Annotated in this window: 43 protein-coding genes (1 of these 43 running past the window's edge); 14 read left to right on the forward strand and 29 right to left on the reverse strand. The window is 71.1% G+C overall.

Features of this window, described 5'->3' with window-relative positions; translation table 11 throughout:
- Positions 1 to 362: 362 nt before the first annotated feature.
- The 3 genes from ABEB03_RS42835 to thyX all read right to left on the reverse strand — a co-directional run bounded on the left by ABEB03_RS42835 (position 363) and on the right by thyX (position 4037).
- A complete protein-coding gene (locus ABEB03_RS42835) occupies positions 363 to 2048 on the reverse strand; it encodes a ribonuclease J (protein ID WP_345658508.1) in 1686 nt (561 codons plus the stop codon).
- A gap of 137 nt (positions 2049 to 2185) precedes the next feature.
- Positions 2186 to 3085, reverse strand: a complete 900-nt coding sequence (dapA, locus tag ABEB03_RS42840) for a 4-hydroxy-tetrahydrodipicolinate synthase (RefSeq protein ID WP_345658509.1) — start codon at positions 3083 to 3085, stop codon at positions 2186 to 2188.
- 211 nt (positions 3086 to 3296) lie between these two features.
- Positions 3297 to 4037 (reverse strand): FAD-dependent thymidylate synthase, encoded by a 741-nt coding sequence (gene thyX, locus ABEB03_RS42845; protein WP_345658510.1) that lies wholly within the window; start codon positions 4035 to 4037, stop codon positions 3297 to 3299.
- Between the two features lie 224 nt (positions 4038 to 4261).
- On the opposite strand from thyX, the gene ABEB03_RS42850 reads away from it, so the two are divergent.
- Complete coding sequence (locus ABEB03_RS42850) at positions 4262 to 4501, forward strand: hypothetical protein (protein WP_345658511.1); 240 nt, start codon at positions 4262 to 4264, stop codon at positions 4499 to 4501.
- Between the two features lie 90 nt (positions 4502 to 4591).
- Positions 4592 to 5149, forward strand: a complete 558-nt coding sequence (locus ABEB03_RS42855; protein ID WP_345658513.1) for a hypothetical protein — start codon at positions 4592 to 4594, stop codon at positions 5147 to 5149.
- 168 nt (positions 5150 to 5317) lie between these two features.
- On the opposite strand, the gene ABEB03_RS42860 is transcribed toward ABEB03_RS42855, so the two are convergent.
- From ABEB03_RS42860 to rpsO, 5 genes are all read right to left on the reverse strand, one after another.
- Positions 5318 to 5770: a tetratricopeptide repeat protein gene (locus tag ABEB03_RS42860; protein ID WP_345658514.1), complete on the reverse strand. Its 453-nt coding sequence runs from the start codon at positions 5768 to 5770 to the stop codon at positions 5318 to 5320.
- A 31-nt stretch (positions 5771 to 5801) separates the two neighbouring features.
- Positions 5802 to 6554: a 4-hydroxy-tetrahydrodipicolinate reductase gene (dapB, locus tag ABEB03_RS42865; protein ID WP_345658515.1), complete on the reverse strand. Its 753-nt coding sequence runs from the start codon at positions 6552 to 6554 to the stop codon at positions 5802 to 5804.
- A gap of 26 nt (positions 6555 to 6580) precedes the next feature.
- Positions 6581 to 7960, reverse strand: a complete 1380-nt coding sequence (locus ABEB03_RS42870) for a M16 family metallopeptidase (protein WP_345658516.1) — start codon at positions 7958 to 7960, stop codon at positions 6581 to 6583.
- A complete protein-coding gene (locus ABEB03_RS42875; protein ID WP_345658517.1) occupies positions 7957 to 10173 on the reverse strand; it encodes a polyribonucleotide nucleotidyltransferase in 2217 nt (738 codons plus the stop codon). The genes ABEB03_RS42870 and ABEB03_RS42875 overlap by 4 nt, the downstream gene beginning before the upstream one ends.
- 363 nt (positions 10174 to 10536) lie before the next feature.
- Entirely contained in the window at positions 10537 to 10824 is a 288-nt protein-coding gene (gene rpsO, locus ABEB03_RS42880; RefSeq protein WP_028802543.1) for a 30S ribosomal protein S15, read from the reverse strand.
- Between the two features lie 265 nt (positions 10825 to 11089).
- Here rpsO and ABEB03_RS42885 point away from each other — a divergent pair, with 265 nt between their 5' ends.
- Positions 11090 to 11386 (forward strand): DUF397 domain-containing protein, encoded by a 297-nt coding sequence (locus ABEB03_RS42885; RefSeq protein WP_095937019.1) that lies wholly within the window; start codon positions 11090 to 11092, stop codon positions 11384 to 11386.
- A gap of 135 nt (positions 11387 to 11521) precedes the next feature.
- Here the strand turns inward: ABEB03_RS42885 and ABEB03_RS42890 are convergent, their stop codons facing one another.
- Positions 11522 to 13003, reverse strand: coding sequence for an outer membrane protein assembly factor BamB family protein (locus ABEB03_RS42890; RefSeq protein WP_345658518.1), 1482 nt, complete (start codon positions 13001 to 13003; stop codon positions 11522 to 11524).
- Positions 13004 to 13415: 412 nt separating this feature from the next.
- Here ABEB03_RS42890 and ABEB03_RS42895 point away from each other — a divergent pair, with 412 nt between their 5' ends.
- The 6 genes from ABEB03_RS42895 (at position 13416) to ABEB03_RS42920 (ending at position 23509) form a co-directional block, all read left to right on the forward strand.
- Positions 13416 to 17240: an SCO5717 family growth-regulating ATPase gene (locus ABEB03_RS42895; protein ID WP_345658519.1), complete on the forward strand. Its 3825-nt coding sequence runs from the start codon at positions 13416 to 13418 to the stop codon at positions 17238 to 17240.
- A gap of 309 nt (positions 17241 to 17549) precedes the next feature.
- Positions 17550 to 19394: an ABC transporter substrate-binding protein gene (locus tag ABEB03_RS42900; protein WP_345658520.1), complete on the forward strand. Its 1845-nt coding sequence runs from the start codon at positions 17550 to 17552 to the stop codon at positions 19392 to 19394.
- 77 nt (positions 19395 to 19471) lie between these two features.
- Positions 19472 to 20539: an ABC transporter permease gene (locus ABEB03_RS42905; protein WP_345658521.1), complete on the forward strand. Its 1068-nt coding sequence runs from the start codon at positions 19472 to 19474 to the stop codon at positions 20537 to 20539.
- 23 nt (positions 20540 to 20562) lie between these two features.
- Positions 20563 to 21501 carry an ABC transporter permease gene (locus ABEB03_RS42910; RefSeq protein WP_345658656.1) on the forward strand — a complete coding sequence of 313 codons (939 nt, stop codon included), beginning with the start codon at positions 20563 to 20565 and terminating at the stop codon, positions 21499 to 21501.
- Positions 21498 to 22499 (forward strand): ABC transporter ATP-binding protein, encoded by a 1002-nt coding sequence (locus tag ABEB03_RS42915; RefSeq protein WP_345658522.1) that lies wholly within the window; start codon positions 21498 to 21500, stop codon positions 22497 to 22499. Before ABEB03_RS42910 ends, ABEB03_RS42915 begins: the two co-directional genes overlap by 4 nt.
- Positions 22496 to 23509 carry an ABC transporter ATP-binding protein gene (locus ABEB03_RS42920; RefSeq protein ID WP_345658523.1) on the forward strand — a complete coding sequence of 338 codons (1014 nt, stop codon included), beginning with the start codon at positions 22496 to 22498 and terminating at the stop codon, positions 23507 to 23509. Before ABEB03_RS42915 ends, ABEB03_RS42920 begins: the two co-directional genes overlap by 4 nt.
- Positions 23510 to 23582: 73 nt before the next feature.
- Here ABEB03_RS42920 and ABEB03_RS42925 read toward each other — a convergent pair whose 3' ends face one another.
- The 9 genes from ABEB03_RS42925 to rimP form a co-directional block, all read right to left on the reverse strand.
- Entirely contained in the window at positions 23583 to 24551 is a 969-nt protein-coding gene (locus ABEB03_RS42925) for a bifunctional riboflavin kinase/FAD synthetase (RefSeq protein WP_028802535.1), read from the reverse strand.
- Between the two features lie 144 nt (positions 24552 to 24695).
- Positions 24696 to 28637, reverse strand: coding sequence for a trypsin-like peptidase domain-containing protein (locus tag ABEB03_RS42930; protein ID WP_345658524.1), 3942 nt, complete (start codon positions 28635 to 28637; stop codon positions 24696 to 24698).
- Positions 28638 to 28929: 292 nt separating this feature from the next.
- Positions 28930 to 29838, reverse strand: a complete 909-nt coding sequence (truB, locus tag ABEB03_RS42935) for a tRNA pseudouridine(55) synthase TruB (RefSeq protein WP_345658525.1) — start codon at positions 29836 to 29838, stop codon at positions 28930 to 28932.
- Positions 29835 to 30281 carry a 30S ribosome-binding factor RbfA gene (gene rbfA / locus ABEB03_RS42940; RefSeq protein WP_095937010.1) on the reverse strand — a complete coding sequence of 149 codons (447 nt, stop codon included), beginning with the start codon at positions 30279 to 30281 and terminating at the stop codon, positions 29835 to 29837. Before rbfA ends, truB begins: the two co-directional genes overlap by 4 nt.
- 47 nt (positions 30282 to 30328) lie before the next feature.
- The gene (locus tag ABEB03_RS42945; protein ID WP_028802531.1) at positions 30329 to 30625 is read right to left on the reverse strand and encodes a DUF503 domain-containing protein; all 297 of its coding nucleotides are present in this window, start codon (positions 30623 to 30625) and stop codon (positions 30329 to 30331) included.
- A 151-nt stretch (positions 30626 to 30776) separates the two neighbouring features.
- Positions 30777 to 33875: a translation initiation factor IF-2 gene (infB, locus tag ABEB03_RS42950; protein ID WP_345658526.1), complete on the reverse strand. Its 3099-nt coding sequence runs from the start codon at positions 33873 to 33875 to the stop codon at positions 30777 to 30779.
- Positions 33876 to 34023: 148 nt separating this feature from the next.
- Complete coding sequence (locus ABEB03_RS42955; RefSeq protein ID WP_345658527.1) at positions 34024 to 34302, reverse strand: YlxR family protein; 279 nt, start codon at positions 34300 to 34302, stop codon at positions 34024 to 34026.
- A 102-nt stretch (positions 34303 to 34404) separates the two neighbouring features.
- A complete protein-coding gene (gene nusA, locus ABEB03_RS42960) occupies positions 34405 to 35403 on the reverse strand; it encodes a transcription termination factor NusA (protein WP_345658528.1) in 999 nt (332 codons plus the stop codon).
- A 2-nt stretch (positions 35404 to 35405) separates the two neighbouring features.
- The gene (gene rimP, locus ABEB03_RS42965; protein ID WP_345658529.1) at positions 35406 to 35903 is read right to left on the reverse strand and encodes a ribosome maturation factor RimP; all 498 of its coding nucleotides are present in this window, start codon (positions 35901 to 35903) and stop codon (positions 35406 to 35408) included.
- Positions 35904 to 36178: 275 nt separating this feature from the next.
- Between rimP and ABEB03_RS42970 the strand changes: the two genes are divergently transcribed.
- The 3 genes from ABEB03_RS42970 to ABEB03_RS42980 are packed head-to-tail and all read left to right on the forward strand — an operon-like array spanning position 36179 to position 38175.
- Complete coding sequence (locus ABEB03_RS42970; protein ID WP_345658530.1) at positions 36179 to 36730, forward strand: hypothetical protein; 552 nt, start codon at positions 36179 to 36181, stop codon at positions 36728 to 36730.
- Positions 36727 to 37227 carry a ferritin-like domain-containing protein gene (locus tag ABEB03_RS42975; RefSeq protein WP_345658531.1) on the forward strand — a complete coding sequence of 167 codons (501 nt, stop codon included), beginning with the start codon at positions 36727 to 36729 and terminating at the stop codon, positions 37225 to 37227. The genes ABEB03_RS42970 and ABEB03_RS42975 overlap by 4 nt, the downstream gene beginning before the upstream one ends.
- Before the next feature lie 27 nt (positions 37228 to 37254).
- A complete protein-coding gene (locus ABEB03_RS42980; protein ID WP_345658532.1) occupies positions 37255 to 38175 on the forward strand; it encodes an aminoglycoside phosphotransferase family protein in 921 nt (306 codons plus the stop codon).
- A 238-nt stretch (positions 38176 to 38413) separates the two neighbouring features.
- Here ABEB03_RS42980 and ABEB03_RS42985 read toward each other — a convergent pair whose 3' ends face one another.
- The 9 genes from ABEB03_RS42985 to ABEB03_RS43025 form a co-directional block, all read right to left on the reverse strand.
- Positions 38414 to 40105 (reverse strand): proline--tRNA ligase, encoded by a 1692-nt coding sequence (locus ABEB03_RS42985; RefSeq protein ID WP_345658533.1) that lies wholly within the window; start codon positions 40103 to 40105, stop codon positions 38414 to 38416.
- Positions 40106 to 40176: 71 nt separating this feature from the next.
- Positions 40177 to 40746: a GNAT family N-acetyltransferase gene (locus ABEB03_RS42990; protein ID WP_345658534.1), complete on the reverse strand. Its 570-nt coding sequence runs from the start codon at positions 40744 to 40746 to the stop codon at positions 40177 to 40179.
- A gap of 62 nt (positions 40747 to 40808) precedes the next feature.
- Positions 40809 to 41657: a GNAT family N-acetyltransferase gene (locus ABEB03_RS42995; protein WP_345658535.1), complete on the reverse strand. Its 849-nt coding sequence runs from the start codon at positions 41655 to 41657 to the stop codon at positions 40809 to 40811.
- Between the two features lie 507 nt (positions 41658 to 42164).
- The gene (gene ispG / locus ABEB03_RS43000; protein WP_345658536.1) at positions 42165 to 43322 is read right to left on the reverse strand and encodes a flavodoxin-dependent (E)-4-hydroxy-3-methylbut-2-enyl-diphosphate synthase; all 1158 of its coding nucleotides are present in this window, start codon (positions 43320 to 43322) and stop codon (positions 42165 to 42167) included.
- A gap of 163 nt (positions 43323 to 43485) precedes the next feature.
- Entirely contained in the window at positions 43486 to 44790 is a 1305-nt protein-coding gene (locus tag ABEB03_RS43005) for a M50 family metallopeptidase (protein ID WP_345658537.1), read from the reverse strand.
- Positions 44787 to 46043 (reverse strand): 1-deoxy-D-xylulose-5-phosphate reductoisomerase, encoded by a 1257-nt coding sequence (gene dxr / locus ABEB03_RS43010; protein WP_345658538.1) that lies wholly within the window; start codon positions 46041 to 46043, stop codon positions 44787 to 44789. Before dxr ends, ABEB03_RS43005 begins: the two co-directional genes overlap by 4 nt.
- 117 nt (positions 46044 to 46160) lie before the next feature.
- The gene (gene secA / locus ABEB03_RS43015) at positions 46161 to 48959 is read right to left on the reverse strand and encodes a preprotein translocase subunit SecA (RefSeq protein WP_345658539.1); all 2799 of its coding nucleotides are present in this window, start codon (positions 48957 to 48959) and stop codon (positions 46161 to 46163) included.
- 16 nt (positions 48960 to 48975) lie between these two features.
- A complete protein-coding gene (locus ABEB03_RS43020) occupies positions 48976 to 49371 on the reverse strand; it encodes a hypothetical protein (RefSeq protein WP_345658540.1) in 396 nt (131 codons plus the stop codon).
- A 193-nt stretch (positions 49372 to 49564) separates the two neighbouring features.
- Positions 49565 to 51496 carry an acyl-CoA dehydrogenase family protein gene (locus tag ABEB03_RS43025; RefSeq protein WP_345658542.1) on the reverse strand — a complete coding sequence of 644 codons (1932 nt, stop codon included), beginning with the start codon at positions 51494 to 51496 and terminating at the stop codon, positions 49565 to 49567.
- 643 nt (positions 51497 to 52139) lie between these two features.
- Between ABEB03_RS43025 and ABEB03_RS43030 the strand changes: the two genes are divergently transcribed.
- Together ABEB03_RS43030 and ABEB03_RS43035 are read left to right on the forward strand one after the other, a co-directional pair.
- Positions 52140 to 53153, forward strand: a complete 1014-nt coding sequence (locus ABEB03_RS43030) for a LacI family DNA-binding transcriptional regulator (RefSeq protein WP_345658543.1) — start codon at positions 52140 to 52142, stop codon at positions 53151 to 53153.
- 604 nt (positions 53154 to 53757) lie between these two features.
- A complete protein-coding gene (locus ABEB03_RS43035; protein ID WP_345658544.1) occupies positions 53758 to 55809 on the forward strand; it encodes a glycoside hydrolase family 31 protein in 2052 nt (683 codons plus the stop codon).
- A gap of 57 nt (positions 55810 to 55866) precedes the next feature.
- Here ABEB03_RS43035 and ABEB03_RS43040 read toward each other — a convergent pair whose 3' ends face one another.
- Both ABEB03_RS43040 and ABEB03_RS43045 read right to left on the reverse strand, forming a co-directional pair.
- Positions 55867 to 56583 carry a glycoside hydrolase family 12 protein gene (locus tag ABEB03_RS43040; protein WP_345658545.1) on the reverse strand — a complete coding sequence of 239 codons (717 nt, stop codon included), beginning with the start codon at positions 56581 to 56583 and terminating at the stop codon, positions 55867 to 55869.
- A gap of 42 nt (positions 56584 to 56625) precedes the next feature.
- Positions 56626 to 57671 carry the end of a glycosyl hydrolase family 95 catalytic domain-containing protein gene (locus tag ABEB03_RS43045; RefSeq protein WP_345658547.1) on the reverse strand. It continues 1495 nt past the right edge of the window, so 1046 of the gene's 2541 nt are visible here — the last part of the coding sequence; its start codon lies off the right edge, out of view — the gene reads right to left on this strand; it ends in the stop codon at positions 56626 to 56628.

Genomic DNA, 57671 nt, shown 5'->3' on the forward strand with positions numbered 1-57671 from the left:
TATCTGGCGTTGATTTTTGGCACGCTGTTGAGTTCTCAAGGAACGGACGCTTCCTTTGTACTCACCCGAGAGACCCTCTCAGGTTTTCCTCCGGGCAGTTTCCCTTCGGTCTTGCGTTTCCGACTGTATCAGATCTTTCCGATCCGATTTCCTCGGTGCTTTCCAGGTTCTCGCTCTCGCGTTTCCCTTTCCGGCGACTCCGACTTTATCAGAGATTCTGAGTCGGAATTTCCGCCCCGCTCGGGTGGTTCCAGGCACGCAGTTGTGCCGGGTTCCCGTTCAGGCGGAGCCGTAAACGTACTGGAGCGGGGCGCCCCGATGCAAATCGAGGCGCCCCGCTCCTGGTTGGCGCGTGTCCGAGGTCAGACCTCGACGACGACCGGGAGGATCATCGGGCGTCGGCGGTAGGTGTCGGAGACCCACTTGCCCAACGTGCGGCGGATGAGTTGCTGCAGCTGGTGGGGCTCGACCACGCCGTCCTGGGCGGAGCGTTCCAGCACCTCGGTGATCTTCGGGACGACGTCCCCGAAGGCGGAGTCGTCGATACCGGAGCCCCGTGCCTGGACGTGCGGACCGCCGGTGATCTTTCCGGTGCTGGAGTCCATCACCACGAAGACCGAGATGATGCCCTCGTCGCCGAGGATCTTGCGGTCCTTGAGCGCGGGCTCGCCGACGTCACCGACCGAGAGGCCGTCGACGTACACGTATCCGGCCTGGACCTTGCCGGAGATCTTGGCCTTGCCCTCGACGAGGTCGACCACGACGCCGTCCTCGGCGATCACGATGCGGTCGTGCGGGACGCCGGTGAGAGCACCGAGTTCGGCGTTGGCGCGCAGGTGACGCCATTCGCCGTGGACGGGCATCAGGTTCCGCGGCTTGCAGATGTTGTAGAAGTACAGCAGCTCGCCGGCGGAGGCGTGGCCGGAGACGTGCACCTTGGCGTTGCCCTTGTGGACGACGTTCGCGCCCCAGCGGGACAGGCCGTTGATGACGCGGTAGACCGCGTTCTCGTTGCCCGGGATCAGGGACGAGGCGAGGATGACCGTGTCTCCCTGGACGATGCGGATCTGGTGGTCGCGGTTCGCCATCCTCGACAGGGCCGCCATCGGCTCGCCCTGGGAACCCGTGCAGACGAGCACGACCTCGTTGTCCGGGAGGTCGTCCAGTGTCTTGACGTCGACCACCAGGCCCGGCGGGACCTTCAGGTATCCGAGGTCGCGCGCGATGCCCATGTTGCGGACCATCGAGCGGCCGACGAAGGCGACCCGGCGGCCGTACTCGTGGGCCGCGTCGAGGATCTGCTGGATGCGGTGGACGTGGCTGGCGAAGCTCGCGACGATGATCCGCTTGTGGGCGCCGGCGAACACCTGGCGCAGCACGTTGGAGATGTCACGCTCGGGCGGGACGAATCCCGGGACCTCGGCGTTGGTGGAGTCCGAGAGCAGGAGGTCGATGCCCTCCTCGCTCAGCCGGGCGAACGCGTGCAGGTCCGTGAGACGGCGGTCCAGCGGAAGCTGGTCCATCTTGAAGTCGCCGGTGTGGACGGCCATGCCCGCAGGGGTGCGGATGGCGACCGCGAGGGCGTCCGGGATGGAGTGGTTGACCGCGATGAACTCGCAGTCGAAGGGGCCGATGCGCTCGCGCTGGCCCTCGGCGACTTCGAGCGTGTACGGGCGGATGCGGTGCTCCTGGAGCTTCGCCTCGATGAGGGCGAGAGTCAGCTTGGAGCCGATGAGCGGGATGTCCGGCTTCTCGCGGAGGAGGAAGGGGACACCTCCGATGTGGTCCTCGTGGCCGTGCGTGAGGACGATGCCCTCGATGTCGTCGAGGCGGTCCCTGATGGACGTGAAGTCCGGCAGGATCAGGTCGATTCCGGGCTGCTCCTCCTCGGGGAAGAGCACTCCGCAGTCGACGATCAACAGGCGGCCGCCGTATTCGAAGACCGTCATGTTCCGGCCGATTTCGCCGAGGCCGCCGAGTGGGGTGACCCTGAGGCCGCCCTCGGGGAGCTTGGGCGGCGGGCCGAGTTCAGGATGCGGATGACTCAAAAGACTCTCCTCACCACGCGCGCCACGTACCTGGTAGGGCACGTGGCGCGCGTGACGTTCGTGCAGTAGCAGTTGTCTGTGTGGGGTGCAGGCCGGTGGCCTGCGGGATCATGCGTATTCAGTTGTGAAGTCTGTGATTAGAGCTGTACCCCGCCGGCGGCAAGATCGATCTTGAGCTGGGTGGTCTCCTCGGGCGACAGCTCGACCATGGGGGCGCGCAGCGGCCCGGCGGGCAGACCCTGGAGGGTGAGCGCGGCCTTGGTGGTCATGACGCCCTGGGTGCGGAACATGCCGGTGAAGACCGGGAGCAGCTTCTGGTGGATCTCGGTGGCCTTCTGGACGTCGCCCGAGAGGTAGGCGTCGAGCATGGCACGCAGGTCCGGGGTGACGACGTGGCCGACGACGGAGACGAAGCCGACCGCGCCCACGGAGAGCAGCGGCAGGTTCAGCATGTCGTCGCCGGAGTACCAGGCGAGGCCGGAGCGGGCGATGGCCCAGCTGGCTCGGCCGAGGTCTCCCTTGGCGTCCTTGTTGGCGACGATGCGCGGGTGCGCGGCGAGGCGCACGATCGTCTCCGTGTTGATCGGCACACCGCTGCGGCCCGGGATGTCGTAGAGCATCACCGGCAGCTCGGTCGCGTCGGCGATGGCCGAGAAGTGCCGGTAGAGGCCCTCCTGGGGGGGCTTGTTGTAGTACGGCGTGACGGTCAGCAGGCCGTGCGCGCCGGCCTTCTCGGCGGCGCGTGCCAGCTCGATGCTGTGGTGGGTGTCGTTCGTGCCGACGCCGGCGACGACGTGGGCGCGATCGCCGACCGCCTCCAGCACGGCTCGTACGAGGTCCGCTTTCTCCGCGTCGCTGGTGGTCGGGGACTCGCCGGTGGTGCCGTTGATGATCAGGCCGTCGTTGCCTGCGTCCACCAGGTGGGCGGCGAGCCGCTGTGCGCCGTCGAGGTCGAGTGCGCCGTCCGCCGTGAAGGGCGTGACCATGGCGGTGAGGACCCTCCCGAAGGGGGTCTGCGGAGTGGAGGTCGGAGCCATGGGTAACACGCTACTCGCTGCTCAACGCGTGGTCTGCCCTCGGGGGACACGACAAAGCACGACAAATATGGAGCCCGGCACTGCCTGCTCGGGGGTTCAAGCAGTGCCGGGTCCGTTTGATCAGGCTAGATGAACTTCTCGAAATGCCGCAATACGGACACTTCGCTCGGCTGATCCGTACATCTGTACCGCGCGGCTCGTGGGGCGCGCGCTACGGCGCCACACGACCGTTCGCATTGAAGGCCGCGTAGGTGAGCGGCATGAGCCGGGCCCACTCCTCCTCCATCCGCTCCCCGACCATCTCGATCTCCCGCTGCGGGAAGGACGGCACCTTCGCCAGCTCGTGCTGGGTGCGCAGGCCGAGGAAGTGCATCAGCGAGCGCGCGTTGCACGTGGCGTACATCGAGGAGAAGAGGCCGACCGGGAGGACCGCGCGGGCCACCTCACGGGCCACACCGGCGGCGAGCATCTCCTGGTAGGCCTCGTACGCCTGGCGGTACGAGTCCTCCATCACACGGCCCGTGAGCTCCTGCTGCGCCTGCGTGCCCTCGACGAAGACGTACTTGCCGGGGCGGCCCTCCTGGACCAGCTTGCGGGACTCGTCCGGGACGTAGAAGACGGGCTGGAGCTCCCGGTACCGGCCCGATTCCTCGTTGTACGACCAGCCCACGCGGTGCCGCATGAACTCGCGGAAGACGAAGATCGGGGCGCTGATGAAGAAGGTCATCGAGTTGTGCTCGAAGGGGCTGCCGTGACGGTCCCGCATGAGGTAGTTGATCAGGCCCTTCGAGCGCTCCGGGTCCTTCTGCAGCTCGTCCAGGGACTGCTCCCCCGCGGTGGAGACACGGGCGGCGAACAGCACGTCGGCGTCGGACGCGGTGTGCTTGATCAGCTCGACGGTGACATCGCTGCGGAAGCTGGGCTTGAGGTCGTCGGCGGGGGTGTCGGTCACGGTGCGGAGAGTCCTTCCCATCACAGGCTCGGGCGGCGCCCACTCTACGGGCCGCCTCTGACAACGGGGCGTTCGGTACCGTGCCGCGACATTCGGCGGCGAACTTCTGCGAATTCGGTGATTCTGGGCACCTCTTGAGACAATCGCTCGTCTGTATGGGTGACGGTGACTGCGTTCGAGTCACCGCCGCCCGCACACCCACGAGTCTCAGAGGAAGCCGCCCCATGTTCCGTCGGCGCGAGCCCGTCCCGTTCGCCTTCATCGCCGAAGCCGACAAGTTCCGCAGCAACGTCGCTCCCCCGCCCCGCGAGCGGGCCTCCGCCGGACAGATAGTCGGCCGGTGGCTCATAGGGCTCACCGTGGTCGCCGGACTCGCCGGTTCCCTGGTCCTCGGGATGCCCGCTCTCTCACAGGACCAGTCACCTGCCACGACGCAGCACTCCGAGGCGTCGGACGGCCGCTGACTCTTCCGGACCCCCAAGGGTGGTGAGCGGGCAGGGGGCTCGATAGCCTCACCGGGCACAGCCCATGCGTGGATCGAGTGAGGATCAGTCGTGCCCCTGCCCTTCCTGACGGCGGACCGTGCCTTTGACGAGGCGGCGGACGACCTCGCGCTGCCCTTCGACGACCTCGACCGCTGGCGGCGCCCCTACCGGCCCGGACCGTGGCGGGTGGGCGCGGCCGCGCTCGTCCTGCTGCTCGCCTCGTACGTGCTCGTCGCCGCGGTGATCATCGCCGTGGCCGGAACCCTCGCCGCGGCCGTGGCCTGTCTGACCGGCGCCCTGGTCGCGATACTGGCCGCGCTCCGGCTGCTGCGCATGGGCGTCTGGGTCAGTGCGCGGGGGCTGCGCCGAGTGGGCTTCTTCGTCACGAGCACGGCGCCGTGGCAGCAGGTCGTCGCCGTGCGGACCGTGCAGCAGCCGGTGCGCTGGCTCGGTCTGCCGCGCACCGTCCAGGGGCAGGCCCTGGTCCTCGTACGCCAGGATCGCGCCCCCGAGGACCTGCCGCCGCTGCTGACCACGCACAACGCCGACTTCCTGGCGCGTTCGGAGGCCTTCGAGCGGGCCGCGGACACCATCGAGGTGTGGGCGGACGAGTACCGGCGCGGCTGACAGGCGCGCCTGCGCGACGCGGCGACAGCAACGCCGCACGCGCCTCACGACATGACGAAAGGGCCGGTCCGCGGTGGCGGACCGGCCCTTTCGCGTCGCTCGATCCCGGTACGCAGCCCCCAAAGGCTTCGCGCCTCCCGCGCGAGGGCGGTCGAGCCGGCCTTGTGGCTACGCCTCCAGGGTTCTGCCCTCGCGCAGGGCGATGGCACGCTGCATCGCCTTGCGGGCGCGCGGGGTGTCGCGGGCGTCGTGGTAGGCGACCGCCAGACGGAACCAGCTGCGCCAGTCGTCCGGGGCGTCCTCGGTCTCGGCCTTGCGCCTGGCGAACACCTCGTCCGCCGAGTCACGGTCGATGCGGCCGCCCGCGGTGCGCTTCAGCTCGTCCACGGGCAGTCCGCCCTCGGCGTCGAGCTCGGCGGCCAGCCGGTTGGCCTTGCGGACGAACTGGGTGTTCTTCCACAGGAACCAGATACCGATGACCGGCAGGATCAGCACCGCGACACCGAAGGTGACGGTGATCAGGGTGCCGTTCTGGATGAGGAACACGCCCCGGCTGCCGACCAGGACGAAGTAGACGACCAGGACGGCGGCCGTGACGGCATAGGTGATCTTCGCGCGCATGTCTGCCAGCTATCTGTGTCCGTCCCCCGGCTCAGCCGAGGTCCAGGAAGTTTTCCAGGCCGAAGGTGAGTCCGGGCGTGGTCACCACGCGGCGGACACCGAGCAGGATGCCCGGCATGAAGCTGCTGTGGTGCAGGGAGTCGTGGCGGATGGTGAGCGTCTCGCCCTCCCCGCCGAGCAGGACCTCCTGGTGGGCCAGCAGGCCGCGCAGGCGGACCGCGTGCACCGGGACGCCGTCGACGTCCGCGCCGCGGGCGCCGTCCAGGGCGGTGACCGTGGCGTCGGGCTGCGGGGCGCTGCCCGCGCGTTCGCGGGCGGCGGCGATGAGCTGAGCGGTGCGCGTGGCGGTGCCGCTGGGAGCGTCCACCTTGTTCGGGTGGTGGAGCTCGACGACCTCGACGGACTCGAAGTACGGCGCGGCGACCTCGGCGAACTTCATGGTCAGGACTGCGCCGATGGAGAAGTTGGGCGCGATGAGCACGCCCGTCTCCGGGGACGCGGCCAGCGAGGTGTTGAGCTGCGCGAGGCGTTCGTCGGTCCAGCCGGTCGTACCGACCACGGCGTGGATGCCGTGCCGGACGCAGAAGTCGAGGTTGCCCATCACCGAGCCCGGCGTGGTCAGCTCGACCACGACCTCCGCGCCGGCCTCGACCAGCGACTCGAGCTTGTCGCCACGGCCCAGCGCACCCACCAGCTCCATGTCCTCGGCGGCCTCGACGGCTCGTACCGCCTCGGATCCGATCCGGCCCTTGGCACCGAGGACCGCCACGCGCAGCTTGCTCATTGCTTCGTTCCTTACAGAGACGGGATTTACGCGACCGCTTCGTGCAGACGGGACGCCTGCTTGTCCTTGAGCGGGCCGATGACCGACAGCGAAGGACGCTGTCCCAGGATGTCGCGGGCGACCGACCGGACCTCGTCCGGGGTGACCGCCGCTATCCGGGCCAGCATGTCGTCGACGGACATCTGCTCGCCCCAGCACAGCTCACTCTTGCCGATACGGTTCATCAGCGCACCGGTGTCCTCCAGACCGAGGACGGTGGAGCCCTGGAGCTGGCCGACGGCGCGGCCGATCTCGTCGTCCGACAGGCCGTGCTCGGCGACCTGGTCGAGCTCGTCGCGGCAGAGCTTGAGCACGTCGTGGACCTGGCTCGGGCGGCAGCCCGCGTACACGCCGAAGAGGCCGCAGTCGGCGAAGCCCGAGGTGTACGAGTACACGCTGTAGGCCAGGCCGCGCTTCTCGCGGACCTCCTGGAAGAGGCGGGAGGACATGCCGCCGCCGAGGGCGGTGTTCAGCACGCCGAGGGCCCAGCGGCGGTCGTCCGTGCGGGCCAGGCCGGGCATGCCGAGGACGACATGGGCCTGCTCCGTCTTGCGGCCGAGGAGTTCGACGCGGCCCGCGGTGCGGATGGACCGGCGGCCGTCGCGCGGGGCGATGGGGGCCGCGGCGGGGCTCCGGAACGCGCCGGCCTTCTCGAAGGCGGCACGGACCTGGCGGACGACCTTGTTGTGGTCGACGTTGCCCGCGCAGGCCACGACCAGGTGCGTCGGGTCGTAGTGCTTCTTGTAGAAGCGGCGGATGCGGTCCGCGGTGAGCGCGTTGACGGTGTCGACCGTGCCGAGGACCGGGCGGCCGAGGGGGTTGTCGCCGAACATCGTGTGCGCGAACAGGTCGTGCACGCAGTCGCCCGGGTCGTCCTCGGTCATCGCGATCTCTTCGAGGATGGCGCCGCGCTCCACGTTCACGTCGTCCTCGAGGATGAGCGAGCCGGTGAGCATGTCGCAGACCACGTCGATGGCGAGCGGGAGGTCGGTGTCGAGCACGCGCGCGTAGTAGCACGTGTACTCCTTCGCCGTGAACGCGTTCATCTCGCCGCCGACCGCGTCGATGGCGGCGGAGATGTCCAGGGCGGAACGGCGGGCGGTTCCCTTGAAGAGCAGGTGCTCCAGGTAGTGCGTGGCGCCGTTCAGCGACGGGGTCTCGTCGCGCGAGCCCACGTGCGCCCAGATGCCGAAGGTGGCCGAGCGGACCGAGGGCAGGGTCTCGGTGACGATGCGCAGGCCACCGGGGAGGGTGGTCTTGCGGACCGTGCCGATGCCGTTCGCGCCCTTGATGAGGGTTTGGGTACGGGCGACGGCCCGCGCCTCCGAGGAGGTGCGGGCCGTCGTCGTGGAGCTACTCGACGTCACTTGTCGGTGTCGTCCTTCTTCTCATCGTCGCCTTCACCCTCGATCACGGGGATCAGGGAGAGCTTGCCGCGGGAGTCGATCTCGGCGATCTCGACCTGGACCTTCTGGCCCACACCGAGGACGTCCTCGACGTTCTCCACGCGCTTGCCGCCGGCGAGCTTGCGGATCTGCGAGATGTGCAGCAGACCGTCCTTGCCCGGGAGCAGCGACACGAACGCACCGAAGGTCGTCGTCTTCACGACGGTGCCCAGGTAGCGCTCGCCGACCTCCGGCATGGTCGGGTTGGCGATGCCGTTGATCGTGGCGCGGGCGGCCTCGGCGGCCGGGCCGTCGGCGGCACCGATGTAGATGGTGCCGTCGTCCTCGATCGTGATCTCGGCGCCGGTGTCCTCCTGGATCTGGTTGATCATCTTGCCCTTGGGGCCGATGACCTCACCGATCTTGTCCACGGGGATCTTGACCGTGATGATCCGCGGGGCGTTCGGGGACATCTCGTCCGGCGTGTCGATCGCTTCCATCATCACGTCGAGGATGTGGAGGCGGGCGTCACGGGCCTGCTTGAGGGCCGCGGCCAGGACGGAGGCCGGGATGCCGTCCAGCTTGGTGTCGAGCTGGAGGGCGGTGACGAACTCCTTGGTGCCGGCGACCTTGAAGTCCATGTCGCCGAAGGCGTCCTCCGCACCGAGGATGTCGGTGAGGGCGACGTAGTGCGTCTGGCCGTCGATCTCCTGGGAGATCAGACCCATGGCGATACCGGCGACGGGGGCCTTGAGGGGCACACCGGCGTTCAGCAGCGACATGGTGGAGGCGCAGACCGAGCCCATGGACGTCGAGCCGTTGGAGCCGAGGGCCTCGGACACCTGACGGATCGCGTAGGGGAACTCCTCGCGGGTCGGCAGGACCGGCACGATCGCGCGCTCGGCGAGCGCGCCGTGGCCGATCTCGCGACGCTTCGGGGAGCCGACGCGGCCCGTCTCACCGACGGAGTAGGGCGGGAAGTTGTAGTTGTGCATGTAGCGCTTGCGGGTCACCGGGGAAAGGGTGTCCAGCTGCTGCTCCATGCGGAGCATGTTGAGGGTGGTGACGCCCAGGATCTGGGTCTCGCCACGCTCGAACAGCGCCGAACCGTGGACCCGCGGGATGGCCTCGACCTCGGCGGCGAGCGTACGGATGTCCGTGACGCCGCGGCCGTCGATGCGGATCTTGTCCTTGATGACGCGCTCGCGGACCAGCTTCTTGGTCAGCGCGCGGTACGCGGCGGAGATCTCCTTCTCGCGGCCCTCGAACTGCGGGAGCAGCTTCTCGGCGGCGATCTCCTTGACGCGGTCCAGCTCGGCCTCGCGGTCCTGCTTGCCGGCGATGGTGAGCGCCTGGGCGAGCTCGCTCTTGACCGCGGCGGTCAGGGCCTCGAGGACGTCGTCCTCGTAGTCCAGGAAGATCGGGAACTCGGCGGTCGGCTTGGCGGCCTTCGCGGCGAGGTCCGACTGCGCCTTGCACAGGACCTTGATGAAGGGCTTCGCGGCGTCGAGGCCGGCGGCCACGACCTCCTCGGTCGGCGCCTCGGCGCCACCCTTGACCAGCTGGATCGTCTTGTCGGTGGCCTCGGCCTCGACCATCATGATCGCGACGTCGCCGTCCTCCAGGACGCGACCGGCGACGACCATGTCGAAGACGGCGTCCTCGAGCTCGGTGTGCGTCGGGAACGCGACCCACTGGCCGTTGATCAGCGCGACGCGGACGCCGCCGACCGGGCCGGAGAAGGGCAGACCGGCCAGCTGCGTGGACGCGGAGGCGGCGTTGATCGCCACGACGTCGTACAGGTGGTCGGGGTTGAGCGCCATGATCGTGGCGACGACCTGGATCTCGTTGCGAAGGCCCTTCTTGAAGGACGGACGCAGCGGACGGTCGATGAGACGGCAGGTGAGGACCGCGTCCTCGGAGGGACGGCCCTCGCGGCGGAAGAAGCTGCCGGGGATCTTGCCGGCGGCGTACATCCGCTCCTCGACGTCCACCGTGAGGGGGAAGAAGTCGAGCTGGTCCTTGGGCTTCTTGGAAGCGCTGGTGGCCGACAGCACCATGGTGTCGTCGTCCAGGTACGCGACGGCGGAGCCGGCGGCCTGCTTGGCCAGGCGGCCCGTCTCGAAGCGGATGGTGCGGGTGCCGAAGGAGCCGTTGTCGATGACGGCCTCGGCGTAGTGGGTCTCGTTCTCCACTAGCGTTTTCTCCTCGTCTTCGTCCTGTCCTGCCCGTGTGGCAGGGGGACGGTGGCGGAGAGACGCGCCTTCTGGTGCGGGCCGGTCTTCGATCGAAGCACCCGGGGCTCGCTTTCCCCCGGGGGCCACTACCGAGGACCGGCGGCGGCGAGGTGCGCTTCTCCTCGTTCGTGTCGTGACGGGCCCTGCCCGGCGGGCACGGCCCCATCACGCTGTGTCGTACGTGTTGTGTCCTGCGTATTGCGTTGTGCTACCACACTACAAAGCGTCAGTGACACTCCGCACGTACAGAGACGTACAGCAGCACGTACAGCAAAAGGAGCGGTCCCCAGAAGATGTGGGAACCGCTCCCTTCACGGCGTCTTACTTGGCGCCCGCCGCACCGCGGCGGATGCCCAGGCGGTCGACCAGCGTACGGAAGCGCTGGATGTCCTTCTTGGCCAGGTACTGCAGCAGGCGGCGACGCTGACCGACCAGGATCAGCAGACCACGGCGGGAGTGGTGGTCGTGCTTGTGGGTCTTGAGGTGCTCGGTCAGGTCCGAGATGCGGCGCGAGAGCATGGCGACCTGGACCTCGGGGGACCCGGTGTCACCCTCCTTCTGACCGAACTCGCTGATGATCTGCTTCTTCGTAGCGGCGTCGAGCGACACGCGTACTCCTCGTAGTCTCTGAGTGGCCACCGAGTGCCCCTGGTCCACTTCTCAGGGGAGCTTCCGTTACTCGGGAGGCGGGGATCCGCTGGGCGCGGCCTCCAGAGCGCGAGGCTCCGGGGGTGCGTACACAAACGGCCGTCACACAGGGTACCAGCCCGGCAGGACCCGCCCGTCCGCCTCCCCGAACCCGGCCGGCCGCGCGGACCCGGCCACTACTGTGACGGCACAGGTCAGTCGCACGTGGGGAAGGGGCCGCCGGAACATGGCCGAGGAAGCGGACAAGGACGTGAAGGCGCGCAAGGAGCGGGAGAAGAACGAGCTCTACGCCCTCGACATCTCGGGCGTCGAATGGCACAGCGCGCCGGGTACGGAGGAGCACGAGGAGCGGGTCGAGATCGCGTATCTGCCCGAGGGCGCGGTGGCCATGCGGTCCTCCCTCGACCCGGACACGGTCCTTCGGTACACGGAGGCGGAGTGGCGGGCCTTCGTGCTCGGTGCGCGGGACGGGGAGTTCGACCTGGAACCCGCGCCGCACAACGGCGGTCCGGCGACGCTCTAGCGGTCCCGGAGGCACCGCGGCGCGAGGGGCCGGCGGGGACGGACGAGGGCCGGCGCGGGACGGAGTCTCCGCGCCGGCCCTCGTCTCCGTGACGGGTCGGCCTCCTCGTGACGGGTCGGCCTTCGCCGTGACGGGTCAGCGCACGTTTCCGATGCCGACCGCGGCCGGCACCGGGTCGTCGGGGTGCGCGGCGGACGCCGAGAGCTGGCGGGGCGAGAAGAACGCCCTGCCGTGCTCGAAGCGGATGTCGGACCACTCGGGGGTCTCCATACGAGTGGTGCCGTCCGGCAGATTGAAGAAGAGGAACGGCGTCTGCTTCCCGGTGGCGGGATCGATGCTCACGACGGCGGCGGGTCCGACCATGTCGGCACTCGGCCGGTAGGCCAGGAGCTGGTCCCCGTTCATCTTCACGGGCCACAGCGGCTGGAGCGGCCGCCCGTCGAACTTCCGCAGGCTCTTGCCCGTGTGCACGTCGTAGGCCACGATCCAGTTCTCCGGCTGGTCGATCTCGCCGTCGTCCTTGCTCGCCACGAACAACGCGTCCTTGCCCACGACCAGCGCGTAGCAGTTCTCCATGGCTCCGAAGTACTGCGTCCCGTCGAAGGAGCTGCCGCACATCGGATCGAAACGGCCGCCCTTCATGGAGATGGTGGCGCTGTGGCGGCCCTGGTCGTCCAGGGTGATCAGGTCGGTCACCGTGTAGTCCCCCGCGCCGACGGCGATGACCGGTGGATCGGAGGACGGCAGGTAGACCTCCGAGATGTTCTTCGTCATCTTGTAGGTCCACTGCGGCTTCCCGGTGCGCGGGTCGATCTTCTGCACCCGGTACGCGTGCTCGGACTCGTCTCCGCAGCGCAGCAGGACCAGCAGGCTCCGGCCGCCGGCGAAACCCTTGTCCTCGCACGTGGTGACACCGGTGCTCTTCCACAGTTGCTTGCCGTCGACCATGCCGTAGGCGACGGAGCCGTTGCCCCACGCCACCGCCACCGTGCCGCGCGCCATGGTGAGGTTCGTGTTGGTGACGTACGCGCTCTTCGCGTCGGGCATCGTCGCCGTCCACAGCTTCTTGCCGGTGTCGAGGTCGAAGAAGACGACCTCGTCGCAGACACCGGCGTCCTTGGTGCCCTTGCGCTTGGCCGGCTGGACGACGACGGCGGTACGTCCGTCCGCGGTGACGTGTTTCGTCGTCGCGCAGATGTGCCCGTCCAGCTCGATGGTCCAGGCCTTCTTGTCCCATTCGCCGAACTTGAAGCCCATGAGCTGGTTCTTGATGCCCTTGGCGAAGATCTTGTCGGTCGCCCAGGTGCCGGGGGCGTACCGCGTCTCGTCGTCCTTGAACTTCTCCTCGTCGTAGTCGACGACGAGTTCGCCCTCCGGCGTGCGCGGGACCCGCTCGACCGTCTCCCTGATCTCGTCGGGGGCCTGCGGGACCGCCACCGCCTTCTTCGACGGACCGTCGTCACCGTTCGCGTGCATGAGGAGCCAGCCGCCCGCGCACAGCGCCACCACGAGTACGGCGGCCACGACGCCGAACAGCCTTGTGCGGCGCCGTCTTCGCTGGTTGTCCGCCGTCAACGCGGACTGGGTGTACGGGGAGGGAGGCGGGCCGAAGCTCACGCGGAGAAGTCCTTTCGGAGGGAACCGTTCGGTGGCGGGGGAGCCCCCTACTATGCATGCCGCTTGATCGTGTACATACAGCGGGCAGCGGGTCTGTCGCGATGGCTTCGTTTGTCCGCATTGAAGGTCAATAGTGAGCGTGCGCAAGCCACTTCTGGGCAGGGTGTGACGGAGCGGGCGGCCGCGGTGGGGTGGGCGGGCCTGCCCTTGTGACAGTCATGGTGATTAGGCTGGGACAGGGCGCGACGCCAGAACCCGTGGAGGGGCCGCTCGCGTCTCAGGGGGAGCCGGGTCAATTCGGACGACCTCGTACGACTTCGGACGACCAAAAGCGTCAACGGACGCCGGCGGACGACAAGAAATCGGTCGCCCCGGCACGGCTTGAGGGTGCTCGACCACACCAGGAGGAATTGTGAACAGCGATCGGGACGGGATCCGCGGGGGCTGGGCCACACCCGGCGATGACCAGTCCGACGCGGAGTCCGCCGTCGAGACGACGGGCGAGTTCACCATCGACTACGCGCCGCCCGCCTGGTACACGCAGAACGCGTCGGGGACTCCGGCGAACTCCGGTGGTACGGAGGAGGAAGCGGAGGCGGCGCCGGCTCCCTCGGCCGCTGCGGACCCCTCGGCTCCGTCAACTCCCCCGGTGTCCGAGGCTCCTTCGGGCCCCGCGGCTCCTGAGGCCCTTTCAGCGGCGCAGGAGACGGCGGAGGCACCTGCCTCGCAGGCTCCGGGTGCGGCGCCCGTCGCGGACGCCGGAAGTCCGACGGCGCTGCCGGACATTCCCGTGGGCGGGTACCAGAGCCAGTGGGCGCCGCCTCCGGCCGCTGCGGTGGCCCCGGTTCCCTCGCCGGCACCCGTCGCTCCCATGGGCGCCTCCGACGAGATCGAGCCCGGCAACGGCGACCTGGAGAGCGGCGCCACCATGCGGATCTCCCCTGTCGCGCTGAAGCGGGAGTTCGCGGAGCGTGCCGCCGCCGCGGGCCAGGAGCAGCCCGAGAACGCGGGCGGGTCCGGGGCCGGGTCCGAGCCGGGACCGGATGCTCCGGCCACGGCCGACGTCACGTCCGCACCCGGCTCCGCCGCGGCGGACGCCGACTCCGCCGCGGACGCTTCCGCGGGTTCCGAAGCAGCGGAGGCCCACGTCGGAGACGACGTGCGGCACGTCGACGCGCAGGAGGACGCACCGGAGACGGTGAGCGAGGCGGACGCCGCCGCCGACACCGAGGACGTCGTGGACGGCGGTTCCGACGTGGGTGCCGAGGACGGCGCGGCGGACGAGCCGGCGGCGGAGGCTGCCGGAGCCGTGGACGACGCGGCCGGCACGACCGACGCCGTCGACGCCTCTGATGTGGCCGACGCCCCCGATGACGCCGATGCGCCTGGTGTCGCCGATGCCTCCGACGGTTCGGACGGTTCGGACCGTTCCGAGGCTTCCGGAGAGGCTGATGTCGTCGCGGACGTCGTGGCGCCGGTCTCCGCCGACGCGGGCGACGGGACCGGCGAGGTCGCCGACGCCGTACCGGACGACGCGGTCCCCGGCAGGGCCGACGGCGCCGTGAGCGACGCCGTCCATGACGACGTACGTGACGAGGCGGGCGACGAGGCCCGTGACGACGTGAGCGACGCGGTGCCGCAGGACGCCGACGCGGCCGACGCGCAGCCCGAGGACGCCCGGCCGCTGGACGAGCCCCGGGACGCCGTGCCCGTCGACCGACCCGGCGCGCCCGAGGCCGTGCAGGACGCGCCTCCCGCCTGGGCTCCCCCGCCGCTGCCGCAGGGCGGGCTGCCGCCCCTGCCGCCCGCGTACCAGCCGGCCGCTCCCGCTCCCGCGGCCCAGTGGCCGGCGTCCGACGAGTCCGCGACGCCCGAGCCCCCGGTGGCCGAGCCCGCACGGGCACAGGCGCCGCCGCAGATCCAGCCGTCGGCGCCCGCCCCGGGACAGCCGTTCCAGCCGCCCGCCCCGGCGCCCGGGCAACCGTTCCAGCCCCCCGCCCCGGCGCCCGGCCAGCCCTTCCAGCCCCCCGCCCCGGCGCCCGGCCAGGCCTTCCAGCCTCCCGCGCCCGCCCCGGCCCCGGCTCCCGGCCGGCCGTTCCAGCCGCCGGCCCCGCAGCCCGCGCCTCCCGCGTGGCCCTCTTCCGGTGGGCCCGCGTCGATGCCGCCGGCGCAGGGACCCGTGTCGGTGACGCCGCCCGCCCACGACAACCCCGTTCCGGTTCCGCCGCAGAGTCACGCACCGGCGCCGGGTGTCCCTGCCCCTGAAGCGCCCGCCGCGGCCTCCGCTCCGGTCCCGCCGCAGGGCGGCTACGGCTTCCCCAAGCCGAGCACTCCGGCCCCGAGCCCCACCCCGCAGGGCAGCTACGGCTTCCCGCAACCGGGCTCTCCGGCCCCCGCGCCGACGCCGACCGCCGCCCCTGAACCGCCGGCCCCCGCTGCCGCCAACCCGCCCGCTCCGGGCTCCGGTTACGGCTTCCCGCAGCCGGGCGCACCGGCCCAGGACGCGCCGGTGCCCAACCCGCCCGCCCCGGCGCCCGGTTACGGCTTCCCGCAGCCGACCACGCCCCCGGCGGCGCCGCAGACTCAGGGTGCGCAGCAGGGCTACGGATTCCCGCAGGCCCCCGCCGCCCCGGTCCCGCAGCCCGGCTTCGACCTCCCCCGGCCGGCCGCGACACCCGCGCAGTCGGAGGCGCCCGGTGCGGCGCAGCCACCGCTCCCGTCGGCGCAGCCGGCTCCTCCCCACCCGGCCCAGCCGGGACCGGCGCAGCAGCAGCCCGCCGCCCCGCACGTGCCGCAGCAGCCCACGGGTGCCGCTCCCGTCGATCCCCGTACGGGGACGGCCTGGCCGCAGCCCGTACAGCACGACCAGCGCCAGCCCACCAACCCGGGGGCGGCCCCGCTCGGCTACACCGCCGCGGTGGAGCTCTCCTCCGACCGACTGCTCAACAACAAGAAGCAGAAGCCCAAGAGCGGTCGTCCCGCCGCCGCGTCGTCGCGGTTCAAGCTGGGCGGCAAGAAGGAGGAGGCCGAGCGGCAGCGGAAGCTGGAGCTGATCCGTACGCCGGTGCTGTCGTGCTACCGCATCGCCGTGATCAGCCTCAAGGGCGGTGTGGGCAAGACGACCACGACCACCGCGCTCGGTGCGACGCTGGCCAGCGAGCGTCAGGACAAGATCCTCGCGATCGACGCCAACCCGGACGCCGGTACGCTCGGCCGCCGCGTGCGCCGCGAGACCGGCGCCACGATCCGTGACCTCGTCCAGGCGATCCCGTACATCAACTCGTACATGGACATCAGGCGGTTCACCTCCCAGGCCCCCTCCGGGCTGGAGATCATCGCCAATGACGTCGACCCGGCCGTGTCCACGACCTTCAACGACGAGGACTACCGGCGCGCCATCGACGTCCTGGGCAAGCAGTACCCGATCATCCTGACCGACTCGGGCACCGGTCTGCTGTACAGCGCCATGCGCGGTGTGCTCGACCTCGCCGACCAGCTCATCATCATCTCGACGCCGTCCGTCGACGGTGCGAGCAGCGCCAGTACGACGCTGGACTGGCTGTCCGCGCACGGGTACGCGGACCTCGTGTCCCGGTCCATCACGGTGATCTCCGGAGTGCGCGAGACCGGCAAGATGATCAAGGTGGACGACATCGTCAGCCACTTCGAGACGCGCTGCCGCGGCGTCGTGGTCGTGCCGTTCGACGAGCACCTGTCCGCGGGTGCCGAGGTGGACCTCGACATGATGCGGCCCAAGGTGCGGGAGGCCTACTTCAACCTCTCGGCGATGGTGGCCGAGGACTTCGCGCGGCACCAGCAGTCGCACGGGCTGTGGACGAACGACGGCAACCCGCCGCCGGTCGCCGCCCCGCCGATGCCGGGTCAGTACGTCCCCGGGCAGCCCGTCCCTGGGCAGCCTGTCCCCGGGCAGCAGGCTCCGGGGCAGCACAACCCCGGACAGGTTCCGCAGCCGGGCGGCCCGCAGCCCGGACAGCCGTACGGCCAGCCCTACCCGCAGCCGGGACAGCCCTACCCGGCGCAGCCCGGTCAGGCGTACCCGCAGCCGAGCCTGCCGCCGCAGGCCCCCCAGGGCCAGGCCCCGCAGCCACAGCCGCAGCCGCAGCCGGGACAGCCTTACGCGCAGCCCGGGCAGCCGTACCCGCCCGCGCAGCCGGCACCGGGGCAGCCGTACCAGCCGAACCAGGGCCAGACGCCTCCCCCGCCGCCTCAGCACTAACCCGATCGGCCCCTCCTGGGGGACCGATTCACGCTCGGGCCCGCACCGTCCACGGACGGTGCGGGCCCTTCGCGTGTGCAGGGACGTCTTGAGCCGTCAGGCCGTCACCAGGGCAGCTTCACCGGTCTGAACCAATGAGCGAAAAATCCGCGCCAACTCGTTATTTCCGCAGGCCACATGGGGTTCATGTGCCGTTGACTCGCGTCGACCGCCGCTGATAGACACACACATCAACCCCGCCGGCGCCATCCCGATCAAGTCGTTCAACCAGCCATCTCTGCGCAAGCGATGACGTGAGGTCACCGACCCATGAACACACAGGATCAGCACCACAGAGGGCTCCTGCGTCCGCGGCTCGTCGCCGCCGCAGGTGCCGCAGCGCTCACCCTCACCGCCGGTCTGGCGACCCCGCTCAACCCGGCGCCGCACCAGGCCCAGGCCAAGGAGAACAAGAAGGTCCTCACCGTCGCGGTCGCGCAGAGCGTCGACTCGCTGAGTCCGTTCCTGGCGTCACGGCTGGTCAGCACGAGCATCCACCGGCTCATGTACGAGTACCTGACCAACTACGACCCGGCGGACAACCACGCGATCCCCGGCCTCGCCACCAAGTGGGAACCGTCCGCCGACAAGCTCACCTGGACCTACACGATCCGGTCGAACTCGAAGTGGTCGGACGGTCAGCAGGCCACCGCCGAGGACGCGGCCTGGACGTTCAACAAGATGATGACCGACGAGGGCGCGGCCACCGCGAACGGCAGCTTCGTCGGCAACTTCAAGAAGGTCACGGCCCCCAGCGCCACCAAGCTCGTCATCGAGCTGAAGAAGCCGCAGGCCACGATGGCCGCGCTCGACGTGCCGATCGTGCCCAAGCACGTCTGGGAGAAGGTCGGGGACTTCACGAAGTTCAACAACGACAAGCAGTTCCCGATCGTCGGCAACGGGCCGTTCATCCTGACGGACTACAAGCCGGACAGCTACGTACGCCTGAAGCCCAACAAGAGCTTCTGGCGGGGCGCCCCCAAGTTCGACGAGCTGGTCTTCAAGTACTACAAGGACGGCGACGCGGCCGTCGCGGCCCTCCAGAAGGGCGAGGTGTCCTTCGTCTCCGGCCTCACGCCGGCCCAGTCGACGGCGCTCAAGAGCCAGCAGAACATCAAGGTGAACGACGCCCCCGGCCGCCGCTTCTACGCCCTCGCCACCAACCCCGGTGCCCAGGCGAAGAACGGCAAGAAGTTCGGTGACGGCGCCGAGTCGCTGCTCGACCAGAAGGTGCGGCAGGCGCTCTTCCTCGCGATCGACCGCAAGACCCTCATCGACAAGGTCTTCCAGGGCCACGCCGTGGCGGGCGAGGGCTACATCCCGCCGCGCTTCTCGACGTACTTCTGGAAGCCGGAGGCGAGCCAGCAGCTGGCGTACGACCCGGCCAGGGCCGCGAAGCTCCTCGACGAGGCGGGCTACAAGAAGAACGGCGACGGCAAGCGCGTCGAGAAGAACGGCAAGCCGATCAACTACCGGGTCCTCTGCCACGCCACCGACCCGAACGACAAGGCGGTCGGACAGTACCTGAAGGAGTGGTACGGCAAGCTGGGCATCGGTGTCACCCTCAACTGCCTGGACAACGTGACCGACCCCTGGCTGGCGGGCACCTACGACCTGGCGTTCGACGGCTGGTCCGTCAACCCCGACCCCGACTTCGTCCTGTCGATCCACACCTGCGGGGCGCTGCCCGCCACCCCCAAGGACACCGGGGCCACGGACAACTTCATCTGCGACAAGAAGTACGACGAGCTGTACGACCAGCAGCTCGCCGAGTACGACACCGCCAAGCGGGCGGACATCGTCAAGCAGATGGAGTCGCGGCTGTACGACACCGGGTACATGAACGTCATGGCGTACCCGAACGCGGTCGAGGCCTACCGCACCGACCAGATCAAGTCGATCGAGACGATGCCGAAGGCCGCGGGCAACATCTACGGCCAGGACGGTTACTGGAGCTGGTGGTCGGCGGTCCCGGCGGGGTCCTCCGGTGAGTCCTCCGACAGTTCGAGCTCGACGGGCGTCATCATCGGCATCGTCGCGGGCGTCGTCGTCCTCGCGGGCATCGGGGCGTTCTTCGCGATGCGGAGGCGCTCGACGGCCGAGGACCGTGAGTAGGACCCGCATCGCCCCCGAGGGAACCCCCGGGAACACATGCGGGGTCCCCCATGAACGCACGAGCGAATGAGTAGTCCATGACCGCTGAGGCAACACCCTCGCTGGTCGAGGCGACCGACGGTCCGGCGGAAGCCGGGCCGTCGGTCCGCGGGCCCAGGGCGCGTACCAGAACCGCGTATCTGCGGTATGTGGCCGGCAAGTTGGGCGGCGCGGCCGTCTCCCTGCTGGCCGTCCTCGTCACCAGCTTCTTCCTGTTCCGGCTCATCCCCGGCGACCCGGTCAAGTACATGACGGGCGGCCGTCAGGTGTCCGCCGAGCAACTCGCCAACTATCGCAAGGAGTTCGGGCTCGACCTTCCGATGTGGGAGCAGTTCACGGACTACTGCGGCAAGGCGCTCACCGGCGATCTCGGCACCTCGTACCAGTTCCGGGCCCCCGTCATCGACAAGATCACCGAGGCGCTGCCGAACACCCTGCTGCTCACCGGCACGGCGTTCGTGCTCTACACCGCGCTCGGCATCTTCATCGGCACGCGCTCCGCGTGGCGCAACGGCGGGCTGAGCGACCGGGTCAACACCGGTCTCGCGCTGACCCTTTACTCCATTCCGTCCTTCTGGCTGGGCCTGCTCCTCATCATCGTGTTCTCGGTGGGCATGGGCCCCATCCCCGGTCTCTTCCCCACCGGGGGCATGGAGTCGGGGGGCAAGGAGGGTTTCGCGTACGTCATGGACGTGGCCCACCATCTGATCCTCCCGGTGGTGACACTGGTCGCGGTCGAGTACGGGCAGACCCTGCTCGTCACGCGATCGGCCCTGCTCGACGAGATGGGCAGCGACTATCTGACGACCGCCAGGGCGAAGGGGCTGCGGGACGACCTCGTTCGCCGTCGGCACGCCGTGCCCAACGCGCTGCTGCCGACCGTGACGCTGATCTTCATCAACCTCGGCCGGACGGTCGCGGGAGTGATCCTCGTCGAGACCGTCTTCTCCTGGCCGGGCCTCGGCGGGCTCTTCTACCAGGCGCTGAGCGTGCCGGACCTGCCCCTGGTGCAGGGGCTGTTCTTCGTCTTCGCGGCAGCAGTGATCGTGATGAACACGCTCGCCGACCTGATCTATCCGCTGCTGGACCCACGGGTGGGCCGATGACCACGACCGAGTCGGACGGGCCGATGACGACCGAACCCACGGCGGCTTCGAAGGGCGTCCCCACGACGGCGAGGAGCCCCCGTGCCCTCGCCTGGCAGCGCCGCCGTCATTCCGCCGCCCGTTTCTGGAAGCAGTACCGCACCCACCACGCCGGCGTCTTCGGACTCGCCGCCCTCGGGCTCTGCGCGCTCATCGCGCTGACCGCGCCGCTGACCGTCGGCTCCGACGTGCAGAGCGTGACCGACGCACCGGGCGATCCCATGGAGAGCCCGAGCACCGAATTCCCGCTGGGAACTGACCAGTTCGGGCGCAATCTGCTCGGGCTCGTGGTGTGGGGCGCCCGGGTCTCGCTGCTCGTGGGACTGCTCGCCGCCGTGCTCTCGGTCGCGATCGGCGCGCTCATCGGCATCACCGCCGGACACTTCAAGGGCTGGTACGCGACCGTGATGATGCGGATCACGGACTGGTTCCTGGTGATGCCCACACTGGTCCTCGCGATCGCGCTGGCCACCGTCATGAGCCGGTCGCTCGGCACGATCATCCTGGCGATCGGCGTGACGACCTGGCCGACGACGGCGCGTCTGGTGCGCGCGCAGACCCTGGCGGTGGAGTCGCGGCCGTACATCGAACGGGCCAAGGCGCTCGGCGGCGGACACTGGCACATCATGACCCGGCACGTGCTGCCCAATGTGATGCCGCTGGTGCTGGCGCAGACGACCCTGATCATCTCCTCCGCGATCCTCGCCGAGGCGACCCTCGCCTTCCTCGGGCTCGGTGATCCCACGGTGGTGTCATGGGGCGGGCTGCTCCAGGACGCTCGGGAGGCCGGCGCGGTCAGCGCCGGGAAATGGTGGTACCTGGTACCGCCCGGTGTCGCGATCGCCGTGGTCGCGCTGGCGTTCACGCTGTGCGGGCGCGCCGTCGAGTCCGTCCTCAACCCCAAGCTGGGAGTGGCACGTTGACCCTGCTGGAGGTCAGGAACCTCGAAGTGACCTATGCGGGCGGCGCGGCCGCCGTCCGCGGCGTGGACCTGTCGCTCGACGCGGGCCAGAAGCTCGGTGTGGCGGGCGAGTCCGGCTGCGGCAAGTCCACGCTGGCGCTCGCGCTGCTGCGGCTGCTTCCCGCGGGGACGCGAACGAGCGGGGAGATCCTGCTCGACGGCGAGGACGTCCTGAAGATGAAGTGGGGGCAGGTGCGGGCGGTGCGCTGGGCGGGCGCCTCGATCGTCTTCCAGGGCGCCATGCACTCGCTGAACGCGGTCCACCGCATCGGCGACCAGATCGCCGAGCCGATCCTGCTGCACAGGAAGGCGACGCCCGCGGGCGCCCGGAAGAAGACCGGCGAACTGCTCGAACACGTCGGCCTGCCCGCCGCCCGCGCGAGCGCCTATCCGCACGAACTGTCCGGCGGTCAGCGCCAGCGCGTCATGATCGCCATGGCGCTGGCCTGCGACCCGCGGCTGGTCATCGCCGACGAACCGACCACGGCGCTCGACGTGATGATCCAGGCGCAGATCCTCCGTCTGATCGAGCAGCTGGTCAGCGAGCAGGACCTGGGTCTCGTCATGATCAGCCACGACCTCGCGGTGCTGGCCGACACCTGTGACCGCCTCGCCGTGATGTACGCGGGCCGCGTCGTCGAGGAGGGCCCGGCCCGGCAGGTGTACGAGGACGCCCGGCACCCGTACGGCAAGGCCCTGTCGGCCGCCTTCCCCCGTATCGGCGACACGGCGTCCCGGTTCGCGCCGCGCGGGCTGCCGGGCGATCCGCCGGACCCGTCCGCGCTGCCGTCCGGATGCACGTTCCACCCGAGGTGCCCGGTGGCCCTGGACTCCTGCATGACCGAGGACCAGGAGCTCCGCGACGCGGGCACGGCGCGGTGGGCGGCCTGTGTGCACGCGGGCGCGTCGGTACCCCAGCCGGGCAGCCCGGCGGAAGAAGCCAGGAGCAGCACGCCATGACCACTGACACCGCTGACACCGCCGCGCCGGCCGCTCCGCTGCTGCGCGCAGAGGACCTGCACGTCTCGTTCGCCGGGCGCAACGGCGCCGCCCGCGCGCGGGCGGTCGACGGCGTCGACCTCGACATCCGGCGCGGCGAGATCGTCGCCCTGGTCGGCGAGTCGGGCTGCGGCAAGACGACACTCGCGCGCTCGCTCCTCGGTCTCGTCCCGCCGACCGGCGGGCACGTCACCTTCGACGGCAAGCCGCTCGACTACTCCTCGCGCGCCCTGAAGGCGTACCGCAAACGCGTCCAACTCGTCCTCCAGGACCCGAGCGGCTCGCTCAACCCCCGGCACACCGTGTATGACGCGGTGGCGGAGGGTCTGCGCATCCACGGGTACGGCGGGGACGAGCGGGCGGCCGTCGCGGAGGCCCTCTCCCGGGCCGGACTGCGCCCGCCGGAGCGCTTCTTCCTCCGGTACCCGCACGAGCTGTCCGGCGGTCAGCGCCAGCGGGTGGTGATCGCCGGAGCCCTCGTCCTGGAGCCCGAACTCATCGTCGCCGACGAGCCGGTGGCCTCGCTGGACGCGTCGGTGCGCGGCGAGATCCTCGCCCTGCTGCTGCGCCTGCGCACCGAACTCGGCCTGTCCGCCCTGGTGGTGACGCACGACCTGGGTCTGGCGTGGAACATCGCCGACCGGGTCGCGGTGATGTACCTCGGCCGTATCGTCGAGACGGGCGAGGTGGAGCAGGTACTGACGGCGCCCCGGCACCCCTACACCCAGGCCCTGCTCTCCGTGCTGCCGGAGGCACCGGGCGATCCGGTCGTGCTGACGGGCGAGCCCCCGGACCCGTCCCGCATCCCGGCGGGCTGCCGCTTCCACGCCCGCTGCCAGATCCTCGCGAGCGGCGAGGCCGAGCGGGCCGGTGTGGCGGACGCCTGCCGCGGCCGGGACCTGGAGGTGCTCGACGGCGCCGGCGGGACGCAGGTGGCCTGCCACTGGGCCCGGGCGACGGTCGCGGGCTGACCACGACGACGGGGGCGGCCGGTGCTTCGGAGCACCGGCCGCCCCCGTCGTCGTACCGAAGAGTGCTGGGCGACTACGCCGGAGGGGCGGAGTCGGCCTCGTAGGCCTCGATGAGCTCGCGCGACCGCTTCACGTCGTCCCCGATGGCTTCCAGCAGCGCCTCGATCGAGTCGAACCTGGCCTGGCCGCGGACGAAGGCGAGGAAGTCGACGGCGACGTGGAGGCCGTAGAGATCGAGGCCGACGCGGTCGATGGCGTAGGCCTCGACCGTGCGCTCGGTGCCGTCGAACTGCGGGTTCGTGCCGACGGAGATCGCGGCGGGCATCGCCTCGTCCGCGACGTGCAGCCAGCCGGCGTACACGCCGTCCGCGGGGATGGCCGTGTGCGGGAGGGTCTCCACGTTGGCCGTCGGGAAGCCGAGCTCCCGGCCGCGCTGGGCGCCGCGGACGACGACGCCCTCGACGCGGTGCGGGCGGCCGAGGATCTCCCGCGCGCCCTCGACGTCGCCCTCGGCGACGAGCCGCCGGGTCAGGGTCGAGGAGAACGGCTCTCCGCCGCCCGCCTCACCCGTGACGTACAGGTCGACGACCTCGACCTCGAAGTCGTACGTCTCGCCCTGCTCGCGCAGGAAGTCGACGTTGCCCGCGGCCTTGTGTCCGAAGCGGAAGTTCGGGCCCTCGACGACAGCCTTCGCGTGGAGCTTGTCGACCAGGACCTTCACGACGAAGTCGGCGGGCGACAGCTTCGAGAACTCGCTGGTGAAGGGGAGGATGAGCAGCGCGTCCACGCCCAGCTCGGCCATCAGCTCCGCGCGGCGGTGGTGCGGGGCGAGCAGCGGGGGGTGGCTGCCGGGGCGCACGACCTCGCTCGGGTGCGGGTCGAACGTCACGACGACCGACGGCACGCCCAGCTCGCGAGCGCGGTCCACGGCATGCTTGATGATCAGCTGGTGCCCGCGGTGGACTCCGTCGTAGGAGCCGATGGTGACGACGCTGCGCCCCCAGTCCTGGGGGATGTCCTCCAAGCCACGCCAGCGCTGCACTGTGACCGCTCCTTGTCGAACCCGTGTCCGTGATTGCCTCATTCGCAGCTCTAAGGGTGCCATGCCGTGTGCGTTCGGCTTGCATCGGCATCGAGCTGTGACGAGGAGCACGGACCCGGAGCGGGCGGCGGGCGGGGCTCGGGGTCACGCCGGGACCCGGACTCCGGCCAGGTTCTCGATCATGCGGCGGGTGCTCGGTCCTACGACCGCGGCCCATTCCCCGGGGGAACCGGTCAGCCAGCGGGCCAGCAGGACGGCGAATCCCGGGACGTTCCGCGCCAGGTCGACGAGGCCGCGGTCGAAGCCGGTGGCTCCGGCCGGGGTGCGCACGAGGAGAAGGCCTGCCCGGTGCACCAGCTCCCGGGTGGGCTCCTCGCCCCGGCGGTCCGCTCCGTCCGCGGCGGCCTTGAGCAGGCTGCCGAGGACGGCCGGGTCGTGTTCCCGCGCGAGGAGCAGGTCCAGCAGCTCGCGGCGCAGGGGGCGCGACGTGCGGCTGCCGGGCGCCGCGAGAACCTCGGCGAGCGCCGCGCGCACCGGGGTGCGGCAGCCGTCCAGCAGACCACCGACCAGCGGCAGCAGCACGGCGCGTACCGCGGGCCCCTGTTCCAGCCGCCGGTCCACGTACGCGGCGACGTGGGCGGCGGCGTCGGGGCGCAGCTCCACGGCTTCCCGCACCAGTGCGGCGACGCGGCGGGCAAGGGCGGGCGTGGTGACGTCGGCGAGGGTGCGCAGCGTCTCGCCGGTGCCGGGACCCGGGCCGCGCAGCCGGGTCCGGATCGCTTCGAGCACGGGGTCCGGGTGGGTGGTGAGCGCCGCGACCAGCGCGCCCGGGGGGAGGCCCGGGTCGCCGGCGGTGAAGCGGTCCAGGGCCTGCGGGAGGTACCGGGCGCGGGTGCGCGGGTCCCGGACGAGGAGGCCGAGCGCGCCGCCGTGCAGCGTGCAGTCCGCGGGGCGGGAGAGCAGGGCGAGCGCCGCGTAGCGCAGGAGTTCGCGGTCGGCCTCGGTCCGCACGAAGGGCGCGGCCCGCAGTCCGTACGTCACCGCGGCCACGCGCCGTGCGGGCCGCTCGTCGTGCGCCCAGCGGTCCACGGCCCGGCACACGGCCGACGGCTCCTCCTCCGCCAGCACGGCGAGCAGTTCGTCGCCTCGTCGGTGCGCGCTGTCGACCAGCGCCTCGGCCAGGTCGTCCAGTGCCCGTCCCCGGTGCGCGTACAGCAGGGCCTGTGCGGCGGTCGCCACGGTGGCGTGCGGGGCCGCGGGGAGGGGCCGCTCGTCGTCGAACCAGCCCGTCAGGTGTCGCTGTACGGCGGTGGGGTCGGCGGCGAGCAGTCGGGCGACGGCGTCCAGGCAGCGCGGGGCCGTCGGAGCGGCACGGAACCCGCTCTCGCGCGCACCGCGCGTGGCAGCGTCCCCGACACCTCCGGTGCCCCCGACATCCCCGGTGCCCCCGAGATCCGTGGTGGCCCCGACGCCCCCGGTGCCCCCGGTGCCCCCAGCGTCCGCGGTCCCCGGGAAGCCGTCCCGCGGTGCCGTCGGACGCGCGGCCGGCCGGGCTGTCTCGTCGGCGCCCCCGGGAGCCCTGGGGCGGCGTGGTACTTCCGTGCCCCCGGCAACGCCCGCACGGCGCGCCTCGTCCGCGACCACCAGTCGCCTCAGCAGGTCGAACCGCTCGGTGTCGGGGACGGGCAACGCCTCCCAGAAACCGGGCCCGAACTCCGCGGGTACGCCCCGCCCGGTCTCCCGCCAGGTCACGATCCGCTCGGCGAGCCGGCGCAGCACGCCGATGTACGGCATCGCGTCGGGCACCCGCAGCAGCACCTCCGCGCAGAGCCGGGTCGCCCACCAGGCGGGGTCGCCGAGCGGTCCGGGGGTCTTCGGCAGCAGGTCGTCCACGGCGTCGGCCAGGTCGTCCAGCCGGCGGGCCAGTTCGGCGGCGCCCTGCTGCCGGGCCAGGAGGAGCAGCGTCTCCACGACGGGGCCGATGCGGTGACGGGGTACGGGGACCGCGCGGGCGTCGGCGGTCCTGGCGGGCCGGGAACGGCGCGAGGGTGTCGTTCGCTGGGCGGGCACCTGCGGCGACGCCGGTGGGCGCCTGCGGTGCACGAGGGCGCGCAGAGCCGGCTCCAGGTCGAGGTGGGTGCCCTGGATCCAGTCGGCGAGCTCCTCGTAGGCGAACCGGTAGCCGTCGCCCGCGGGGACGAGGAGGCCCTCTGTGAGGACGGCGGAGGCCCAGCCGCAGGTCCCGGCGAGCCGTCCTCCGGGAACGGGCCCCCAGGGGAAGACGGTCTCGAAGGACGCGCGATCCAGCTCGCCCTGCCCCGGGCCCAGACAGCGCCGCGCGGCCTCGTGGACCTGGCGGGAGACAAGGGCGGCGAGTCTGCGCACCGCGTTGCCCCGCACGCCGTTCGCCGCGGCGAGGCGCACCGCGACGCGCAGACACATCAGGTCGAGGTAGGCGGAGAACACCTCGTCCCGGTCGGGACGCCCGGCCGGATCGCCGGGCAGCGCGGCCCGCACCTCGGAGAACAGCCGCAGGACGAGCGGGTGGCGTGCGTCGGCTCCGGCGAGCGCGCCTTCGGCGATCCCGGCGCGGGCCCGGGCGAGCCGTGCCTCGTCCTCCGTCAGGTCCCCCAGGGGTACGCAGGCGGGCAGCCGCCCTTGCGGGGATGCGGTCCCCGGGGCCGCGCCGTGCAGCAGGTCGGCGGGGAAGCCGGCACCCGCCTGCTCCCAGTACTCGGCACGGCATCCGACGACGAGCCGTGCCCCTGTCTCGCGCAGCCAGTCGGCGGTCCCGGCGGTCCATTCGGGCAGCCGGTGGGCGAGGTCGGGGGGCATCTCCTCGGGGCCGTCGAGGAGGAGCAGCAGCGGCCGCCCCGTCCCGCGCGCCAGCCCGGCCAGCCGCTCGGGCCCGATGTCGCCCAGCTCTCCCTCGTACCTGCCGGGCGGCAGGAGACCGGCGTCGGGCGGGATCCCCGGGACCGTCGCCGACTCACCGGCGGGGTCGGCGGCCGGTGAGTCGTCCGCCAGATCTCCCTGAGAGGGGCCCCGGGCGGCTTCTTGTTCCTCTCCCGGCGCCGCCACGATGCGGCCCGCCCTCTCCAGCGCCCGCGTCGCCGCGTCGGCCACCGAGGTGTCGGTGCCGAGCAGGTCGGCGCCGCGCAGCCATAGCGTGAGGGCCGGTTCGGCGCCCGAGGTGCGGCGGGCGGCCAGGGCCGCCAGTTCCGTCGTACGGCCGCTGCCGGGCCGGCCGACGAGCCCGAGGACGGCGGCCGGTCCGTCCTCGAAAGCGGTGAACTCCCGGACGACGTCGGCCCGTTCGACAGGACCCCGCCCGGTGCCGCCGGAGCCGAGGGTGGCCGTCGCGCCCGGCCCGTCCGAACCCACCGAGGTCGCGGTGAGTTCCAGAGCGCCCGCCAGGTTCAGGTCCGCGCCATACGCAGGTACGGAGGCCGCGTTCCGGGCGAGCAGCGCGGCGAGAGCCGGCACGCCGCGCAGCGGGACCGCGAAGCCGGCGGCCCGGTGCCCGGTGTGCAGGGCGGTGCCGAGCACCGCGACGACCGCACCGGTCGCCGCGTCGAGGACCGGCCCCCCGGCCGCTCCCCCGCCGAGCCGGAGCGCGTCCGCGCCCGCGGTGCCGATGGCCAGCTCCTGGACGTCGCCGAGGAGGTGGTAACGGTCCGTGGCCGTGTACGTGGCGGGGGAGGTGCCGAGCAGGCGCGCCTCGCGCCAGCCGCCGGCGGCGATCCGGACGTACGTGCCGGTCGCGATCCTGTCCCGCACGGTGACGGGGAGCGGGTCGAGGCCGAGACCTTCGGTGCGTACGAGTGCCAGATCGGCGTCGGGGAGCGGGGTCACGGCGTCGGCGGTGACGACGCAGGTGCGGTCACCGGGGGCGTGCAGGACGAGGCGGGCCAGACCGTCGACGGCCTCGTGGCTGGTGATCACCGTGCCGTGGTGGTCGGCGGCGAAACCCGTGCCGCGGGGACGGCCCGCCAGGTCGCAGATACGCACCAGGGCCGTGTCCCGCGCATCGCCGCGGTCGTCCGCCGGCTGCCGGCCCACGGTCCGCGGGCCCCGTCCCGCCATGCTCGAACCTCCCCGCCGTGCTCCTTCTTCCGAAGGTAGGCGTGAGGTGATCAGCGGGACAGATCGCGCGGCGAACGCGCCCCCTTCCACACCCTCGGTTCACTCCGAGCGCCCGCCCGAAGGGGTGAACAGGCGGGGGTGGGTGGATACACCCTTGGGTGGGGGAACCGAGGGGGGACCGTGGAGCGGCGGACACGAGACCCCGTGACCGCCGCTCCTCGGGCAGCACTCCCCCGCACCACGCCCCACGGCCCGACCGGGGGCCGAAGGGGCTAGGGCTGCCTAGGCGGCCCTAGGCGCCGAACACCGCCAGGCTCTTCGCCTTGCCCCGCTGTTCCTCGACGAGGGCCAGGAAGACCCCGTCGCGGTCGAAGACCGCCACGGCGCCCTTGCCCGCGTACTCCTCGGGCATCTCCAGCCGCACGCCGTTCAGCAGCAGCCGCGCCCGCTTGGCGTCCACGTCCCAGCGCGGGAACGCGGCAGCGGCGGCCTCGGCGATCGGCATCACGGTCAGCTCCTCCTGGAGCTGGTCGAGGGTGCGCGCCGAGTCCAGCTTGTACGGGCCGACGCGCGTGCGGCGCAGGGCGGTCAGGTGACCGCCGACGCCGAGATCCGCGCCCAGGTCGCGGGCGAGCGCCCGGATGTAGGTGCCGGACGAGCAGACGACCGAGACGACCAGGTCGAGCACGGGCGTGCCGTCCTCGGCGACGGCGTCACGGACGTCGTACACGGCGAACGACGAGATCGTCACCGGCCGGGCCGGGATCTCGAATTCCTCGCCCTCGCGTGCCCGCTTGTACGAGCGCACGCCGTCGATCTTGATGGCGCTGACCTTGGACGGCACCTGCATGATGTCGCCGGTCAGCTTGGCGATCCCGGCGTCGACGGCGTCACGCTTCACGCCGGAGGCGTCGGTGGACGACGTGATCTCGCCCTCCGCGTCGTCCGTCAGCGTGTTCTGGCCGAGCCTGATCGTGCCGAGGTACTCCTTCTCGGTCAGCGCGAGGTGTCCGAGGAGCTTGGTCGCCTTCTCGACGCCGAGGACGAGTACGCCCGTCGCCATGGGATCGAGGGTTCCGGCATGTCCGACGCGGCGGGTCCTGGCGATCCCGCGCATCTTGGCGACCACGTCGTGCGAAGTGAAGCCCGACGGCTTGTCCACGATGACAAGCCCGTCGGGCGTCCGGTGCTTCTGGGTCATTCGGCGGCGTCGTCCTCGTCCTCGCCCGGCTTCTTGTACGGGTCGGCGTCACCGGCGAAGGTGGCGCCCGCCGAGACCTCGCGCACCTTCGCGTCCGAGGCGCGCGCCTTGTCGAGCAGGTCCTCGATGGTCCGGGCGGTGTCGGGCAGGGCGTCCGCGACGAACGTCAGGGTCGGCGTGAACTTCACACCGGCCGCCGCGCCGACCGCGGAGCGAAGCACGCCCTTGGCGCTCTCCAGGCCCGCGGCGGCCGCCGCGCGCTCCTCGTCGTCCCCGTACACCGTGTAGAAGACGGTCGCCTCCCGGAGGTCCCCGGTGACCCGGGTGTCCGTGATGGTGACGTGCGTACCGAGCCGCGGGTCCTTGATCCCGCGCTGCAGCTTCTGGGCCACCACCTCTCGGATGAGGTCCGCCAGCCTCTTAGCCCGCGCGTTGTCGGCCACTGGTCCGTCTCCCTCGTTCTTCCTGTTCTGCGTTTCAAGCTTGTGTGTCACTCGTCGTCGTCGCCGTGGAAGCGCCGCCTCACGGACAGCAGCTCCACCTCGGGACGCCCGGCGACCAGTCGTTCGCACCGGTCCAGCACGTCGGTCAGATGGCCGGCGTCCCCGGACACCACCGCGAGGCCGATTCCGGCCCTGCGATGCAGGTCCATGTGGTCGACCTCCGCCGCGCTCACCGCGTACTTGCGCTGGAGCTCGGCCACGATCGGACGGACGACGGAGCGCTTCTCCTTCAGCGACCGTACGTCGCCGAGCAGGAGGTCGAAGGACAGAGTCCCCACGTACATATGTGTATCCGGATGTCCCGCCGGTACGGGGTAGATGGCCCGAGCAGATGCTTGCCCGGGACATCAAGAACCGTACAACGAACGGCCGGGGCCGATCGACGGCATTTACTGCCGCCGACCGGCCCCGGGTCGCACCAAGAGGTACCTGCTGCTACGAGCGCGGCTTCTCCCGCATCTCGTACGTCGCGATGACGTCGTCGACCTTGATGTCGTTGAAGTTTCCGAGGTTGATACCACCCTCGAAGCCTTCGCGGATCTCGGTGACGTCGTCCTTGAAGCGACGCAGACCGGAGATGGTGAGGTTCTCCGCGATGACCTTGCCGTCGCGGACGAGGCGCGCCTTCGTGTTGCGCTTGACCTCGCCCGAGCGGACCAGGACACCGGCGATGTTGCCCAGCTTGGACGACTTGAAGACCTCGCGGATCTCCGCCGTGCCGAGCTCGACCTCCTCGTACTCCGGCTTGAGCATGCCCTTGAGGGCCGCCTCGATCTCCTCGATGGCCTGGTAGATCACCGAGTAGTACCGGACGTCGACGCCCTCGCGCTCCGCCATCTGCGCCGCGCGGCCCGCAGCGCGGACGTTGAAGCCGATGACGATGGCGTCGGAGCCGGTCGCCAGGTCGATGTCCGACTCGGTGACCGCACCCACACCGCGGTGCAGGACGCGGATGTCGACCTCGTCGCCGACGTCGAGCTGGAGCAGCGAGGACTCGAGAGCCTCCACCGAACCGGACGCGTCGCCCTTGATGATGAGGTTGAGTTCCTGCACCAGACCGGCCTTGAGGGCCTCGTCCAGGTTCTCCAGGGAGAACCGGACACCCCGGCGGGCGAAGTTGGCGTTGCGCTCACGCGCCGCGCGCTTCTCGGCGATCTGACGTGCCGTGCGGTCCTCGTCGACAACCAGGAAGTTGTCGCCGGCACCCGGGACGTTGGTGAGACCGAGGACGAGGACGGGGGTCGAGGGACCCGCTTCCTCGACGTTGTTGCCGTTGTCGTCGAGCATCGCGCGGACGCGGCCGTACGCGTCGCCGACGACCATCGTGTCACCGATGCGCAGCGTGCCGCGCTGGACGAGGACGGTCGACACCGCACCGCGGCCACGGTCGAGGTGGGACTCGATCGCGATGCCCTGCGCGTCCTGCTCCGGGTTGGCCCGCAGGTCGAGCGAGGCGTCCGCGGTCAGGACCACGGCCTCGAGCAGCTGGTCGATGTTCAGACCCTGCTTGGCGGAGATGTCGACGAACATCGTGTCGCCGCCGTACTCCTCGGCCACCAGACCGAACTCGGTGAGCTGACCGCGCACCTTCGTCGGGTCGGCGCCCTCGACGTCGATCTTGTTGACCGCGACCACGATCGGCACGTCGGCCGCCTTGGCGTGGTTCAGCGCCTCGATCGTCTGGGGCATCACACCGTCGTTGGCCGCCACCACGAGGATCGCGATGTCGGTCGACTTCGCACCACGGGCACGCATGGCGGTGAACGCCTCGTGACCCGGGGTGTCGATGAAGGTGATCCTGCGCTCTTCGTCGTTGACCTCGGTGGCGACCTGGTACGCACCGATGTGCTGCGTGATACCGCCGGCCTCGCCCGCGACGACGTTCGTCTTGCGGATGGTGTCCAGCAGTCGGGTCTTACCGTGGTCGACGTGACCCATGACGGTCACGACCGGCGGACGCGGCATGAGGAATTCCTCGCCGCCCTCGTCCTCGCCGAACTCGATGTCGAAGGACTCGAGCAGCTCGCGGTCCTCCTCCTCCGGGCTGACGATCTCGACGACGTAGTTCATCTCGCCGGCGAGCAGCTGGAGGGTCTCGTCGGAGACGGACTGCGTGGCAGTGACCATCTCGCCGAGGTTCATCATCACGGCGACGAGCGACGCCGGGTTGGCGTTGATCTTCTCCGCGAAGTCGGTGAGGGACGCACCGCGCGACAGGCGGACGGTCTGTCCGTTGCCGCGAGGCAGCATCACGCCGCCGACGGACGGGGCCTGCATGGCCTCGTACTCCTGGCGCCTCTGCCGCTTCGACTTGCGACCACGACGCGCCGGACCGCCGGGACGGCCGAAGGCACCCTGCGTGCCACCACGGCCACCGGGACCACCCGGACGACCGCCGAAGCCGGGACGGCCACCGCCACCACCGGGACCACCGGGACGACCGGCGAAGCCGCCGCCACCGCCACCGGGACCACCGGGACGACCGGCGAAGCCGCCACCGCCGCCACCGGGACGACCGGCGAAGCCGCCGCCGCCCGGACGACCGCCGCCACCGGCACCGGGACGACCGCCGCCGCCGGGACCGCGGCCACCGGGGCCGCCGCCGGGACGCGGGCCGGCAGCCGGACGCTGCGGCATCATGCCGGGGTTCGGACGGTTGCCGCCGGGGCCGCCGCCGGGACGCGGGGCCTGCGGACGAGGCATGCCGCCCGGGGTCGGACGGGCACCGCCGGGACCGCCCTGCGGACGCGGAGCGCCGCCGGGACCGCCCTGCGGACGGGGGCCACCCTGACCGGCACCCTGCGGACGCGGGGCACCCGGGGCGCCACCGGGACCGCCGGGACCGGGACGAGCGCCACCCGGACGGGGCGCCTGCGGGCGCGCCATGCCGGTGGAGCCGCCGGAGGTGAAGGGGTTGTTGCCCGGACGCGGGCCGGCCGGACGAGCACCGGGACGCGGGGCCTGGCCGCCGGGACGCGGGGCGCCCTGACGGTCGCCGCGCTCGGGACGGTCACCGCGGGACTGGCCGCCCTGGCCGGGACCGGCCGGACGGGCGCCGGGCTTCGGCGCGCCGGGGCGGGCACCCGGACGGGGGCCTGCGGCCGGAGCCGGGGAGGCCGCCGGGGGCGCGGTGAACTCGGGCGCCGCCGGAGCCGGGGTCGCCGCCGGAGCGGGCCGCGGCGCGGGCTTGGGGCCCGGCGTCGGGCGCGGACCCGGGGCAGCCGGCGTGACCGGGGCAGCCGCGGGGCGCTCGGCCGTGGGCGGCTTGGGAGCCGGCGGGCGCGGGCCAGCCGGACGGGCCGCCTGCGCGGGAGAGGGGGCTGCCGGCTTGGCCGGGGCAGCCTTGCGGGCGGGGGCGGACTTGCCGCCTCCGCTGCCCTGCTGGAGGGCGTCAGTCAGTTTGCGGACAACGGGCGCCTCGATCGTCGAGGACGCCGAACGGACGAATTCACCGAGTTCTTGGAGCTTGGCCATGACGACCTTGCTCTCCACGCCGAACTCCTTGGCGAGTTCGTATACCCGGACCTTAGCCACTTCGCTCCTTTTAGGTCCGGGTTTGCGTCCGGACCGTCGCTACTTCATGGGCGTACTCATCGCGTGCTCATCGAGTGCTCATCGCAATCTCGACCTACTTCCAACTCGCGGGGTACCAGGGCCGCACGGGGGTTCCGTACGACACGTCTTACGGTGTTGCCTGCTCGACGGAGAGGCGCAACGCCGCGGTGTCGAGCGGTCCCGGGACGCGCAGCGCCCGCGGGAACGCCCGGCGGCGGACCGCCAGGTCGAGACAGACCAGGGCGGGGTGCACATATGCACCCCGGCCGGGCAGCGTACCGCGATGATCGGGGACACATTCGCCCTCGACCGCCACGATGCGCAGCAAGTCCTTCTTGGCCGCTCGCTCCCGGCACCCCACACAGGTGCGCTCAGGGCATGCGCGGGCTCGCGTCCGGCCAGACACTCTTAAGTCTACCTCCCCGTAGCGACCTCACCCCTTTGGGGCAAGAATCGAACAGTTGCTTCGGCGGGAACTGTCGTGATCTGAGCCACCCGCGGCTTGGATCTATTCCCCGCCCTGCTCGGGCTGCTGTTCGGTGTCCGGACGGATGTCGATCCGCCAGCCGGTGAGCCGGGCGGCGAGCCGGGCGTTCTGCCCTTCCTTGCCGATGGCCAGCGACAGCTGGTAGTCGGGGACGGTCACGCGTGCGGAGCGGGCCGCGAGGTCGACGACCTCGACCTTCGAGACGCGGGCCGGGGAGAGGGCGTTCGCCACCATCTCGGCCGGGTCGTCCGACCAGTCGACGATGTCGATCTTCTCGCCGTTCAGTTCGGCCATGACGTTGCGCACGCGGCCGCCCATGGGGCCGATGCAGGCACCCTTGGCGTTCAGGCCGCTGCGGGTGGACCGGACGGCGATCTTCGTGCGGTGGCCGGCCTCACGGGCGATGTGGGCGATCTCGACGGAGCCGTCGGCGATCTCCGGCACCTCGAGCGCGAAGAGCTTCTTCACCAGATTGGGGTGCGTGCGCGAAAGGGTGACGGACGGACCGCGCACACCCTTCGCCACCCGGACGACGTACGAGCGCAGGCGCAGGCCGTGCTCGTAGTTCTCGCCGGGGACCTGCTCCTGCACCGGCAGGATGGCTTCCAGCTTGCCGATGTCGACGAGCACGTTCTTCGGGTCGCGGCCCTGCTGGACCACACCGGTGACGATGTCGCCCTCGCGTCCGGCGTACTCGCCGAGCGTCGCGTCGTCCTCGGCGTCCCGCAGGCGCTGCAGGATGACCTGCTTGGCGGTGGTCGCCGCGATCCGCCCGAACCCCGAGGGGGTGTCGTCGAATTCGCGCGCCTCCTGCCCCTCCTCCAGGTCCTCGGGATCCTCCTTCGCCCACACGGTCACATGGCCGGTTTCCCGGTTCAGCTCCACGCGCGCGTGGCGGCGGCTTCCCTCGGTGCGGTGGTAGGCGATGAGGAGGGCCGACTCGATCGCCTCGACCAGCAGGTCGAAGGAGATCTCCTTCTCCCGTACCAAGCCCCGCAGGGCACTCATGTCGATGTCCACGGCTACGCCTCCTCTTCGTTCTTGTTCTTGCGGTTGAACTCGACCTGGACACGCGCCTTGGCGACGTCGTCGAAGGCGAGGTGCCGGGCGGTGGGCTTGCGGCCCTTCACGCCCGGGACTTCGACGTCGAGGCCGTCGTCGTCGACCTTCAGGATCCGGGCGACCAGTTCGCCGCCCTCCGTCAGCTGGAACTTCACCAGGCGGTCGGTCGCGCGTACGTAATGACGGTGCTCCGTGAGCTCACGCTCGGCACCGGGGGTTCCGACCTCGAGGGTGTACTCGCCCTCGCCCATCGCGTCCGTCTCGTCGAGCTTCGCCGAGAGCGCGCGGCTCACATCGGCGATCTGGTCCAGGTCGGCACCGGAGTCCGAGTCGACGACGACACGCAGCACACGCTTGCGGCCTACCGAGTCCACTGCGATCTCTTCGAGATCGAGTCCCTGAGAGCCTACGAGCGGTTCCAGAAGTTCTCGCAGCCTCTCGCTCTGGGTGGTGCTCATCCGGGTGACTCCTCGGCCGCGTGTGCTGTTGTGGTTAGGACGTGTGTCAGGTCAAAGGGTATCCGGTCGCGGGGGGTGTTGCCGTCCACCGGGAGCCGGCCGGGTGCGGCTCCCGGCCGCCCTGTGCCTACCCGGTGCCCTGGGCGGAAGGGCGGAAACCACCTGCCGGGAGCGGCTCGGGAGAGCCGCTGGCACGCGTTCGGCCGGGGCGCGGGTACCGTGATCACGGGCGCCTCGCCCTCTCCTTCCGTACGAGCCCTCCAAGGACGACTGCCGTGCCGTTCACCCTGCCGTCGCGCGCCCCGTCGGGTCCGCGCCGAAGGACCCTGCTCGCCTCGGCCGCGGGCGCCTTCGCGCTCGCGGGCTGTTCCGCTTCCGAACCGTCGACCGACACGGCCGGAGGCAGCCCCTCGGCCGCGGACCGGGCACGCGCGCGTGCCGCGCGCGACAGCGAGGAACTCGCCGACCACTACGCCGCCGTGATCGCCGCGCATCCGGCGCTGTCGAAGCGGCTGACCCCGCTGCGGGCCGAGGTCGTCCGGCACGCGAAGGCCTTCGGGGACGGGGCGCACGCCACCGCCTCGCCCTCCGCGACCGTCTCCGCCACGGCGGCCGGGGCACCCGCGTCCACGTCCGCGAGCGCCTCCCCCACCGTGCCGGCCGAGCCGAAGGACGCGGTCGGCGACCTCGCCGCGGCCGAACGCACCCTGGCGGACGCGCGCACGAAGGCCCTGGTGGAGATGCCGGGTGAACTGGCCAGACTGCTGGCCTCGGTGGCGGCCGCCGGCGCCGCCCACGCGTACCTGCTGTCGGAAGGGGCGAAGTGAGCGAGACCTCCCGCACCACGGGCCCGGGCCGCACCGAGCGGGCCGAGAAGGCCGAACTCGCGGCCCTGCAGGCCGCATTGGGCGCCGAACACGCCGCCGTCTACGGATACGGTGTCGTCGGCGGCAAGATCGACAAGGGGCGGCGCGACGAGGCGCGGACCGCCTACGACGCGCACCGGGCGCGACGGGACGACTTGGCGCGGGCCGTACGGGACCTGGACGGCACACCCCAGGCCGCCTCCGCCGCATACGCGCTGCCGTTCGCCGTCAAGGACTCGGCCGCGGCGGTCCGGCTCGCGGCGGAGCTGGAGGAGCGCGTGGCCGGCGTCTACTCGGACCTCGTGCGCGCCGCCACCGGCGACCGGCGGCGGGCCGCCGCCGAGGCGCTGCGCGAGGCGGCGGTGCGGGCGGTGCGCTGGAGCGGCGAGAGCGTAGCCTTCCCTGGGCTCGCGGAGCGGGCGGCCACCGCCTCCGCGTCCGCGTCCCCTCAGACGTGACGCGACCTGGAAGGGAACAACTCGGGCATGGCTTTCGAACCGCCGCGGCGTCTCGTCCGGGCGCTCGGCGAGATCCAGCGGGGCGGCGCCGAGGGCGCCGACGGGACCGACGAATGGCTCGCCAAGCTGCCCGAGCTGGCGCAACAGGCCGCAGATGTACGCGAGTTGACCGTGGAGCGGGTGCAGGCTCCGGGCGGCAGGAGCAGCCTGGTCCTGCTGGTACGGCAGGCCGACGGGACGCCCGCCGTGCTGAAGCTCGCGCCCGAGCGGGCCCGTCCGGAGAGCGAGCGCGCCGCCCTGGCCCACTGGGACGGACGCGGCGCGGTGCGGCTCCTCAACCCCGGCGACACCCATGGCGTGCTGCTGCTGGAGCGGCTGCACCCGGAGATGTCCGTACGGTCGCTGCCTGAGGCGAAGGCCCTGCTGGAGGCGGCGGGCACGCTGCGGCGACTGTGGGTCGAGCCGCCCGCGGCGCACGTCTTCGAGACGGTCGCCGAGCGGACGGGCCGGCAGGCGGAGGCGATGCGGGCGTCCGCGTCCGCCGACGCGGAGGTCGCGCCGCTGGTCGACGCGGCGCTCACGGCCCGCGAGGAACTGCTCGCCGCGCCGCCGGAGGAACGGGTGCTGCACGGCACGTTCCGGCAGAGCAAGGTGCTCGCCGGGGAGCGCATGCCGTGGCTGGCCGTGGGCCCCGACCCGGTGGTCGGCGAGTGCGCCTTCGATCTGGCCCGGCTGGTCCGCGACCGGGTCGAGGACCTGATCGCGTCCCCGTCGGGGTCGTCGATCACCCGGCGCCGGGTGAAGCGGCTCGCCGAGTCCCTCGACGTGGACCAGGAGCGGCTGCGCGGCTGGACCCTGTTCCGAGCGGTCGAGTCGGGCGTCCGAGCCCGTCGCGTCGGCCGCCCCCAGGACGCAGAACTGCTCCTCGAATTCGCCGGCTGGCTCTGACCCCGACGCCCGACAGCCCCCCGAAGGGGCGCGGGGAACGGCGCGCCCAGCCACGACGCCCCGGCGGAGACACAGACCGGCAGCCCCGGCTAACGGAACAGCACCGTCCGAGACACACCCCGAAAGGGGCGCGGGGAACGGCGCGCCCAGCCACGACGCACCGGCGGAGGACCACAGACCGTAAGCCGCCAAGGGCCCGCGCGGCAGCTCACCGCCGCACGGGCCCACGGGCCACCGACTAGGCCGTGAGACGGGCGATCGCCTCGTCCACGGTCAGCTCCTCGCGCTCACCGGTCCGCCGGTCCTTGAGCTCGACGACACCCTCGGCGGAGCGACGGCCGGCGACCAGGATCTTCGGCACGCCGATGAGCTCCGCGTCGGTGAACTTCACGCCCGGCGAGACCCCGGCACGGTCGTCCACCAGGACACGCACCCCCGCGGCGTTCAGCTTCTCGGACACGTCGAGCGCCAGCTCGGTCTGCAGGGCCTTGCCCGCGGCGACCACGTGGACGTCGGCGGGAGCGATCTCCTCGGGCCAGCACAGCCCCTGGTCGTCCGCCGACTGCTCGGCCAGCGCGGCCACCGCACGGGAGACACCGATGCCGTACGAGCCCATGGTCACGCGCACGGGCTTGCCCTGCTGCCCGAGGACGTCGAGCTGGAAGGTGTCGGCGTACTTGCGGCCGAGCTGGAAGATGTGGCCGATCTCGATGGCGCGGTCCAGCTTCAGGCCGGTGCCGCACGCGGGGCACGGGTCGCCCTCCTCGACCACGACGACGTCGAGGTAGTCGTCGACCTCGAAGTCACGGCCCGCGACGACGTTCTTCGCGTGCGTGTCGGCCTTGTTGGCGCCGGTGATCCAGGCGGTGCCGGGCGCCACCCGGGGGTCGGCGATGTAGCGGACCTTCTCCAGGCCCTGCGGGCCCACGTAGCCACGGACGAGGTCGCCGCGGCCCTCGAAGTCCTCGGCGGTGACGAGCTCGACGACGGCCGGGGCGAGGTGCTCGCCCAGCTTGCCGAGGTCGACCTCGCGGTCGCCCGGGACGCCCACCGCGACGATCTCGCCGTCGACCTTGACCAGGAGGTTCTTCAGGGTCGCGGAGGCGGGGACGCCGAGGTGCTCGGCGAGCGACTCGATGGTCGGGGTGTCGGGGGTGTCCAGCTCCTCGACCGGGCCGTGCTCCTCGGACACCGGAGTGAGCTTGAAGGTCACCGCCTCGGTGTTGGCCGCGTAGTCGCAGGACGGGCAGTCCGCGAAGGTGTCCTCGCCGGCCGCGGCCGGGGCGAGGAACTCCTCCGAGGCCGAGCCGCCCATCGCGCCGGAGACGGCCGAGACGATGCGGTAGTCGAGACCGAGACGCGCGAAGATCTTCTGGTACGCCTCGCGGTGCAGCCGGTAGGACTCGGCGAGCCCCTCGTCGGTCGTGTCGAAGGAGTACGAGTCCTTCATCTGGAACTCGCGGCCGCGCAGCACGCCGGAGCGCGGGCGGGCCTCGTCCCGGTACTTCGTCTGGATCTGGTACAGCATGACCGGCAGGTCCTTGTACGAGGCCACCTGGTCCTTCACCACCAGGGTGAAGATCTCCTCGTGGGTCGGGCCGAGCAGGTACTCGGCGCCCTTGCGGTCCTTGAGACGGAACAGCAGGTCGCCGTACTCCTCCCAGCGGGCCGACGCCTCGTACGGCTCCTTGGGGAGCAGCGCGGGAAGCAGGACCTCCTGGGCGCCGATCGCGTCCATCTCCTCGCGGACCACGCGGGAGATGTTGTCGAGGACCTTCTTGCCGAGCGGCAGCCAGGTCCAGATGCCCGCGGAGTTGCGGCGCACGTAACCGGCGCGGACGAGCAGCTTGTGGCTGAGCGTCTCGGCATCCGCCGGGTCGTCACGCAGTGTCTTGACCATCAAACGGGACATGCGCTGGACCTGGGCCATGATTCTCGACTCCTGCTGCGTAAGGGTGATGGCAGGAGGTTAGCCGGGCGGGACGGGACGGTGGAAATCGGTTAGTGCCTGCGCAGCGGCAGAGGGGCGCCCATCACGGCGTACGGCTTGGGTGCGCTGGGGAACAGGACCTGGCGCGCGAGGTCCTCGTAACCCAGTGAGTGGTAGAGGCCACGGGCCGGGCTGTCCGTGTCGATCGCGGACAGGATCGAGCGGGGTTCGGCGGCGGTGTCCGTGATCCGGGTGATCAGGGTGCGGCCGATGCCCCGGTTCTGGTAGCGCGGGTGCACATGCAGTTCGGTGATCACGAACGAGTCGTCGAGCCAGCCTTCGCGGCCCTGGGCGCGCAGATACGGTTCGACGACGGTGGACCACCAGTGCGCGCGGTCGTTGGGCATGCCGTAGACGAAGCCGACGAGGCGTCCGTCGGCGGTGGTGGCGCCCAGCGCGCGGGCTCCCGGGCAGGTGAGGTGGCGCAGCACGATCTGGCGGCGTACGGCGACCTCGTCGGCGCCGAGTCCGAAGGCGAGGGCCTGCACGGCGAGCGCCTCGTCCACGCGCGCGGCGAGATCCAGCGGGCCGATGACCACGTCGTCGGGGTTGCGGAAGCCCTGACCTGGAATGCGCAGCATGCCGGGGAGACTACCTGGCGAAGGGTGGGGCGCGTGAGGTGCCGCAAGGCCCGTGCGGGGCGTCAGAACAGGACACTCATGAACGCGCCGACCTCCTGGAAGCCCACGCGGCGGTAGGTGGCGCGGGCCGCCGTGTTGAAGTCGTTCACGTAGAGGCTGACGACGGGGGCCACGTCCGCGAGGGCGTAGCGCAGGACGGCCGCCATGCCGGGGGCGGCGATGCCCTGGCCGCGGTACTCGGGGGCGACCCAGACGCCCTGGATCTGGCAGGCCTGGGTGGTCGCGGCGCCGATCTCGGCCTTGAAGACGACCTTGCCGTGCTGGTCGAGGCGGGCGAACGACCTTCCGGAGCCGACGAGTTCGGCCACCCGTGCCTGATAGAGCAGGCCGCCGTCCCCGGCCAGCGGCGAGACGCCGACCTCCTCGGTGAACATCGCCACGCACGCCGGCATGATCGTCTCCATCTCGTCCTTGCGGATGCGGCGGACGTACGGATCGGGTGCGACGGTGTCGGGGAGCCGGTCGGTGACCATCAGCGGCTGGTGGGCGCGGATCTCCCGGGCGGGGCCCCAGCCCGGTTCGAGCAGCCGCCACAGCTGGGCGGTGGGCTCGGCGGGGCCGACGATCGAGGAGCAGCGGCGGCCGGCTCGGCGGGCCCGGTCGGCGAAGCCGCGCACGGCCCTCGGAGTGGCGCAGATCGGGACCAGGTTGGCGCCCGCGTAGCACAGGGACCGGAGCATGCCGTCCTCGTACCAGCCCCACATCTCGCCGCCGAGACGCCACGGGTCGAGGCCGGCGATCCGTACCCGGGAGGCGACGAACGCGTTCGCGACCGGCTCGCGGTCGAGGACGGCGAGCGCGGCGTCCAGGTCGCTCGGTTCGAGGACCCTGGTGGTGGTCTGGGTCAACAAGTGCGGGGGCCTTCACCATACGGTCTGCTGATCTCCGCACTGTACCTGGCCCGATTGGGGTGTGCCGCCCGTTGCCCTCCCTGGGGTCCTCGGGGAGGGCTCCGGGGGCTCGTGGGGAGGCTTTCCGCCGGACGGGACGGGCGGACCTGATGCGGTCGTGGCACCTGGGGTGCCCGGGACCGATGGTTCTTGCCCCCTCCGCCCCTGCCCGTCCCTTGTCCCTGGGGGCTGCCGCCCCCGGACCCCCGCTGCGGCCTGGACGGCCTCGTCCTCGAACGCCGGACGGGCTGAAGGGTTGCCCCCGCCCTCGGACGCGGAGACCGCCGGAACCAAGGAGACAGCCCACCGGGTCTCGTCGTCGGAGACCGGACGGGATCGGAGTGCCCGGCCTCGGACGCGGAGACCGCCGGGGTAAAGGAGACAGCCCGCCCGGTCTCGTCGTCGGAGACCGGACGGGCTGGAGCCTGTGCCACCGCGGGAGAGCGGCGGGGGCGGCAGGGCGGGCGGTCAGCCCGATACGGCGACCGACGGCTCGCCGGAGGCCACGCCGTCGGCCTCCATCTGCTCGGCGAGCTTCATGGCCTCCTCGATGAGGGTCTCCACGATCTTCGACTCGGGCACGGTCTTGATGACCTCGCCCTTGACGAAGATCTGGCCCTTGCCGTTGCCGGAGGCGACGCCGAGGTCGGCCTCGCGGGCCTCGCCGGGGCCGTTCACGACGCAGCCCATGACGGCGACGCGGAGCGGGACCTCCATCCCCTCCAGACCGGCCGTGACCTCCTCGGCCAGCTTGTAGACGTCGACCTGGGCGCGGCCGCAGGACGGGCAGGAGACGATCTCCAGGCCGCGCTGCTTGAGGTTGAGGGACTCCAGGATCTGGAGGCCGACCTTGACCTCCTCCGACGGCGGGGCGGAGAGGGAGACGCGGATCGTGTCGCCGATGCCCTCGGACAGCAGGGCGCCGAAGGCGACGGCCGACTTGATGGTGCCCTGGAAGGCGGGGCCGGCCTCGGTCACACCGAGGTGCAGGGGGTAGTCGCACGCGGCGGCGAGCTGCCGGTAGGCGTTGACCATGACCACCGGGTCGTTGTGCTTCACGGAGATCTTGATGTCGCGGAAGTCGTGCTCCTCGAAGAGGGAGGCCTCCCACAGCGCCGACTCGACGAGCGCCTCGGGGGTGGCCTTGCCGTACTTCTGGAGCAGTCGCTTGTCGAGGGAGCCGGCGTTGACGCCGATGCGGATCGGGGTGCCGGTGTCCTTGGCGGCCCGCGCGATCTCCTTGACCTGGTCGTCGAACTGCTTGATGTTGCCGGGGTTGACGCGGACGGCGGCGCAGCCCGCGTTGATCGCGGCGAAGACGTACTTCGGCTGGAAATGGATGTCCGCGATGACCGGGATCTGCGACTTGCGAGCGATCGTCGCGAGCGCGTCCGCATCGTCCTGGGTGGGGCACGCCACGCGCACGATCTGGCAGCCGGACGCGGTCAGTTCGGCGATCTGCTGGAGCGTGGCACCGATGTCCGACGTACGCGTCGTCGTCATCGACTGCACCGACACCGGTGCGTCTCCGCCCACGGCGACCGTTCCGACCTGGATCTGCCGGCTCTTGCGGCGCTCGGCCAGCTTGGTCGGAACGGACGGCATGCCGAGAGAAATCGCAGTCATCTGCTGTGCAACCCCAAGTTGTGGATCAAGGTCCCGGAATCGTGGGCTCCAGGCTTCGAGATTACGGCACCGGCGCGCGGCCGAGCACATCACGCCCCCAAACCCACTCAATGGAAGGTGGCCGGACACGACGTGTGTCCGGCCACCCGAAATGCTCGTGCCGCTAGGAGATTCTCACCGGGTTGACGACGTCCGCGATGAGCACCAGGAGCGTGAAGCAGACGAAGATCCCGGCCACCACGTAGGCGACGGGCATGAGCTTCGCGACGTCGAACGGACCCGGGTCGGGGCGGCGGAGCACCTTCGCCGTGTTCCGCCGCAGCGACTCCCAGACGGCGCCCGCGATGTGCCCGCCGTCGAGCGGGAGCAGCGGGAGCATGTTGAAGAGGAACAGGGAGAGGTTGAAGCCGGCGACCAGCAGCAGCATCATCGCGACCTGCTGCGAGGCGGGGATGTCCAGGGTGAAGACGTCGCCGCCGATGCGGGCCGCGCCGACCACGCCCATCGGGGAGTCCGCCTTGCGCGGTCCGTCGCCGAAGGCGGCGTCCCACAGGTCGGGGACCTTGCCGGGGAGCGCGACCAGCGACTCGACGCCGTTCTGCATCATGTCGCCCATGCGGTCCACGGACTGTGAGAAGGACTGCTGGACGATGCCGGAGGCCGGTGTGAAGCCGAGGAACCCGGCGTACACGTACTTGCCCTCGACATAGCCGCCGTTGCCGTCGGTCTTGCTCACCTGGTTCTTGATCAGGTGGGCGGTCAGGTCGACCTTCTCGCCCTTGCGCTCGACGGTGATCGTGACGTCCTTGCCGGGGTTGGCGCGGATGTCGGACTGGAGGACGGACCAGTCCTCGACGGGCTTGCCGTCGAACGCGACGATCTTGTCGCCGCCCTTCAGCCCTGCGGCCCTGGCGGGCGCCGCCTGGTCCCCGGACTCGCACTTCGAGCGGTTCTCGCTCTGCTGGATGACGCAGTCCGAGACCTTGCCGACCGTGGTGGTCTGGGTCTGGATGCCGAACGTCATCATCACGCCGAGGAAGATCACGACGGCGAGGATCAGGTTCATGAAGGGGCCCGCGAACATCACGATCACGCGCTTCCACGGCTTGCGCGTGTAGAAGAGGCGGGTGTCGTCGCCGGGCTTGAGCTCCTCGAAGGCCGCCGACCTGGCGTCCTCGATCATGCCGCGGAACGGTGACGTCGAACGGGCCTCGATACGGCCGTCAGGGCCGGGCGGGAACATCCCGATCATGCGGATGTAGCCGCCGAGCGGGACCGCCTTGATCCCGTACTCCGTCTCGCCCTTCTTGCGCGACCAGATGGTCGGGCCGAAGCCGACCATGTACTGCGGCACGCGGATGCCGAAGAGCTTGGCCGTCGACAGATGCCCCAGCTCGTGCCACGCGATCGAGATGAGCAGGCCGACCACGAAGACGACTATGCCGAGGATCATCATCAGGGTCGTCATGCACGAGCCTCCGCGATTGTCGTCCGGGGGGTCAGTTCCCGGGCCCGGGCGCGCGCCCAGGTCTCCGCTTCGAGGACGTCCGCGACGGTCAGGGAAGTTCCCGTGGCCGGGGTGCCGTGTTCCTCGACCACCCGTGTGACGGTCTCCATGATCCCGTTGAACGGCAGTGTGCCGTTCAGGAACGCGTCGACGCACTCCTCGTTGGCGGCATTGAACACCGCCGGGGCCGTGCCCGCGAGCTGCCCCACGTGCCGGGCGAGCCCGACGGACGGGAACGCGTCGTTGTCGAGCGGGAAGAACTCCCAGCTCGACGCCTTTGTCCAGTCGAAGGCCGGCGCGGCGTCCGGGACGCGTTCGGGCCAGCCGAGGCCGATGGCGATCGGCCCCCGCATGTCGGGGGGCGTCGCCTGGGCGATCGTCGATCCGTCAGTGAATTCCACCATCGAGTGGACATACGACTGCGGATGCACGACGACCTCAATGCGGTCGAAGGGAATGTCGTAGAGGAGGTGCGCCTCGATGACTTCCAGCCCCTTGTTGACCAGGGTCGCGGAGTTGACCGTGATGACCGGTCCCATCGCCCAGGTGGGGTGCGCGAGGGCGTCGGCCGGGGCGACGTCGGCCAGCTCCGCCTTCGTACGGCCGCGGAAGGGGCCGCCGGAGGCGGTCACGACCAGCTTGCGCACGTCGGCGCGGGTGCCGGAGGCCAGCGCCTGGAACAGCGCCGCGTGCTCGGAGTCGACGGGGATGATCTGTCCCGGCTTGGCCAGCTCCTTCACCAGCGGGCCGCCGACGATGAGCGATTCCTTGTTGGCGAGCGCGAGGGTGCGGCCCGCCTCCAGGGCGGCGAGGGTGGGCGCGAGGCCGATGGAACCGGTGATGCCGTTGAGCACGGTGTGGCAGTCAAAGGAGGCGAGCCGGGTGGCGGCGTCCGGCCCGGCGAGAATCTCGGGAAGGGTCTCGCCGGGGGCGTACTGCGCCGCGAGTGCCTCGCGCAGCGCGGGGACCACGTCCTCGCGGGCGACGGCGACCGCCCGGACCCGGAGCCGGTGGGCCTGCTCGGCCAGCAGTCCGACCCTGCCGCCGGCGGCGGACAGCGCGGTGACCCGGAACCGGTCGGGGTTGCGCAGCACGAGGTCGATGGCCTGGGTGCCGATCGAGCCGGTGGAGCCGAGGATCACGACATCCCTGACTCCGTCCACGGGGTCGAAGACAAGGTGCGGATCAGCGAGGGGGGCTGGACTGTCGCTCATCCCCCCATTGTGGCCGCAACGCGTCCCCGGCAGGACAGGGCTCCCCCACTTCGCGCCGCGCTGCCGCCCCTGGGGTCCGGACGGGGCGGCATCGTCCCCCGTGGTTCTGGACGTCCCCTAGCGCCTGCGCCTGCGCTGCTTGCGGTTCCCGGTGCGGGCGCGGGACCGCGGGGAGGCGTCGCGCGGCGCCGGGCCGGGGCCGTCGGGTGCGGGCGCCGTCCCGGGCGCGTCGCCCGGGGCCGTGCCGGCGGGGGCGGCGTCGGCGGGGGCGAAGGCACCCTCGACCACGCCGTCCGCCGTGTCCAGCGTCGGCGCGGTGAAGTGCAGGCCGTCGGTACGGTCCCGGCGGTCGAGGCTCTCGGCGCCCGGGCCCGCCGCGTCGAGGTTGAAGACGTAGCCGACGGACTCCTCCTTGATGGCGTCGGTCATGGCTATGTACATGTCGAAGCCCTCGCGCTCGTACTCGACGATCGGTTCGCGGCCGAGCGTCCAGCGCAGTCCGATGCCGTCGCGGAGGTAATCCATCTCATAGAGGTGCTCGCGCCACTTGCGGTCCAGGACGGAGAGCACGACCAGGCGTTCCAGGTCGCGCAGGGCCGTGGCGCCGAGCTCGGCCTCGCGCTCCTCGTACCGCGCGTGGACGTCCTCGGTGATCGCGTCGGTCACTCCCTCGGTGGTGAGGGCGTCCCGGCCGCCCGCGGCGTCCTCCAGTTCCTCGACCGAGACGCCCACCGGGTACAGCTGCCTCAGCGCGCTCCACAGCCGTTCCAGGTCCCATTCCTCCGGGAAGCCCTCTCCGGTCTCGACCTCGACGTACGCGCGGACGGTGTCGTCCATGAAGTGGACGATCTGCTCGCGCAGGTCCTCGCCAGCCAGGACGCGACGGCGCTCGGCGTAGATGAGGGTGCGCTGGCGGTTGAGGACCTCGTCGAACTTCAGGACGTCCTTGCGGGACTCGAAGTGCTGCTGCTCCAGCTGCGCCTGCGCGGAGGCGATGGCGCGGGTGACCATCTTGTTCTCGATGGGGATGTCGTCGGGCACGTTCGCCATGGCCATGACCCGGTCGACCACGTTGGCGCGGAACAGCCGCATCAGGTCGTCCTGGAGCGAGAGGTAGAACCGGGAGGCGCCGGGGTCGCCCTGGCGGCCCGAGCGGCCGCGCAGCTGGTTGTCGATGCGCCGGGACTCGTGGCGCTCGGTGCCGAGGACGTAGAGGCCGCCCAGTTCCTTGACCTCGTCGTGCTCGGCCGCGACCGCGGCGGTGATCCGGTCGAGGACCTGTTGCCTCTCCTCCAGGTCCGCCTCGTCCCCGGTCTCCGCGAGCGCCATCGCCTCGGGGTTGCCGCCGAGCATGATGTCGGTGCCGCGTCCCGCCATGTTCGTGGCCACGGTGACGGCGCCCTTGCGGCCGGCCTGGGCGACGATCTGTGCCTCGCGCTGGTGGTTCTTGGCGTTCAGCACCTCGTGCCGGATGCCCTGCTTCCTCAGCCGCGCCGACAGCACCTCGGACTTCTCCACGGAGGTGGTGCCCACCAGGATCGGCTGGCCCTGTTCGTGCTTCTCCGCGATGTCCGCGAGGATCGCGGCGTACTTCGCCTCCTCGGTGCGGTAGATCTGGTCTGGGTCGTCGCGGCGGACCATGGGCCGGTTGGTGGGGATCGGGACCACGTGCAGCTTGTAGATCTGGTGGAACTCGGCGGCCTCGGTCATGGCGGTGCCGGTCATCCCGGCGAGCTTCGTGTACAGGCGGAAGAAGTTCTGCAGGGTGATCGTGGCGAGCGTCTGGTTCTCGTCCTTGATCGTCACCCCTTCCTTGGCCTCGATCGCCTGGTGCAGGCCCTCGTTGTAGCGGCGTCCGGCGAGGATGCGTCCGGTGTGCTCGTCGACGATGAGGACCTCGCCGTCGACCACCACGTAGTCCTTGTCGCGCTTGAAGTGCTCCTTGGCCTTGAGGGCGTTGTTCAGGTGGCCGATGAGCGGGGTGTGGTCGGACTCGTAGAGGCTGTCGATGCCGAGCTGGTCCTGGAGGTACTCGACGCCCCGGTCCAGGATCGCCACGGTGCGCTTCTTCGGGTCGTACTCGTAGTCGTACCGGGTGCGCAGTTCGGCGAGGCGGTCCTTGTCCGTCTGGGTGGTGTACTGCTCCTCCTGGACCTGTACGCCCTTCATCCGCCGCGCGAAGCCGGCGAAGGCCTCGTACCAGTGGGTGGGCTGGTCGGCGGGGCCGGAGATGATCAGCGGGGTGCGTGCCTCGTCGATGAGGATCGAGTCGGCCTCGTCGACGATCGCGAAGTGGTGGCCGCGCTGGACCAGTTCGTCCTGCGACCACGCCATGTTGTCGCGCAGGTAGTCGAAGCCGAACTCCGTGTTGGTTCCGTAGGTGATGTCGCAGGCGTACTGCGCGCGCCGCTCCGCCGGGGTCGACCCGGTCTTGATCACCCCGACGGTCAGCCCCATGAACCGGTAGGCCCGGCCCATCCAGTCGGCGTCCCGCTCGGCCAGGTAGTCGTTGACCGTGACCAGGTGGACTCCCTTGCCGGTCAGGGCGTTCAGGTAGACCGGCAGTGTGCCGACGAGCGTCTTACCCTCGCCCGTGTGCATCTCGGCGATGTTGCCGAGGTGGAGCGCCGCGCCGCCCATGACCTGCACGTCGAAGTGACGCATGCCGAGGGTGCGCCGGGCCGCCTCGCGCATCGCGGCGAAGGCCTCGGGCAGCAGGTCGTCCAGGCTCTCGCCGTCGGCGTACCGCGTCTTGAACTCCGGCGTGAGCGCCTGGAGTTCCTCGTCGGTGAAGGCCTTGAACTCCTCCTCCAGGGAACCCACCTGGGCGGCTGTGCGCTCCAGCCGCCGCAGCATCCTGCCCTCACCCGCCCGCATGATTTTTCCGGTCAGGGCGTCGAGACCTTTACCTGACATGGGAATTCCCCCGCAACTAAACGGCGTCCGCGAGCATCCTGATCCAGCGATTGGCGCGCTGGAGAATATGGATGCCCTGTTGATTCGCGGTGATCACTTCGCGCAGCACGGGGTCGACGACGACGTCGAGTGCGGCGCGGAAGAGCTGCTGGATCACGGGCCGTTCGCCCGGCCGTCCGGCGTCGAGCAGAGCGTCGACGTCACGGAGGTCGATCCTTCGGATGCGTACCGCGTCGAAGGAGGCCACGGGTGGCCGTGGCTCCACGTCGACCACGGCCAGCGCGCAGTCGTTGAGCAGGACCGCGAGCGCGTCGCGGTGTGTCTCGAAGGTCTCCGGCGCTCCTTCGCGCAGCTTCTGCGCCAGCGGCTGCACTTCGTCGCGCACCGTCCGCAGCGCCCGTACGAGATCCATCTCGTCGAGCTGACGCCACGCCTCCCCGCGGGCGCGCGTCAGCTGTACGGAAATACCGTGACTGTATTCTTCCCCGACTCCTTGGCGCATCTGCCGTCCCCGTTCGCCATTCCGTTCATTGTCGGCGCACACGTTCGGTGCGGCAAGCAGCGGAATGGCGAACGGGACCCCAGTGAATTCCTGGGGAAAATGGTCAGCGAATGGGCCTGCGGACGTTTTCCTTCCGGCTCGCTCCGGGAGTCGCGTCGGCGATCCAGGGGCCCTCGCCGGACGGGTCGACGACGCCCTCCTCCAGCCAGGTGTAGGTGCCGGACAGGACTCCCTTGACCACCTTGCGGTCGAGGTCGTCGGTGTTGGACCACAGGCGGCCGAAGAGTTCCTCGACGCGGACGCGGGACTGGCGGCAGAAGGCGTCGGCGAGCTGGTAGGCCTCGCGGCCGTGCTCGCCCGTGGCGCGCAGGTGCTCGGCGCGGACACAGGCCGCGCTCATCGCGAAGAGCTCGGCGCCGATGTCGACGATCCGGCCGAGGAAGCCCTGCTTGGTCTCCATGCGGCCCTGCCAGCGGGACATGGCGTAGAAGGTGGAGCGGGCGAGCTTGCGCGCGCTGCGCTCGACGTACCGCAGATGCGGCGACAGGTCCACCTGCTGGTTGAACTCGTGGTACGACCGCGGGAGTTGCCCCGGTCCCGCCACCAGCTTCGGCAGCCACTTGGCGTAGAAGACGCCGGCGTTCGCGCCCGCCTTCGCCTTGTCCGAGAGGGACTTGTCGGGGTCGATGAGGTCGCCGGCCACCGAGAGGTGGGCGTCCACGGCCTCGCGGGCGATCAGCAGGTGCATGATCTCCGTCGAGCCCTCGAAGATCCGGTTGATGCGCAGGTCGCGCAGGATCTGTTCGGCGGGCACGGCGCGTTCGCCGCGGGCGGCGAGCGAGGCGGCCGTCTCGAAGCCGCGGCCACCGCGGATCTGGACGAGCTCGTCCGCCATCAGGCAGCCCATCTCGGAGCCGTACAGCTTGGCGAGGGCCGCCTCGATCCTGATGTCGTTGCGGTCCTCGTCGGCCATCTGCGAGGACAGGTCGACGACGGCCTCCAGCGCGAAGGTGGTGGCCGCGATGAAGGAGATCTTGGCGCCGACGGCCTCGTGGAGGGCGACCGGCTTGCCCCACTGTTCGCGGGCCGCCGACCACTCACGGGCGATCTTCAGGCACCACTTGCCCGCGCCGACGCACATCGCGGGCAGGGAGAGCCGGCCGGTGTTGAGGGTGGTCAGGGCGATCTTGAGGCCGGCGCCCTCGGCGCCGATCCGGTTCGCGGCGGGCACCCGGACCTGGTGGAAGCGGGTGACGCCGTTCTCCAGGCCGCGCAGGCCCATGAAGGCGTTGCGGTTCTCGACGGTGATGCCCTCGGAGCCCGCCTCGACCACGAACGCCGTGATGCCGCCCTTGTGGCCCTCGGACTTCGGCACCCGCGCCATGACGACGAGCAGATCGGCGACGACACCGTTGGTCGTCCACAGCTTCACGCCGTCGAGGACGTAGTCGTCGCCGTCCGGCACGGCGGTCGTGGCGAGGCGCGCCGGGTCGGAGCCCACGTCGGGCTCGGTGAGCAGGAACGCCGAGATGTCGGTGCGGGCGCAGCGCGGCAGGAAGACGTCCTTCTGCTCCTGGGTGCCGAAGATCTTCAGCGGCTGCGGGACGCCGATCGACTGATGGGCGGAGAGCAGCGCGCCGATCGCCGGGTTCGCCGAGCCGACCAGGGCCAGCGCCTTGTTGTAGTACACCTGCGTCAGCCCGAGGCCGCCGTACTTGGTGTCGATCTTCATCCCGAGGGCGCCGAGCTCCTTGAGCCCGTCGATCGTCTCGTCCGGGATCCGCGCCTCACGCTCGATGCGGGCGGAGTCGATCTTCGTCTCGCAGAAGTCGCGCAGTTTGGCGAGGAACTCCTCGCCGCGCTGGGAGGCCTCGTCGGACGGCATGGGGTGCGGATGGATCAGGTCGAGCCGGAAGCGCCCGAGGAACAGCTCCTTGGCGAAGCTGGGCTTGCGCCAGTCCTGTTCACGCGCGGCCTCGGCGACCTGTCGGGCCTCACGCTCCGTGACCGTGGGCTTGTGGGGTGTTGCGGACATGAGGCTCACCTCGCCGCGAATAGGGATCTTGGGGCCGTTCATCGCTGATCAGCATCGATCACTACCGACCGGTGCTACTCGATCGTATGTACCCGATCCGGGGTGACCCCACCAGTCCTCGCGCGGCGTTCGGCCGGTACGCGTCCCCGGGTTCGGGGCCGGCGCGCCGTGTCCGTGCCGCCCTGGACGGGTGCCGTCCGCGATGTTGCGTCAGGGGGCCATTCGGGGGAACGTCTGCACAGGCCACCGAGCGGCTGCTCCGTCCTTCCCGGGGCGCCGGGCAGCCTCCCGGGATCTCTTCGAGAAGGCCGCCCGGGATCCCGCGGGACGGCAGACCTCGCGGACTGCCGGGGAACGTCCGGGACCGCGCCTCGCAGGCCGCCGGGGAACGTCCGGGACCGCGCCTCGCAGGCCGCCGGGGAGCGTCCGGGACTGCGCCTCGCGAGGAGTCGGGGAGCGCCCGGGTCCGCGGCCCGCGGCCCGCCGGGGAGCACCGGGGATTCCCGTCGCCGGAATTTCGTTGTCGAAGCGCTTCGACAGCCTATGGACACACCATCTCCACCGGGCTACTGTCGAGCCACCCTCACTCACCTGTCCGCAACACGCGCACTGTCGAAGCGCTTCACAAAGCTTGGAGAGCTGGATGGTCACCCTCGCCGAGGTCGCCCAGCACGCCGGAGTCTCGGCGAGCACGGTGAGCTATGTCCTCAGCGGCAAGCGGTCCATCTCCGCGAACACCCGGCAGCGGGTCGAGCAGAGCATCCAGGAGCTCGGCTACCACCCGAACGCGGGCGCCCGTGCACTGGCGAGCAGCCGGTCCAACATCATCGCGCTGATGGTTCCGCTCCGCACCGACATGTACGTACCCGTGATGATGGAGATCGCCATCGCGGTGGCGACGACCGCCCGCAACCACGGGTACGACGTCCTGCTGCTCACCGGTGAGGAGGGCCCCGACGCGGTCCGCCGGGTCACCGGCAGCGGGCTCGCCGACGCGATGATCCTGATGGACGTCGAACTCGACGACGAGCGGCTGCCACTGCTGCGCGAGACCGACCGGCCGTCCGTGCTCATCGGTCTGCCCGCCGACACCTCGGGGCTGACCTGCGTCGACCTCGACTTCGGTGCCACCGGCGCGCTGTGCGCCGAGCATCTGGCGATGCTGGGGCACCGTGACATCGCTGTCATCGGCGAGGCGCCCGCCGTCTACGAACGGCACACCGGCTTCGCCGAACGCACCCTCGACGGGCTCCGGTCCCGGTCGCGGGAGCTGGGCCTGCGCGTGCTGCACCGCCCCTGCGAGGGCGGGTACGACGCGATGGCCGTGACACTCGCCCGGATCCTCGACGAACGCCCGGCCACCACGGGTTTCGTCGTGCAGAACGAGTCCGCCGTGGAACCGCTGCTCGCCCTGCTGCGCCAGCAGGGCCGGGCCGTGCCCGAGGACGTGTCGGTGATCGCGATCTGCCCGGACCAGGTCGCCACGCAGGCCTCGGTGCGGCTGACCTCGGTCGCCATCCCCGCACAGGAGATGGGCCGGCACGCCGTCGAGCAACTGATCGCCAAGCTCGACGGACACGGTGAGGACGAAGTCGCCCTGATCGCACCGGAGTTGACGGTACGGGCGAGTACGGGTCCGGCGCCGTCCGCTTCCTGACCCCGCGCGGGCCGGCCCGGGACGGCGTCCGGGCACCGCGCGGCTCCCCGGCTCGGGGGTCCCCTCCCTCGCAAAGGGGCCCGGGCGTCGGGCCCCGGACGGCTCCCGGGCTCGGGCGCAGCACCGGGCTGCTCCCCGCTCAGGGGTGTTTCACCGAACAACTCCCGCACTCGGGACCGGGATCCGGAACGGGACCGGGCTCCCGGACCGAGGCCGAGACCCGGAAGCCCCGACCCGGGACGGGCCGGTCGTCGGTTCCGGTTGCGGAGTGTGTCCGTCCGTCCCCGGAGACGGACGGACAGGCACCGGCGGCGCGGCCGGGGCCGCCGTGTGGGCAACCGGCCCGCCCCTGACCGGCGGGCCCGAGGCGCCATCGCACCGACCACGCCCGTCAGGGCACGGGACCGGCTCCGGCCGCGTCCCCGAAGAACGGGACCGGCAGCAGCCGGTTCCCGAAGGCATCGGACGGCCCCCGCCGCTCCCCGAGTCCACGTACCGCGCAACCGCCCTGGTCCGTAAGGGCGTTGCGGTAGCCCCGTCTGCCCCGGCGGCCGTCACGGCCGCTCCGGGTTCGTCGTCACTCCTTCCTTCAGGAGCACTCCACGTGAATCAGCCTGCCGAAAACCAGACCCAGTCGAGCTCGGTCAGCCTCGCGCAGTCCTCCCCGACCGTCGGCACGTTCCGCGAGCGGGACGGCGCGCTGGAGTGGAGCGGACGCCAGGAGACCGTCCGCATCGAACCATGGGGACCGGACGCGGTCCGGGTCCGTGCGCACCTCGGCGGACCGCTCCTCGAAGCCCTCCCGGGCGCGCTGCTCGACGAGCCGCCGGCCACCGAGAGCACCGTGAAGATCCTCGACGGCGAGGGCCGGCTGACGGTGGGCGCGCTGACCGTCGAGGTCGACGCCGAGGGCCTGATCCGCTTCGTGCGCACCGCGGACGGGGGCGAACTGCTCGCCGAGGAGCGCGCCCACTTCTGGTGGCCCGGCTCCCGCCTGTACACCCCGACCGGGAACGGCCACCACCGTCTGGAGCAGCGGTTCGCCGCGTACGAGGGCGAGAAGCTGTACGGCCTCGGACAGCACCAGCACGGGCTGCTGGACCAGAAGGGCGCGGTCCTGGACCTAGTCCAGCGCAACGCCGAGGTCACCATCCCGGTGCTCACCTCCAGCCGCGGCTACACCCTGCTGTGGAACAGTCCGGCGATCGGTCGTGTGGAACTCGCGGACAACGGCACCCGATGGGTGGCCGACTCGGCCCGTCAGATCGACTACTGGATCACGGCGGGCGCCCCGGCCGACGCCCAGCGCCGCTACAGCGCCGCCACCGGCCGCACACCGATGCTGCCCGAGTGGGCGGCCGGGTTCTGGCAGTGCAAGCTGCGCTACCGCACGCAGGACGAACTCCTCGCCGTGGCGCGGGAGTACAAGCGTCGCGGTCTGCCCCTGGACGTCATCGTGTGCGACTTCTTCCACTGGACGCACCTCGGCGACTGGAAGTTCGACCCGGCCGAGTGGCCGGACCCGGCCGCCATGCAGCGGGAGCTGTCCGAGCTGGGGGTCGAGCTGGTGGTCAGCGTCTGGCCCTCGGTCTCGCCGCTCTCCGAGAACCACCAGCTCATGGAGCAGCGGGGCCATCTCATCGGCACCCAGTACGGGCCGATGGCGCACGCGGACTGGCCGGACAAGGGGGTCGCGTCCACCGTCCAGGTGGCCTTCTACGACGCGACGAACCCCGAGGCGCGGGACTTCCTCTGGTCGCGAGTGAAGGACAACTACCTGGACCCGTACGGGATCAAGGCCTTCTGGCTGGACGCCTGCGAGCCGGAGCTGAAACCCGGCTTCCAGGAGAACCTCCGCTATCACGCCGGGCCCGGACTGGAGGTCGGCAACCTCTATCCGCGGGAGAACTCCCGCACCTTCTTCGAGGGCCTGCTCGCCGCCGGCCGCACGGACATCGTCACCCTCAACCGCTCTGCGTGGGCGGGCAGTCAGCGCTACGGGGCGGCCCTCTGGTCGGGCGACATCGGCGCGGACTTCCCGACCCTGCGCCGTCAGATCGCGGCGGGTCTCAACACCGCGCTGTCCGGCATCCCGTGGTGGAACACCGACATCGGCGGCTTCCACGGCGGGGATCCGGACGACCCCGCGTACCGCGAGGTCATGGTCCGCTGGTTCCAGTTCGGCGCGCTGTCCCCGCTGATGCGTCTGCACGGCTTCCGCGACCCGGGCATGCCGCTGGGCCCGGACATGACCGGCGGCCCGAACGAGGTCTGGTCGTACGGCGAGGAAGCCGGCGCGATCATGGAGAAGTACCTGCTGCTGCGGGAACGCCTGAAGCCGTACGTGCTGGACGTCATGCGGCAGGCGCACGAGGAGGGGCTGCCGGTGATGCGCCCGCTGTTCCTGGAGTTCCCCGACGACCACGCCGCCTGGTCGGTGGACGACGCGTACCTCTTCGGCCCCGATCTGCTGGTCGCGCCGGTGCTCACGGCGGGGGCGACCGCCCGTACGGCGTACCTCCCGGCGGGGGCCCGCTGGACGGACGCGTGGACCGGCGAGACGTACGAGGGCGGCGCGGCCGTGACGGTCGACGCGCCGCTGGACCGCATCCCGCTGTTCCTGCGGGACGGGGCACGGCTGCCCGTGGCCGGGTAGTCCGGCAGCCGAGTGCGGCCGGACCCCGAGGGGACCGGCCGCACTCCCCCGAGCGGGTCAGCTGCTGCTGACCGTCAGATTGTCGGCGGCGAAGTCCAGGCCGCCCGAGGACGAGGTGATCTCGAAGCCGAACTGCACGTCGCCGATCGTCTCGCTGCTCGACATCCAGCCCTTGGTGTTCGCGATCCACTTCAGGATCGGGAGGATGTCGATGGTGCCGGAGGTGGAGTCCGAGCTGCGCAGGAACGAGAAGACGTCGTTCGAGCCGTTGTTGCCCTTGTAGACGGTCCAGGTGTTGCCGCCGAGGGTGAGCGTGCCCTGGGAGGTGCCGAGCGCGCCGACGGCACCGTTGTAGTTGACCCAGAGCATGGTCTCGTAGTCGTAGTCGGTGTCCCAGATGTCGTACGACGTGTTGTACGCGCCGGAGGACGGGACGGTGACGCTGTAGGTGCTGGTGAGGGAGGACAGCCCCGAGATCGTCCTGCCGACGTACTTCTTGGAGTTGGGGTAGGACTTGATGCCGCCGGTGTCGGGGTGGTTCGCCCATACGCCCCAGCTGGTGCCGGAGTTGGCCCAGATGCACTGGCTGCCGGCGCCGGAGCCCCAGATGTTGTTGTAGAGCGTGTAGCCGTTCAGCGTGGTGTTGCCCCACTGGTCGCAGGAGGACCAGACGGCGGCCTGGGCGGGGGCGGAGGCGAGGCCGACCGTGGCGCCGAGCGCGAGCGCGGGGGCGATGAGGGCCTTGGTGATCCTCTTCAGTGTGCGAAGTGCCATGGTGTCCCTTCCATGGGTGGGGGGAACTGCGGATTCACTCGGTCACTGCGGCCCCAGGGTGAGGACGCAGTCTTCGCCGGCGCTCAAGGAGAACGGTCGCGCGCCGGTGGAAGTCCTGAGGTCGACGCGGCAGGAACGGCCCGGTCTCACCAGCGCCGTCGCTCCCGCGGGGCTCCAGGCGAGGTCGACCTCGGCCCCGAACCTCGTGCGGATGCCGCGGAGTTCACCCGCGGGGAGCGTGGCGGGGAGCGCGGGGAACAGGACGAGCCGCCGCGGGGTGGACTGGATCAGTGCCTCGATGAGCACGGCCGGCAGGGTGTGCGCGGCGTCGGCGTTGTAGACGTGCCGCTTCGGGTAGTGCCCGCTCATCAGGGAGACGTGGAAGAAGTCCCCGCCGAGGACCTCGTGCAGCGCCCGGGTCACTCGGCCGGCGTCCCCGAGGCGGGCGGCCACCAGGGCGTGGTGGAGGTGCCCGTGCGCGGAGTCGTTCTCGGAGCCGCGCAGTTCGAGGGCCCGGCGGGCCGCCGCGGCGAGTCCGGGGGTGTCGTACGGGGTGATCTCGTCGAGCGGCCAGACCCCGTAGAGGTGGCTGAGGTGCCGGTGGTCGTAGCTGTCGTCGAGGCCGGGCCGGGCCCATTCGGCCAGCGCGCCGTCGGCGTTGACGCGGTGCGGCGGCAGCCGGTCGGCGAGCGCGCGCCAGCGTTCGGCGGCGGGTCCGGGGTGGTAGTCGGCGGCGGTGCGCAGTGCGTGGCGGGCCGCGGAGAGGTCCATGGCGGAGTTGACGGTGATCCAGCCGGCGTTCGCGGGCCGGTTCTCCGGGGAGTACGACGGGACGATCACGATCCGGCCGTCGTCGTCGCTGCGGGTGAGGAAGTCCTCGTAGAAGAGGGCCACTTCGGCGAGTGCCGCGGCCAGGCGGGGGTCGCGGGCGCCGCGTGTCTCGTCGTGGTCGACGAGCGGCTTGAGGAGCCAGTCGGCGCCGGCGGTCCACACGTGCAGCGGGTACTCGCGGCTGAGGTGGTAGAGGTGGCCGGACTCGCCGTCGGTGTGTGCGGGAGCGACGACGCCCCGGGTGCCGTACACGGCGC

Origin of the sequence: Streptomyces siamensis (assembly GCF_039543605.1) — a bacterium.
GTDB classification, from domain to species: Bacteria; Actinomycetota; Actinomycetes; order Streptomycetales; family Streptomycetaceae; genus Streptomyces; species Streptomyces siamensis.

What these genes read in the sequence shown, in the direction of transcription:
- dapA (WP_345658509.1), bottom strand. Translation starts at nt 3,085, where the DNA reads ATGGCTCCGACCTCCACTCCGCAGACCCCCTTCGGGAGGGTCCTCACC.
- ABEB03_RS42850 (WP_345658511.1), top strand. Translation starts at nt 4,262, where the DNA reads ATGTTCCGTCGGCGCGAGCCCGTCCCGTTCGCCTTCATCGCCGAAGCC.
- ABEB03_RS42860 (WP_345658514.1), bottom strand. Translation starts at nt 5,770, where the DNA reads ATGCGCGCGAAGATCACCTATGCCGTCACGGCCGCCGTCCTGGTCGTC.
- dapB (WP_345658515.1), bottom strand. Translation starts at nt 6,554, where the DNA reads ATGAGCAAGCTGCGCGTGGCGGTCCTCGGTGCCAAGGGCCGGATCGGA.
- ABEB03_RS42885 (WP_095937019.1), top strand. Translation starts at nt 11,090, where the DNA reads ATGGCCGAGGAAGCGGACAAGGACGTGAAGGCGCGCAAGGAGCGGGAG.
- ABEB03_RS42900 (WP_345658520.1), top strand. Translation starts at nt 17,550, where the DNA reads ATGAACACACAGGATCAGCACCACAGAGGGCTCCTGCGTCCGCGGCTC.
- ABEB03_RS42905 (WP_345658521.1), top strand. Translation starts at nt 19,472, where the DNA reads ATGACCGCTGAGGCAACACCCTCGCTGGTCGAGGCGACCGACGGTCCG.
- ABEB03_RS42910 (WP_345658656.1), top strand. Translation starts at nt 20,563, where the DNA reads ATGACGACCGAACCCACGGCGGCTTCGAAGGGCGTCCCCACGACGGCG.
- ABEB03_RS42920 (WP_345658523.1), top strand. Translation starts at nt 22,496, where the DNA reads ATGACCACTGACACCGCTGACACCGCCGCGCCGGCCGCTCCGCTGCTG.
- ABEB03_RS42930 (WP_345658524.1), bottom strand. Translation starts at nt 28,637, where the DNA reads ATGGCGGGACGGGGCCCGCGGACCGTGGGCCGGCAGCCGGCGGACGAC.
- truB (WP_345658525.1), bottom strand. Translation starts at nt 29,838, where the DNA reads ATGACCCAGAAGCACCGGACGCCCGACGGGCTTGTCATCGTGGACAAG.
- ABEB03_RS42945 (WP_028802531.1), bottom strand. Translation starts at nt 30,625, where the DNA reads ATGTACGTGGGGACTCTGTCCTTCGACCTCCTGCTCGGCGACGTACGG.
- rimP (WP_345658529.1), bottom strand. Translation starts at nt 35,903, where the DNA reads ATGAGCACCACCCAGAGCGAGAGGCTGCGAGAACTTCTGGAACCGCTC.
- ABEB03_RS42980 (WP_345658532.1), top strand. Translation starts at nt 37,255, where the DNA reads ATGGCTTTCGAACCGCCGCGGCGTCTCGTCCGGGCGCTCGGCGAGATC.
- ABEB03_RS42985 (WP_345658533.1), bottom strand. Translation starts at nt 40,105, where the DNA reads ATGGCCCAGGTCCAGCGCATGTCCCGTTTGATGGTCAAGACACTGCGT.
- ABEB03_RS42990 (WP_345658534.1), bottom strand. Translation starts at nt 40,746, where the DNA reads ATGCTGCGCATTCCAGGTCAGGGCTTCCGCAACCCCGACGACGTGGTC.
- ispG (WP_345658536.1), bottom strand. Translation starts at nt 43,322, where the DNA reads ATGACTGCGATTTCTCTCGGCATGCCGTCCGTTCCGACCAAGCTGGCC.
- ABEB03_RS43005 (WP_345658537.1), bottom strand. Translation starts at nt 44,790, where the DNA reads ATGACGACCCTGATGATGATCCTCGGCATAGTCGTCTTCGTGGTCGGC.
- dxr (WP_345658538.1), bottom strand. Translation starts at nt 46,043, where the DNA reads ATGAGCGACAGTCCAGCCCCCCTCGCTGATCCGCACCTTGTCTTCGAC.
- secA (WP_345658539.1), bottom strand. Translation starts at nt 48,959, where the DNA reads ATGTCAGGTAAAGGTCTCGACGCCCTGACCGGAAAAATCATGCGGGCG.
- ABEB03_RS43020 (WP_345658540.1), bottom strand. Translation starts at nt 49,371, where the DNA reads ATGGATCTCGTACGGGCGCTGCGGACGGTGCGCGACGAAGTGCAGCCG.
- ABEB03_RS43025 (WP_345658542.1), bottom strand. Translation starts at nt 51,496, where the DNA reads ATGTCCGCAACACCCCACAAGCCCACGGTCACGGAGCGTGAGGCCCGA.
- ABEB03_RS43030 (WP_345658543.1), top strand. Translation starts at nt 52,140, where the DNA reads ATGGTCACCCTCGCCGAGGTCGCCCAGCACGCCGGAGTCTCGGCGAGC.
- ABEB03_RS43040 (WP_345658545.1), bottom strand. Translation starts at nt 56,583, where the DNA reads ATGGCACTTCGCACACTGAAGAGGATCACCAAGGCCCTCATCGCCCCC.